Raw genomic sequence first — 57,671 nt, 5'->3', positions numbered from 1 at the left:
GCGTCAGCGGTCGCACGACTTCAAACTTTTCATTGACTGACTGCTGAGCGATCGCCCAACGACCGTATACTTGAGCCATTAGTAAATACTGCGACCCTTCGGTATTAACAATTTCAACAGCACCTGACGGAATACCTAGTGTCGAGTTAAAAGTTCTTAAAATACCGCCATTGCTGTTAATGCTTATGCTAGCGATCGCTACTAGAATTAGCACCGCCATGACAAAATATTCAGCATTGCTGCCCGTTGATAACCGCAACTGCGGATTACCTGGAATCACGAGTCGCGCTGCTGATGGATAAAATGCTGCTACGCCTGATTTAGTAAAAACATCTGCAAACCAACCGCAAAAATAACCTAACACTAAAGCCTGCCATAACTTGATCGCAACGAAGGCAATAGGTAAAGTAACAAGCGCGATCGCCCCTGTTGCTAAGAAACTGTGAGTAATCGTGCGGTGTGGATATCGTTTCTCTAACCACGATGACAGTGGTAACAAAATGCGTCCTGGGATGCTCTTCGAGGTATCTACGTCTGGCAACTGAGAAGCTAAAGCACCTGTCAGTAACAGTGTAGGTTCAGCCGTTCCCAAAACTAGCGAAGTCGCAGTAGTAGCAAAAAGTGCGTGTGTAATACTTTTCACCGTCCTAACCTCACCGACTTTTTAGGCAAGCTAAACAATAGTAAGCGCACAATTCCCACTGTGACATCAACTAGTCCGCCAATAAGGTAGAGTGAAGTGCTATTTAGCCCTAAACCAATAAATCTAACAATTGTAAAAACCATTAATCCAGCAATCAGAAACGGAGTACCGTCAACCCACTGCGTGTGGTCTGGACTACTTTCCTCCAACCCTAAATACTCTTCCCTAACCACTCGCTTAGCCAGCATCGGATTTCCACCACATCTTTGCTGTAGCTGTGCTAGCTGCGCAGCAGATAGTTCTATCCCCAATTCTCTGGCAGCTTGCTCCATGATCTCCCGAATTTGGCGGTGCGACAAAGGTTGTAATTCAATTCGAGGTAGTTTGAGAAAAATGTCTTTAGCAGGCGGACGCGAAGCAGCTAGTAGCATCGGCTGACCGCCATTGTGCAGTTCCTCCAGCCAACAGCGAATTGAGACCGATAAACGATGGGCATCATCGATGAGTAGAAAAGCCGTGTTCTCGCTCAAAAAATCAGCGATCGCCTCCATCAACCCTGTTACCGCTAACGCCTTACCCTCTATTGATTCGGTTTCAGCACCAAGCTGAGAGGCAATTGAGAGTAAGATTTGCTTTGGAGTAGCCGGATTAATTGTTGCTAAAGGAAACCCAACTTCAGCCAAAGCGACAGCAACGCTATCTAATAAAGTTGTTTTCCCGCAACCAGGTTCGCCGATAACGAGCAAACTAGAATCAGCTTGCAGTGCAGCAACAATGCGATTTTTTTCTTCGACTCTATAGAAGGGTGGTGAAACGGAATCGGAACTGGAACTCGTGACAACTCCTACACTCCGCCGCTGCTCGTCGCTAACCTCATAAATATAAATCCGCTCCTCACCGCTAGCGAGTCTGCGTCGATGTTGCTTGATGCCCATAATGACTTCTACACTCTACGTGCGGCTTTAGATAAAGTCCAAGAACAGCGGTCGCTATCAACGTGCCGATGAGGATTTGCGCCCTGGTTCTGGCTTGACTTCTTTTTCGGTACTCGGCGACAAGTTGCTGTTGGCTGGAAGCGATCGCATCGAACCACTCTCCCCAGCTGCTTCCAAGGCTAGGGGGGTTTGGGCTAAAAAAGCTTCAGGGTCATACACTGTCGCTACACCACTGAGGAACTGCCGCAGCCTTCCCTGCGATTCATCTACTGCTTGCTGAAGATGAGAATCAGAAAACTTGCGAGTAGCACACTTAACCATAGTTAGTGTATCGAGTGCTACCAACATTCCGGCAGCGCGATTTTCTGCGGCAACTTCAATGCTTTTTAAATCAGCCTCAGCTGTATTCGCTGCCTCGTCTTCCGCCGCATCAGCAGCTTTGGCGCTAACCGAGCGCTTCTTGCTGCACTGGTTCTTGACCTCCTCCAAAACTTCATCAGGAAATTGAGTTGTCCCTTTGGGGTAGCCCATCTTGGCGGCAATAGCTTCAACTTTACGGCGGCTGCCATGTTGCATCAAATCTTCAAGCGTTACCATTTTGGATCTTCCTTAGTTTCTGCAAAAGTTCCCTTCGGGTTCCGCCAGAAGCGTAGTGTTGATTGACAACCCTCAGCTGCTGAAACTGGTCTTCGGTGAAATACCGCAACCCTAGTTCAAAGCCAAGGTCGGCACACCACTTGCTGATTAAACTCGGATCGAGCGGACATTCAGGACTTCGTCCCCGCTCTTGAGACAAAATCAACACGGCTAACCGTCGCGGAACCTCGCGGTGAGTTGTTGAATGATTCATCGTTAGCGTGAATCGTTCATGAATGATTTACTCTCCAGAATGGCTAATTTTCTTTGAAGAAACCAATAGGAAAATCACTTAGTCTCTGTAAGAATTTAATGAAGATTTACCGCTTGTTAGTGCCTCTTACTTTCTTGCTCAAGACTAGCCTTCACCTTCTTTAAGAAAGTCGGAATAGCTTTGTACAAACTCTGCTCTGCACGCGTTGGTTGCTCTGACTCAGGCAAGCTAATTAATTCCTCTAATGCTGCTTCAATCTTCCGCAGTGCCTTGAGTTTCGATAAATTAGGAACTGAGTTCCTAGTATTTTTGTACTGGTCAGTTTGCTCGGCAAGAACCCTGCGCACGTATCGAGCAGATACGCCAATCGCTACAGCAAGAGCCGGACCCAGCGCTTTTTCTCCTGCTTTGGGACGACCAGGGATATCTCGATAGTTAAGCGATCGCAGCCGCTCTGCTAATTGCTCAATTTGGTCGCGCGAATAATTAACTCGCTTCTCGTTCTCTGCTAACTCTACCTGAAGCGATCGCTCTGGTTCGGCTTCAGCATCAAACGGCATGACTCGTACAGGGATGAGGTCGTCAGGAAACTGTTGCTGATAAAGTTCAGGATTAGTTTCCTTAAGCAGTTGAATTGCAGCTAATCGATGTCCGCCAGCTAGCAAAATACCTTTTGTGTCTACTACTAACGGTTCAATCAACCCCAAAGCGCCAATTGATTCTGCCAAGTCTTTGACATGGGAGTCGCGTAATGGACGGGTATCTTCTGCTCTGGGGCTGATTCGAGACAAAGGCAAATTAATGCGTTGAATGCGATCGGCTTCAGACTGCGAAGCAGCTTCCTGGTCTTGCTCGTGGATTGCATCAGCCACAATCGTTGCCTGCTCTAACACCGATGCACTATCAGCGCGTTTTCGAGGTCTAGCCATTTAACACCCACTCTGCTACAACTTGTAAATCTTTCGCCCCTTTAGAGTTAGGGTCGTACTGCATTAGCGGCATCCTTTCAGCACCCGCCCACGCCAAAGCCGCGTCTTGGCGAACAGTCAGGCGTTTGAGCGACGGATAAGTTTTGGCTAATTGCTGGTCTAACGCCTGATCCATCGAACGGCGTAAGTCAATTTTGCTCAGCACTAAAGCCCATCGCGAGGCTCCCTTGCGTCCTTTTTTCTGCCGCAAACTCAACTCATTCAACACGCGACCCGCACCAACAACCGCAAGCGGATGCGCATCAGTGCAAACCAGCGCTACGTCAGCAGCAACTAAGCCCAAGCGTTCTAGGTACTCAACACCAGGAGGACAATCGAAAATCAACACGTCATAATCTAACGACGCAACTGCATCTGCTAAATCCTCTGGGTCTGATGCTTGAATATTGTGTCCTGTTAGCTTAGGTCCACCTGGTAAAATATACAACCCTGAAGCTGCTTCTAAAGGCGTTGGTAAAATTCCAGACAATAATTCAGCAGTACCTGGGGCAGTAGGGTCAATTCCCAACACGTATCCTGCATTAGACTGCGGATCTAAATCTACTACAAGAACGCGATGTCCTAAGTGGGCGAAGACCGATGCTAAACCACAAGCAACTGTAGTTTTGCCCACACCCCCCTTTCTAGCTGCTACCGCAATTCGATGCTGTACCATGAGCGATTAGTAATACTTGCCAATCAATGCTCGCCAGTTAGCATACCATAAGGCACTTAGGTATAACTATTGCCGAAATTATAATTATTTTGAAATGCATATAAGTGCAATTATTAATACACATAAATGTAATTGTTGAATAAAAATCTAAACTATATTTTTAAATACTACTATAAAAAACTAGGTAAAAACATGAATAATTCAAATAGTGTGGAAGTAAAAATAGAAGTAGGGGAAATAGCTGAAAAAGTAACAATATGGACAGCAATAGTTATCAGCTTGATTGGAACCGGTATCGGATTACTTGATTTTTGTGGACTTAAGATTCCTTACATAGAACATAACATTCCTCAAATTATTCTTTCACTAATAGGGGTTCTAGGAATTGCCATTGGGCTGGAACGTCTCACAAAACTTGAAAGCTTAAGCCAAAAGCTAGCAGAAACAAAGCGAATAGTTGAAACAGCAGTAACTGCTCAAAAGGTAGAAGGTTATGATGAGATGTTTGATATCAGTACTCAATATGTTCGAGATGCAGAAGCCGAAATTAACCTTTTAATTTTCGCGGGTTCTATAGTAAGCGATCCAATTCCAGGAAGGTATTTAAATGCATTAAACAAGCAGCTTAAAAACAGCAAAGAGAATCGTAGTAGTGTTGTATACAGAGTAATAATAGGTTACGACCATAACTTATCTACAGAAATGAAAGATAGCATTCGCACTTATATTCAAAACAGGATGAGAATTTTCATAGAAGAAGGCGTTGATTCCCAGGTTGAATACCGCTATATAAATATTCCGTTTGGAATTAGCTTGTTTGTCGTAGATAGAAAGCACTTATTAGTTGGTTTTCCAAGAAGAACGCCAAATGGAGAAGTTCAAGAATTTCAGACTGGAATTAAGTTCTCTAGCAACGCCAGTTTAGTACCCTTTGTAGCTGATTGGTTCGACCGTTACTTATGGGATAAAGCAAGCAATGATTTAAAGTAGTAGCTTAACTTACTATTGACTCAAAAAGCCAAACATTCTTCTGAAGTATGGCATAATGCAGCATCAGTTCTTCCTAAAGTTTGATCTATGTGGCTGAGGTATGGTGTCGATGCAAACAACGTTTTAGTGGACATAGAAGATGTTCCCAGCGGCAAAACTCAACTGATCTGCCCCTACTGCGGAGGTCAGCTAACCGCAAAGAAAGGACGAATTAAGCAACATCACTTCGCACACACTGATAAATCCTGTCAGTTTATGGTAGTGAGCAAAAACCGAGAACTACCAACATTACCTTTATATGACGATTTCAGTATCCGCTTGTCTGGGGAAGAACTAGAAAAATTAAAAGTGCTTTGGCGAGAATACGGAGTTAAGAAATGTAGTATTCCCCATTTTGCTGTTCCCAAGCAATTCATCTGGCACGGTCTATTGCAAATGGTAGAATCCTCTACCCTAGAGTATCAATTTACTCGTTTAGGGCAAATTCCAGTAGCTGCACTTCCTCTAGAACTGTTCAATTACGTACAAGAACCGTTGTTACTAGAAAAGCTATTTAATCTAAAACAAAAAGCCGAACTCGCCTCTAATTCCAGCTTGTTCTTTCCCGAACGCCTCATAGATTACAAAATCTACTGCGCTCAGTATCAAAAAATTCTACGACAAACTTTGTACTACTTACAAATTAAGGCAGATGGTGATACATTACACAAAATTGGAGTCACGCAGCGTTCAATAGAACAACGGCTAGTGGAGATACAGCGCGACTTAAAGCAGCACTTCAAGTCTATAACAATTGAAGTTCTCGGCACTTGGCAGCATCGCGGAAATGTAGAAAAGTATTTCAAATATCGCTACAAGAACTTCAACTATAAAATTGGCAGTCTCACCGAGTATTACAAGTTTAATAGCGAGGATGCTGCCGCAGTATTCCGAGATTTAGAGCAGATGAAACTTAAGGTGCTATCTGAGATTGAAGCAGGTCTGCTTACGAGTAAACCCAACAAGCTTGAACAGTTTATAATATCTCCAAGACTCAATAACGATACTATAAAGTGAGTTAATTGCTAAATAACCTTTGAGAAAGTTGTTTGTGCGTCATCTGGGCAATATCAATAAAAGGCGCACAAGACTGCATTTCGTTTAAATCAGATAAAGATGCTTGATGAGCTATTGCTTGTAAATCAACCGCTATTTCTTTGATAACGAATTGAGCTTTGAGATGCCCCAAAACGCCTAAACGAATAGCAGCACCACATAAACCTGTCAAAAAATTGTGCAGAAAGGCAAATATAGTATCGTCCTCCGTTAAATTTGCAGCCCGACCTACTATAGCGAAGATAATTGGATGAAGACAAGGTGTGTATCCTGTTTCAGTATAAGCACGAATCGCTTGCAACTGAGGGTCGTCCCAAGTTGAACAAGCTACACTTAACAGCGCTTTACCACTTCTGCGTTGAGCTTCTCTAATCTCCTGAATCGGTGTTTGAGCAAAAAGTTTAAGGTCAACGTTACGAACCTCTGCTACATTATTTTGCTCACTTGCTCGATAAGCGTGTACTAAAGCAATTAAATCAGCCGAACCTATTTTGTTGTGTAGTAGTAACCTAAGAAAGTTTTGAAAGTCATCTATCGATTGAACTTGCTTAGTATGAACTAGTACTTCTAAGCCATGAGATAGAGTAAACGAACCTGATGGAAAAAAAGAATCAGCTAATTGCATTAAAGCTAATCGTCGATCTAAACTTAAGTTCTGGCTCATAGCAAATATTATTGATTGAAAAAGTAAAACTATTCATGGATGAAATCGCTTTACTCTTAATGAGAATGGAAATGCATATTACTTGTCAATTTTAAATAATGCTCAAAGGATTGAGTTTCATATGTCACCTTTAATCCAGGAATATTAAATTTCTGAATGGTTTTCTCGATAATATCTTTATCTGCAACTAATTGGATGTAAATTTTATCTTGAGTAACAAAAATAGGATAATGATGATTTCCCAAAGTGTGCCCCAAATGAATTAGTGGAAGCGCATATCCTGACTGCTCATTTGAAAAACTAAGTACCATTAACTCACAAGCTTTGAGATGTATAATTAATAAATTTCCTTGCTGTGTTTTAAATACGTCTCCCTCACTTAGCATCCATCCCCGCTTCTTAATAATTCCGATAGGAACATTAGATGTAGATTTTGTATAAATTCTACTCTTGGCTTGATCGTCTTGCCCAAGTTCTATGTCTAAGCAGCGCCTTGCTGCTCGTGCAGCTTCTATTTTTTGTTGTAGCTCTTGGTTGTTTATGTAGTTACCAAGGTAAGTGTAAGCAAGGTCAATCGTACTCATTTAGGAACTTCTGGTAAATGTGGTTGATTGCTAATTTGACGTACGTAGCTAAGTATGTGCTGAATGCATATTTTGACACTACTAATATTAATTCCCATAATTCGGACTAATAAACCGTTACAGTTCGGTAGATGAGAATATCCTAAAATTAATTTTGAAGAGTACTCTTGTAGAACATCTATTTTTTTCACCAAACTACTTAACTCAGTATTTGGCAGTACAACTACAACATTTGCAATAACAGGAAACTTTAAAAAGAAAAAACTATCTTTAAAAGTATTTAAATTTCCATTTAACCGCATAGCATCGCCAAAAATTAACTCTCCTTCTATTGATAAAACTCGCAACCGACTAAGATAACAATTGAATTTATAGTATTCTGCTCTCGCAAGTCTTCCAGGAACAATAATTTCGCTCAAAAACAACTGGCTTGTAGAATGAAGTGATACTTCTGTAAACTGTTCAAAACTTGCTTCTTTATAGAGAATTAAAGGTTCTGGAACTAACTCTAGAATAGCTTTTGCACCGACTTTAATGTTATAACTTGTTCTAGCAATCGAGCCAAATACTGGCATACTATGTACTTTTGTTGCTGATTGATCCGTCAAGTAAGCACGAGCATTTGCCTCCACTTGTATGCCAATGTGCAATCTATCGCCAGCAAGTAACCCTGGGGATACATTCATCAAATACAAATAAGCTCGACTGGAACTTGATTTATCGAGACGAAATGTACGTGAAAGGCGGAACGGATACGTCGCATACTGATGCGCAACAAACGTTTGTTGGTCGCGATCGCAGCACAAACGCAAGTAAAGATTATATTTCTCCACCTGTACTTGAGGATGTTTTAATCCAAAAGAAGCTGAACCGCTAGCTACAAGTTGTGTGCCAGAATTGCTTGCAACCATATCAAACTTCTACCGATATGTTCTTACATGACTGGCGAAATAGAACCGTTTCTTCAATAAAATCAATAACATCGCCCAATCCTTCACCAGTTTTACAGTTGGTGTAAGCAATCCGGTTTTGGCTGCGACGTTCCCCTGCTTCTTTGCGAATTAAATTTAAATCTGCTCCAACGTAAGGTGCGATATCAATTTTATTAATCACAGCCAAGTCGGCTTGGATAAAGCCTGGACCATTTTTTCGAGGAATATCATCTCCTGCACCTACATCGATCACAAAAATGTATGCATCTACTAAGTCATAACTGAAAGTCGATGCAAGATTATCGCCACCGCTTTCTATAAATACTAAATCTAACTGAGGATATAAGCGCTCTAAGTCGCTAACGGCAAGCAAATTCATCGTTGGATCTTCGCGAATTGCTGTATGAGGACAACTACCTGTTTCTACTCCAATAATGCGTTCTGCTGGTAGAAATCCTTTATGCTTGAGTCGCTTGGCATCTTCTTGAGTTAAGAGATCATTTGTTACTACGGCAACTTCAATTCCACGTTGCATAAGTACTGGTATTAAACATTCCAGTAATGCTGTTTTGCCACTACCAACTGGACCTCCCACTCCAACTCGTGCTGCTGTGTGGTTCATCATGCTTTCCATGCTATCTAAAAATGTATAACCGACCTAGCGGAACTTTGGAAACAGGTTCGCAAGTTGCCAACTCGCCGTTAACTCTGACTTGAAATGTATCAGGGTCGACTTCAATTTCCGGACAAGCAGTATTGCGTACCATATCCGCTTTAGAAAGCGATCGCGTTCCGCGTACAGGAAGAAGTTGCTTTCGCAAACCTAATCGCTCAGGTAAGTTTTTTTCTAGCGCCGCTTGAGTTACGAATCCGACAGAAGTTGCTTGACACGCCGTACCAAAGCTACTCCACTGGGGACGGTACAAGATAGGCTCGCAAGTCATTAGAGATGCATTTGATTCGCCCATTGCCGCCCAAGCAATAAAACCGCCTTTAATAACTGTTTCAGGCTTAATGCCAAAAAAACCAGGTTTCCAAAGAACAAGGTCGGCTATCTTGCCAGGCTCGATAGAACCGACATAGCTATCAATACCGCAAGTTTTAGCAACATTAATCGTGTATTTAGCTAAGTATCGAAGAATTCTATGATTATCGTTGCGCTCATTATCTTCTGCTAGTATGCCTCTCTGATCCTTCATTTTGGAAGCAAGCTGCCAAGTGCGGCAAATCACTTCTCCAATCCGACCCATACCTTGGCTGTCTGAACCTAGCATACTAATTGCACCTATATCGTGCAAAATATCCTCAGCAGCAATCGTTTCAGCCCGAATTCGCGATTCAGCAAATGCTACATCTTCTGGCACTTTAGGATTTAAGTGATGACAAACCATCACCATATCCAAATGTTCGTCAAATGTATTAACAGTATAGGGATTAGTTGGATTAGTAGAAGATGGAAGACAGTGGGAGTAACCAGCTACTTTGATTATGTCAGGTGCGTGTCCACCTCCTGCACCCTCAGCATGATACATATGGATTGTACGTTTAGCAATCGCTGCCAAAGTATCTTCTACGTATCCTGACTCGTTGAGCGTATCTGTGTGCAGTTGTACTTGGAAATCATAATTGTCTGCCACTGACAAGCAGGTATCAATCACTGCTGGCATTGCACCCCAGTCTTCGTGAATTTTCAGTCCGTAAGCTCCGTTTTCAATTTGCTCAACTAAGCTTTCAGGAAGACTTGAACTGCCTTTCCCCAAAAAACCAAAGTTAACTGGAAATCCTTCAGCAGCTTGCAGCATAATTCCCAGATTGCGAGCGCCACTAGAGCAAATTCCAACCGTTACTGGACCTAACCCACCACCCAACATTGTTGTTACACCACTTGAAAGTGCTTCTGCACATAGTCCAGCACTGTCAAAATGAACGTGACAATCAATTCCACCTGGCGTAGCAATTAAACCTTCTCCAGCGCGTACATCCGTATTAGCACTGACAATTAAATCTGGACACACGCCGTCCATGATGCTTGGATTTCCTGCTTTACCAATACCAGCAATCTTGCCGTTTTTGATACCAACATCCGTTTTAACAATTCCTTGAACAGGATCGATCAATACTACATTTGTAACTACAAGGTCTAATGCGCCTTCGCTAGCTGTTACACCGGCTGCCATTCCTAGACCATCTCGTAGTGTTTTACCTCCCCCAAAAACGCACTCATCGCCATAAACAGTAGTATCTCGTTCTACTTCTACAACTAAAGAAGTATCCCCTAAGCGAATGCGATCGCCTACAGTAGGTCCAAACAATTCTGCATAGCGTTCGCGACTGATTTCCATACACGCACTCCTACTACTTGTCGCCAAACCCCATTACTTGTAATTGCTCTAATGCCTTGTTTGTCGTTTCAGTAGCATCCAACGCGCCATTGACTAAACTATTGAGTCCGCGAATGAACCGACTGCCACCGATTGCAACCAAAGTAATTGACTTAGAATCTCCTGGTTCAAAGCGAACAGCAGTACCTGCTGGAATATCTAATCGAAAGCCAAGAGCTTCTGCACGGTCAAATTTCAACGCTCGGTTGACTTCAAAAAAATGATAGTGAGAGCCAACTTGGATAGGGCGATCGCCAATGTTAGTCACCGTAATTGTTTTGGCAATGCGACCTGCGTTGAGAGAAATAGGTTCGGATGCGCAGAGAACTTCACCAGGAATTAGTTGTTTGTTTTCTACCATCAATGTACCTCGCGTACCTCTACAGGGCGAATTGGATTGTGAATGCTGACTAATTTTGTCCCGTCTAAAAAATGAGCTTCTACTTGAATTAATGGAATCAACTCTGCGGCACCAGGCAAAACGTCATCTACACTTAGCAAACTAGCTCCTTCTGACATCAGTTGTGCAACAGATTTATCTTCTCTTGCTCCTTCTACGATGTAGTCTGTAATGTAAGCGATCGCTTCTGGAACATTTAGCTTAATTCCTCGCTCCTTCCGCCGCCGCGCAATTTCAGCAGCAGTGAAAATAGTCAAACGTTCGAGTTCTCTTGGTGTTAAATACATAGATCGCATCCTGCTAACTAGCAAGTAGCTCTTTTACGTTGTCATCCCCATCTGTACACTCGTCTCGCTGCTCTCAAATCAGTCGTTGGCGGCTCGTTATACCAACCTTGCTGCCAAATTCCATCAGCTTGCGATGCTGCACCGAATTGCTTCGTGACAAGCAAGTACTGAGAGCGTAAAAAGTAACGTGAGGAAACCGCGACTTATTGTACGGCTAGGGTGTATTACTAGGCAAAGAAGATAATCTTCTTATTTCTCTAGCCTAGAATCTCACAACGCTCTACCTTCAAGTAATAGTTGATGTATCTCGCAAGTATTAGACTTCCCTGTGATTTTATATAACTTGAAAATAGGGAAGTCTAACTTCAACTAAAAAACTAAGATTTAGCTGGGACTGACACTGGAGATGTTTGAGGTTTTTCTACAGGAGTACTACTAATTTTTTGCGTTGGCAGTCCTTCAATAGGACACTCAGGCGTTCCTACAGTTGGACGGGTAATATTTTCTACATTTTCTTTTGCCTTGCGCGGATTGAGTACCCAATCTCGATAGAACTCGTACGGGCACTCAAGCATTCCATCAGAGCCGTCGCCAGAGTTAATAGTGCCCGTGTAGCCGCGATGCAACAGCTTGAACAGATGGTTTTGAGACTGAGCATTCTTGCGGAAGTCGCGAATCGCAAACTTCGAGAGTGCTGCATATTGCACCCCATTTTCTTCTTCACCACATTCGCCGAGAGTACGACCATCAAATCCAATAACTGCCGAATGTCCGAAGTAGCTATACACTCCATCAAAACCAGAGGCATTAGCAACAGCTACGTAAGTATTATTCATCCACGCCATTGCCTTAGATACCATAACTTGCTGCTCTTTAGCAGGATACATATAACCTTGGCAGCGTACGATTAATTCAGCGCCCTTCATCGCGCAATCGCGCCAAATCTCAGGATAGTTACCATCATCGCAGATGATCAAGCTCATCTTAAGTCCTTTGGGACCTTCTGAAACATAAGTACATCCACCAGGATACCAACCTTCAATAGGACACCAAGGCATGATTTTACGGTACTTTTGTACAATCTCGCCCTTGTCATTTATTAAGATCAACGTGTTGTAAGGAACTTTATCAGGATGATCCTCGTGTTTTTCTCCAGTAATTGAAAATACACCCCAAACCTTGTTACGTACGCAAGCTTCAGCAAAAATATCTGTTTCAGATCCAGGAATACTCGATGCCGTCTCCATCATTTCTTTGAAGTCATACATGATACCGTGAGTCGAGTATTCAGGAAAAATGACTAGATCCATACCTGGCAAACCAAGCTTAAGACCATCAATCATTGTTGAAATGTTCTTACAATTTTCGATCACCTCTTCTCTCGTATGAAGACGTGGCATCTTGTAATTGACTACAGCAACTCCAACTGCATCCTCGCTTGAAGAAATATCACCGTGATAAGCCATTTTATCCTCCAAAAATTACATTGAAATTTTTAAATTGAACGCAAAAATTAGTCCGAGAAATAACATTTAAGTCTCGTTCAAAAAGACTTAAGCATCTTACCTAACAGATGATGATTTACACTGTCATGTATTTGTGGACAACATCATCATTTAACTCACTGATAGCTCCATCTATTGCTATAGAACCATTGTTCATCATGACAAACTGATCTGATGCTCTACGAGCAAAGTTAATATTTTGCTCAACAAGAACTATAGTGATGCCAAATTCCTTATTAAGCCGTATTAAAGTATGCTCAATTAGCTCAACAAGATTAGGTTGAATTCCTTCAGTAGGTTCGTCAAGAAGTAAAACTTTTGGCTTTGAAGCTAACGCTCTGGCAACTGCTAACTGCTGTTGCTGACCACCAGACAATAAACCAGCACGTCGATTAAGATGCTCTCGTAAATACGGAAATAGCTCTAAAACAATTTCTGGAATTATTTTTTTTCCGTCTTGTCTAGCATAACATCCCATTAGTATATTTTCACGGATTGTAAAATTATTAATAATTTCTCTACCCTGAGGAACATAACTAATACCTGATTTTGCTCGTAAATGAGTTGGTAGCGCCGTTAATACTTTATTACCTATTTCTATCCTTCCACGAATCTTGTCGGTAAGCCCCATAATAGTTTTTAATAACGTCGTCTTCCCCATTCCGTTGCGTCCAAGAATAGTTGTAAAGCTTCCTTCTTGAATATTCATAGAAACACTATGAAGAATATGACTATCACTGTAAAAAGAATCAACTTCTGTTAACTTAAGCATGGGATATTCCTCCACTACCTAAGTAAGCTTCAATCACAGAAGGATCGTTTTCGATTTCGCTGATTGTCCCTTCGGATAACTTTTTTCCCTGATGCATAACTGTAATGGTTTCACAAATATCTCGTACAAATGTCATGTCATGCTCAACGACAAGAATTGTGTGCTGACCTTTAAGATTATTAATAATCTCGGCTGTTTTCCGCGTTTCTTGAGTTGTCATCCCAGCCGTTGGCTCATCTAGTAGAACTAATTCAGGATCTTGTGCCAGTACCATGCCAATTTCTAACCATTGTGTTTGCCCGTGAGACAAGTATTTTGCAGTTTGATACTTGTAATCGTTCAGTCCAATATGATGTAGAATTCTTTCAATTCGGTTGTGGTGCTTGTTTCCGATACGCCATTGTAAGTTTCGCAAGACAGAAGGTGTTGCACACAAGGCAACTTGCATATTTTCAAAAACAGTGAGATCTTTAAAAACACTAGGGATTTGAAACTTCCTACCAACTCCAATTCGAGAAATTTGGTGTGGTTCCCAGTTCGTAATATCTTTTCCCTTAAAAAGAATCCTACCGTCTGTTGCCTTTGTTTTGCCGGATATTAAATCCATTGTAGTTGTCTTGCCAGCACCATTAGCACCGATTAACACGCGGACTTCTCCTTGTATAACTGTTAGATTAAGTCCACTAACAGCTTTAAACCCGCTAAATGAAACCTCTAAATCTTGGATCTCAAGTATTGTGTCTTGAGCTAAAGTACTATCAGACACGGTATTAAGCCTGCGCGAAGCTTTAACCATTAAACTTCTCCCTGCTTATACAAATGTCACCAATTGATAAGTTAGCCATTGCGTATCAATCCTTGGTTCGCATACTCACAAGCGGCGCTTCAGACACCTCTTTACCTTCTGGAGAAGATGGCATTGTGGAATAAGATTTTGGGAAAAACCTTGCAGATAAAGTTGGGATAATATCTGTTAATCCGTTAGGTAAAACTAGAATCACCAAAATAAATACAGAACCAATAATGAGTAACCAAACATTAATCAAGGTTTCGCTCTCACTCAGCAAGCTCTGAAGTAAATTAATAGCAATCGCGCCAATTGCCGACCCTAGTAAAGAAGCGCGTCCGCCAACAGCCGTCCAAATAATAATACTGATACTAAATCCAATTTCGAGTAGTGCTGGAGATGCGAATTGAGACGAGATTGTAAATAGAGCACCTGCAAGTCCAGCTACTAGTGCAGAAAGGCTGAATGCAAACAACTTGTAGTTCGCAATGTTGTACCCGAAATATTTAACGCGGGTTTCGTCAGCTTGGATTGCTCTAAATAATAAACCTGTTTTCGTCTCTACTACTGCTTTTAGTAGCAGCATCATTGCAATTAAAGAAACAGCTGTTAGTAAGTATGTAGTCCAGCTATAGGGATCGAACTCAAAATTGCCAACCGTAAAGTAAGCAAGGTCGGTAATTCCATTAAATCCATTAGTAAGAGGTTGCTGATCGACAATAATCAGGTTGAGAATGACAACCAAAGACAGCGTGACTATTGAGACAAAAACTCCAGAGATGTTGCCATAAAAGATGAACAGTCCTAATAGGATTGCTAGTGTAAGGGGAACTATCAAGGCAGCAAACAAGCCAAACCATTGATTTTGAAAGGGAACCCAAAGAAGTGGTAAGGTAAGTTCTTGTCCTGCAAGAGTGTTCCACACCATAAAGTCTGGTAGTGGAAAATCTGTACCTTGTCCTAAACTAGTTGGACTAAGTAGCTTTAGTGACATTGCCATGCAGTAAGCACCTAGTCCAAAGAAGGCTGCATGACCTAAGCTGAGAATGCCACAGTAGCCCCAGCAGAGGGATAGAGCAGCAGCCAGCATACCATAGGTAAGATACTGCGAAAGTCTGTTCAACCAAAATGCATCAGTAACAAACAGAGGAAGAAGTAAGATAATTGCAAAAAAAATAAGATAGGAAGGTGCAGGAATCTTGCGTACGGCTGATTTAAGCATTTTTGACAACCTCAATTTGGCGGTTGAGACCTAATTTCAACCACTTAATTAGCGTGATTTGACTGTAAAAAGACCTTGGGGGCGAAACCGAATGATAACAATTGCTATTGCAAATAATACTGCTTTGGCAATGACATCGTTGGATGCCCAAGCTACGAATGCATTCACCTGCCCAAGTAACGCAGAACTGGCAACTGCACCTATTAGAGAACTTACACCACCAACAACTACTACAATAAATGAATCAACAACGTAAGATGTTCCCATTGTTGGACTTACGCTTTGCAATCCCCCTACCATTACTCCAGCTATACCAGCTAAGCCAGAACCAAGTGCAAAGGTAAGTCCCTTTATCTGATCGACGTTAATGCCATTGCAAGCTGAAATTTGTGGATTTTGCGTCACTGCCCTCAAACAGGTACCAAAATCAGTTTTATACAAAATGAAAGTAACGGCACCAAGTGATGCGATCGCTACAGCAAAAATAGCTAAGCGATAAGGCTGAAGATTAACGCCTCCTAAAATTAAGTTTCCTGAGAGATATGAGGGCACAGAAATGTTTTGCAGCCCAGGTCCGAAGGTTAATCGAACTAGCTGTTGAATAACAATACCAACTCCCCACGTTGCTAGTAGTGTATCTAGTAGACGCCCGTATAGGTGTCGGACAACTATTCGCTCGATAAAAAAGCCAATAAGTCCGGCAACGAAAAATGCTATAGGCAGACAAAGTAAGAAAGAAATCCCGTACTGCTGAGCAACTACAGTAGTATATGCACCCAACATAATTAGCTCTCCATGAGCCATGTTGATTACGCCCATGCTGCCGTAGACGATTACCAAACCCAATGCAACTAGTAACAAAATTGAAGCAATACTCAGACCTGTTAAAAAGCTTCCTAGCATATCTTTCTTTTAGCTCAATTTGTAGTAGCTTGAATTCTCTTAAAGCACAAATTAAGATGTTCACGTTCCGGTGACGGCTTTGGCTTTTTCTTGGTCTAAACCATCTCGCAGGCAGAATCTACTCTGAGAGGTTTCGCCATATGCAGAATAAGGAAGCGGTTCAAGCGGTTCAGGATATTCATCAACAACCCTAAATTGCCCATCAGATTGAGCTTGGGCAATTCGAGGCGTAAGGAAAGCATGAGCATTATCGTCAATAACTACTCTGCCGACAGGTGCATCGTACGTTTGTCCAATCGTAGCCTCGCGAATTCTCATCGGATCTAGATCGCCTGCTTGCTCAGCCGCTTGCTTGAATATATGTACTTGCCAATAAGAACACTCCATTGCATGGTGCGTCACAGCATTTTGACCGAATCGCTCCTTAACGCGCTTAACCCACTCTGTATTGGTTGGCGATTGAATTGCTTGGAAGTAAGGAAACGAAGTATAGTGTCCTGCTGCAAACTCAGCACCCATAGCAGCAACTTCTATCTCGCTAGTGACAGTTGCACAAATAGGAAGAGACTCAGCAGTTAGACCTTGGTTTCTAAATTCACGATAGAAAGCAATGACGGAATCTCCTACAACATTTGAGTAAACAACGTCAGGCTTTAACTCTCTAATCCGATTGACTAGAGGTGCCCATTCAGTATGACCTAGTGGTAGATACTCATCTGCTACTACTTGTCCGCCATTCTCTTTAAGAAGAATTTGGCAAACTTTGGACATTTCTCTCGGATAAACATAGTTAGACCCTACAATAAAGAACCTTTTTGCATTGAGGTTTTCTACAATCCAAGGAACGAAGTTACTTTGCTGCTGGTTGGGAACTGCCCCAGTATAAATGCAATTACCACTACACTCGTTACCCTCGTAGTAAGTTGGATAATAGAGCAATCCTTTACGTTGCTGAAAAATTGGAAGAACTGCTTTGCGACTGGCTGATGTATAACAGCCAAAAACAGTTGTTACATTATCGCTAATAAGTAGCTTGCGAGCTTTCTCCTGATACGTTCTAGGATCTGAGGCTGCATCCTCTACAATCGGTACGAGCTTAGCACCACCAACTCCTCCTGCCGTATTAATTTCATCAATTGCCATCAAAGTGGCATCATGTAAAGACTTTTCAATGATTGCAAGACCGCCGGTTAAGGAGAAAAGAACTCCAACTTTGATATCGCCTCCACTCGCTGCTGCCTGTGTTGACGTATTTGTTACTTGCGTCGTTCGGTTAGCACACGAAACAGCTGCCGTAGTTGCAGCAGATGCGATCGCAGTTTGGATAAAAGTCCGCCTCTTCATCAGTTGAACCCCAATCAAAACATGAGCAGCCTTGACATACGAAAAATGTGGGCACACAAGGTACGCGCAATCTCCATTACGCGCAACCGAGTAAGCCGCCAATGCAACTACGTGCAAAACGCAATCGACGTAGTGCAGCATGCAAGCCAGACTATTGCCCTACATGCAGCTAGAAGACACGCAACGGTTAAACCAAAGATTTTAGAGTGCCATTGAACTGTCGTTATCTGTGAATCATAGAGAATGAGACTAATGCAATTTGTATACTTAACTACTGAATTGTTAACTGGTTAACTATTTTTTTGTTAACCTTTCCGCGTGTAAATTCCAGAGGCTATAGCTTTTTTTTGCAGCAAAACAACAACTCTGCAATAAAAATTAATATTAACCTGTTCATCAAAAATCAGGTTATTACTTTTAGATAGACTATTACAGATATAGTTGAAAATAACGATTCAAGTAGATTAAGCAAATAACGAATGAAATGCAAATTTACAGCAATAGAGTGTTATATACTATGTTTTCTGCTACAACTAAATTAATGCAAGTTATCTTCATTGCTCTAATGAACTTGTCGCTTGTTCCTCAAAAATTTTAATAACCTTCATTGTTAATTCAATTAATTTCTGACGTTCTATTTCACTTAGTACGCTCATTAATTCAGATATACGGTATTGATCTTGCGAAGCAATACTATCTATAAAATGTTGTCCTTTTTGCGTCAGTTTAATCATTAAAGAACGACGATCTGAAGGATGACTGTAGCGTTCAACATATCCCTCTTCTTCCAGTCCATCTACAAGTCCAGTCATGGCAGCACGCGAAACACCACAATGCTTTGCTAAAGAAGACGGACTTGCATATAACTGAGGTTCGCTACTCAAGTATATTAATACTGCTAACTTGCTTTGCGATATACCCAACTTTGCAAAATGCTCGTCTGTTGTTCGCAATATCATTCTTGCTATCCAAGTAATAAGTGACATTGTATAAAGCGTATTTGTATAGCTAGAATTAATAACTTCATGCGTAACCTCTGATATCAAATTTCCCAAAGTTTCTATTTGTTGAGCCTTTAAATTTCGCAATAAGTTTTGATTTTGTATTTCCTTATTTTGCGCGATCCTTTCAACAGCTAACATCTCGTCAAAGTGTTCGTGCTGCCCATCTTTTAATTCAACAACTTTGCTTGCTTCTAAAAGCTTTATAATTGTAGAAAATCCTCTTAAAGCAGTGACTACTGTGAAAAATAGTTTTTGAGCAGTTAGTTCAGTTTTGGTTTTGTAGTCATCAATTTCATAATTAGTTGCAACAATATTCTCTGGACATCTTCCTGGTTGACCTGTTCTTAAAATAATTCTAACTAGTTGATTTTTTAACTCCTCCCTGATGTACTTGACCAACTGTAAACCTGCATCTTCCGTTTCCATTACTACATCAAGGAAAATAATAGCAATGTCAGAATGCAACTGAATTAATTGCTTTGCTTCTTGGGCAGAGTAAGCACTCAAAAATACTAAACTTTTATTCTCAAAGGTAAAGTCACTCAGGGCTAGTTTCGTAACATTGTGTACTTCAACATCATCGTCTACTATTAAAATTTTCCAGCCACTCTCTGTTTGAGCAGGTTCCGTTTCATCAGCAAAAAGGATTTCCTCCTCTTCCTGGAAGGAATTACATTCGTAACTTTGATGGTTGTGAAAAAATTCTTGTCTGTTATTCATTACAGAAACTTCCTAATCAGGACAGTCATATCAAGTATTAACAATTTCGATAATAAACTTTGTTCCTGTGTCAGGTTTACTTTCACAGTAAATCCTTCCATTAAGTTTTTGAGTTACTAAATTGTAAACAATATGTAAACCCAGACCACTTCCTCCTTGACCTCGTTTGGTTGTAAAAAATGGTTCGAAAATTTTATTAATATTTTCTGGAGCTATTCCTTTACCGTCGTCAGAGTACTCAAAAACTATTCGCTCCTCTACCTGTTTAAAACTCAATACAATATGCCCTTGTTCGCTAGATTCATACGCGTGAATCAGTGAATTCATAATTAAGTTTGTAATAATCTGAGAAAGAGCACCTGGATAGCTATTTATGTTCAGAGAAGCGTCTCCTTTTACCTCTATAATATGTTTTGTAGTTTTCAGCTTAGGACTAAGCTGTAACAAAATTTCTTCTAAATAGCTGCTGAGATTAAATATTCGTTTTGATTCACTTGACTGATCGACTGCCACTTGCTTAAAACTTTGAATAAGCTCAGTTGCTCGTTCGAGATTGTTCAAAGTCATCTGACTAGTTTGTTGAGCCATATTTAGGTATTTTTCTAAATCAGAGCGCTTCATTTTGCCACTCTGGAAAAGCTGAGAGAAGGCAGATGTTTTTTCTATCAAAAGTGAAGCTGCTGTCACGCCAATGCCAATAGGCGTGTTAATTTCATGAGCAATACCAGCAACCAATCCACCCAAGGCTGCCATCTTTTCTGTTTGGATCAATTGAGCTTCTGCCTGCTTCAAATTGTGTAGTGTTTGTTCAAGCTGAGCAGCTTTTTCTTTCACTTGTGCTTCTGCTTGTTGCCGCTCTTTTACTTCTTGTTGCAGTTGTAAATTCCGCTTGTCTAGTTCTTCTTGCGCAAGCCGCCTGCTCTCCTGAGTTAACACTAACCACCACGAACCCATACCAATCAATACTAACGAAATAGCGTATAGCTCCATCAAGATTTCTGCTATTTTTTGAGCAGTAGTAGAAGAAAGGTTTTGTGCAGTAGCAACTTGCTGGTAATACATGATGCCTATAATAATTCCAAACAATACGGAAAGAAATAAGAAAATAGCTAAAAATTTAATTAACCGTATGCCTAATTGAGGAGATATCTTATCCCGAAAGATTGCCTTAGGAATTTGAACAGATTGTAGGTTGCGTTCTTGCTCTTCGCTATCAGTACTTTTCTTGCAAGCATCGTGGCAGCAAGCATCTAAGCTACAACACAAAGAACAAATGAAATTATCATAAACTGGACAAAATGACATATCTTGACGCGCGTACTCCTGTTCGCAAATGCAACAGCGAAGTGTGACAACATCTATTTTTGTACAGGAATCTTGACGAGCTAGGTAGTATTTACCTTTAGTCAGAAAAGCAATCGCTGGAGCTAGTATAAATGCTAATCCTAAAGCAATAAATGGTGCAAAAGCTTTGGCAATCGTGCCTAAGCCTCCGAGAAAAGCTATCATAGCTACCAGTGAGGCAATCAGCATCGAACCAAATCCTACTGGATTAAAGTTGTACAAATGGGAACGCTTGAATTCGACCTGAGAAGGGCTAATGCCAAGAGGTTTGTTAATTACTAAATCGGCAACTAAAGCTCCAACCCAAGCAATGGCTATATTAGAATACAGCCCCAGTACAGTTTCTAACGTGGAAAAAACTCCTATTTCCATCAGCAGTAAAGCAATTGCTACGTTGAACACTAACCACACTACCCGACCTGGATGAGTATGAGTTAATCGCGAAAAAAAGTTAGACCACGCTAGAGAGCCTGCATAGGCATTAGTGACGTTAATTTTAATTTGAGAGACGATTACAAATAAAACGGCGAACGATAGTGCAATTTCTGGATTTGAGAAGACGTACTCGAACCCTACCAAATACATTTGAGTGGGTTCGTTTGCTTTAGCAAGACTGATTCCGTGACTAATGGCTAACGACGCCAAGAAAGCTCCTCCTAGCTGTTTGGCAACGCCCATAATAATCCAGCCAGGTCCTGCCAGCATCATAAAAAACCACCATCTTCCTCGGTTTGTTTGATGTTCGTCTGGCAAAAATCTTAAGTAATCTACCTGTTCTCCTATTTGCGCAATTAATGAAAATGAAACAGTAGCAGCTGCTCCAAACAAAAGTGGGTCAAACACTGCACCGCTAGTAGATTGACCTGCAAAGTGAATCCAATTTGAGAGCGCGCCAGGTTCTTTATAGAGAACGCAAATGTAGGGCAGTACCATCAACACAATCCAAATTGCTTGACTCCACAGCTGTAACTGGTTAATGAGTGTCACTCCAAAAAACACTAAAGGAATGATTATTACCGAGCAAACTATATATCCGATAGGTAAAGGCAAGTGGAAATATAGCTCTAATGCTTGCGCCATAATAGCGGCTTCTATCGCAAAAAAGATAAATGTAAATGAGGCGTAGATTAAGGAAGTAATTGTTGAGCCGATGTAGCCAAAACCTGCACCGCGTGTTAGTAAGTCGATATCAATGTTGTGCTTAGCAGCATAATAAGTAATTGGCAATCCAGTTAGAAAAATAATTATGCCTACTACGATAATTGCCCAGAAAGAATTAGCAAATCCGTAGCTAATGACAAGCGATCCTCCCATTGCCTCCGGTGCTAAAAATGATGTTCCACCAATCGCTGTGTTGGCGACTAGGCACTCCGACCACTTTCTGAACGATTGCGGCGCAAATCGCAGAGCATAGTCCTCTAACGTTTCTGTTGCAACCCACGTGTTATAATCGCGTCTTACTTTAACAATTTTTAAGTTTGAATTACTTAGCATAAGACTGAATTCCAGCTAGGTTTGACACGGACAGCTTTAGCTAGATAGTACTTCCCAATAGCAAGACAAAGAGTTCGTATTGAAGATTATGCGATCGCCTCGACTCATTTCATGGCAAAATTACTTATCAGAAAATGGCTTGCTAGAAGAGATTTTTGAGATTGTTCAACCGCTCGCTTTCCCTGTAACCCCGTAGATTTTTGCTGTGAGTAGCTTAACTAACCACGTTGTGTTGTTTGCGGTGCAGGGCTTTGAGAACGAATGAGAAAAGTGTGGCACAGCTACGGTAGTGACCACGAATGACTGCTTGTTGCCATTCTCAATTCATCTTTCCACACTGATTAACCACATTAATTAATGCTTGGAGAATCTCAATACTGAAATTTTCCTCCACCCCTTGACAACTCATCATGACTGCAAAAAGTTTTTGAGAACGGTCTCTTCGGATGAAGCAGTTGGATTTAGACAGCGACTCCAAAGATTTGAGCGATAAATTTCACTTGACCTAAAATGTCTCCCTTGGACACTCCTACGAGCTGACCTTTTCTAATAGAGTTCATAGTTTCGTAACCAATTAGCGTTCTTCTGGCGGTGTGAAATGATTTGAAGCCAAGACCTGGATTAACTAATTTCTTGATAAACCTATGGTCTTGTTCAACTAGATTATTTAGATATTTGTTTTGTCGTAAGTCACAAGCTTGAGGTAGTTTCGCTCCGCTCCTGCTTTCAACTCTTTAATAGCAATAGGATAAGCTGCATTTTTATCGACGTTGATTACTCGTGGCGAGTGCGTGTGAGCCGATGAAAGTACTTTGCGAAAAAACCGTTTTGCTGCACGTCTATCTCTTTTAGCACTCAACATAAAATCAATTGTATTGCCAGCTGAATCGACTGCCCGATACAAATATTTCCACTTACCTTTGACCTTAACGTAGGTTTCATCCACTTGCCACGAATCATTAGTAGAACACAGATGTGGACGAGTGCGTTTTTCGAGTCCTGGAGCCATAAGTCTGCACCCATCGGTATACCTTTGAATGGTCAACGCTTAACCCCCTCTCCTACATCATTTGTTCCAGGTGGCGGTATGAAAGCGGATACTGAAGATACCAACGTACAGGAGAATAGTTTCGGGTTGATAGTGCCGCCACTTGAACGGTTGCTTTGGATTCATGACCGTAGGCAGAAGGATTTCCTCTCATTAAATCATTTCAGCCTACCATTTTTTGCAACAGAGCCGGAAGGATTCACCCAACGTACTACCAGCTTGGAGCCAGGTCAGGTCAGTTTTCTTGTCGCAATCCACCTTTGCAGACCATTCCTCGTGATGCGGCTGCCCGAACCTGCTTTGTAGCTGCACCAGGTTATCAAATAGTGCGAGCCGACTATTCTCAAATTGAGCTGCGAATTGTTGCCCGATTAAGTGGCGATGCCCGGATGCAACGAGCATACCGCAAAGGTGAGGATCTGCATCGGCTGACAGCAGCTCTGGTGACGGGGAAAGCGATCGCGGATGTGAGCGAGGAAGATCGACGGCTTGCCAAAGCCATCAATTTTGGGCTGATTTACGGCATGGGTGCCGCCAAACTTCAGAGCTATGCTGAGACAAAGTATGGAGTCACTCTGTCTCTAGAGCAGGCAAAAGCATTCCGAAAACGCTTCTTTGAAGCCTACGCCGGAGTGGCAGAGTGGCATGAGACGATCAAGCGTAGTTACTCCGAGGAATAAAGGAGAGCCGTACCCTAGCTGGACGTCGGCGCAGGTGGGCGGATAAACCCAGGCTAGCGGAGTTGCTGAACCATCCCGTCCAGGGATTGAATGCTGATATCACAAAGTTAGCGTTAGTGAAACTTAACAAAGTACTGGCAGAGACAGGAGCAAAGCTGATTTGCACAGTTCATGATGAGATCCTGCTGGAGTGTCCTGTTGCTGAGGCGAAGCACATCAGTTATCTCTTACATCGCGGCATGGTTGCAGCAGCTCGGAAGTTTCTGCATCCGATCTTGGTAGTCGTAGACATCAAAGTTTCAGCTAGTTGGGGTGGTGATGAGGCTTAGGGAATAGTTCTGCCTTTATGACGAGTTAAGTTTTCCCTAAGCAAAAGCAGTACGGGTGAATCTAGACTTAGGGAATAAAAACAAGCTAAAGATCCCTAAGTATTCCCTAAGCAATTTTTGCGGGATCAGGGGTGGGAGATGCCAAAGCGGAGCAAAGCAGCGCGATTGATTCAGGAACTCCAAGATTGGAGTGATGAAAAGTTAGGGGATCTGGCTGAAATGATTCAGGGGCTATTGGAGTCACGGCAACAGGAGGCAGAGGAGAAGAACCAGGAGACTCGTGAGGATGGCACACCGCTGGGGAAGCACGGAGGGCGAGGGCATATTGAGCTGAAGATGATTCCAGATTCTAAGACAGGTAAGACTTATGGACCTTACCGCTATCTGCGCTACTGGGGAGTAACGAAGAAGGGGACGATGGGATTGAAGAGCGTATATTTAGGCAAATTTAGCGAAAAAGGGGAAGAATGATTGGCTTCCCCAATGTATTAAGACGAGAAGTATTTTCCGGTATTACTGCCCGTACCAGTCCTTCCGCCACTGCACCATCTGATCAATTTCTTGCTGCTGACTATCGATGATGCTTTGAGCCAATTCTTTGACTTCAGGGCGATCGCTCTTCTCTAACGCTTCCTGTGCCATTGCAACTGCCCCCTCATGATGAGGAATCATGGCATTCATAAATCGCAAATCAAACTCTTCGTCCGCTTCTCCGAGATCCATCTGCATCGCCATGCTCTGTTGATGCGATGCGGTCATGGGCATCATCGATTGACTGGCTGCATCATACATTACTGGCTCTGCACTGGCGTTCGGATACCATGCTTGCCGCCATGCTCGTAACAACTCATTTTCTTCGGACTTTGCGATTCAATAATGTTTGCGGCAAGCTGCTGAATTTCTGAGCGGCTCGTTTTTTGCTGAGCTTCTTCCGCCATCTGAATTGCGCCTCGATGATGAAGAATTATGGCATCAATGAAGCGCAGATCAAAGTTTTCATCGGCAGGTCCCAAATCCATGTTCATCATGGAGCCATGATCCATCTGAGCCATCGTGGAGCTGCTAGGACGACTTTCAGCAGCTTGTTCGGAGGCTGTACCACTACAAGCAGCTAGGCTAAATGACACTAAAGGCACGATTCCGACCAACAGAAATGAGGCGAGTGTTTTTCTCATCAACATAACCACCTAATCAAGCCTCCAGGTTTTTGGGTCAAAGATTAACTTCTTACGAACGTTAATGATGACAAACAAAAATAAAATCAGGATGAAATCTTAGCTGGTAAGCAGCAATACAAGCAAAGACGAGTTTGTGCTAAATGCACTAAAAAATAAAATCAACATGAAATCCCTACCGTCCAAAGGTCGGAAATTATAGAAAATATCTTTACCTCAAAAGCTGGATGTACCATATCTACACAACTTCCTACCGTACTCCTATGAGAAGAAGTTTTATCGTTTCTAGGAGAATCTAACAATGCCACATCAGCAGTATAAAACCAGTATTGATGCTGCCATTCACTGTGCTTACGAGTGTGAACACTGCGCTGATGCCTGTATGGGCAGCATGGCAGAATGCGCTCGTCTCTGCCGCGATTGTGCCCAAATGTGTTGGACGATCGCTGGCTACATGAGTCGCGGATCTCAATTCATCCCTCAGGTTGTTCGAGCTTGTATCGATATCTGCGAAGCCTGCGCCAGTGAATGCGAAAAACACGATAACGAACACTGCCAAAGCTGTGCCAAGGCTTGTCGATCGGCTGTTGAGGAGTACCGTAAGGTGGTTAGTGTTGCCACATCGCGTTAATTCGACCGAAATTTACAGTTTAAGTATCAGGAGGTTGGCAAGCCTGCTTGATAAGCTTGCCAATTCCCTCTACAACTTCTGCGCTTATGTAAGTCGGCTATAGAAGTGACGGGAGGATTTGAGCGAAAGCACTATTTTGAAATAGTAGAGAAGCAATATGAACCAACAGAAACACATGTCAGGAATGGGCTGGAACCGATTCGCGGCGATGATCGCGACCTCAACGTTCATCATGTTCTTCTTGATGTATCAGCTCATATACACACTTGATCACGCAACGTTTAGTGTAAATCGACTGGTCGCCTCATTGGTGATGGGGTGCGTGATGACCGTTGTGATGCTTTCCTTTATGTGGTCGATGTATCGAGGAGTAGGAACCAAGATCGCAGTTCTCGGTTTAGCTACCGCGCTCGGCGTGATTCTGCTCTCCGTGAATAGAACCCAAGCGCTGATCGGAGATGTCAACTTCATGAAGGCGATGATTCCCCACCATTCGATTGCCATTAACAATGCGCGGAAGGCAAGCATTAGCGATCCGCGCGTTCGTGAGCTTGCGGATGAGATAATTGCGTCGCAGGTCCGTGAAATAGCTGAGATGCAGTTGCTCCTCGATGATATTGCGGAGAACGGAGAACGAGGGGAGGTCGAGCTTCCCGCTCGTTCGCTTGAGATAACCCCCGAGATGGAGCGCCAGATTAGAGAAGCAGTGCAGTAAATAGGCAGGTTTTCGTTGTGAATGCCTAGCGCGTATCGTCAATTGAGCCAGATGGCAGAAGCAGCCAAGTAAATTACTCGTAGCTTTAGTTTCGTCACTTTAAAGTAAAAAATTCTTATAATCCTGGGAAAGGAAAAAGTTGAAGCATGGACTGGCTAGTACTCGCAGGTGGTGTTGGACTGATACTCCTGGCTCTTACAGACCTTTTCTTAACCGTATTGTATCCCCGCAGTGGTAGGGGAGTGTTGAGCACGCTACTCAATCAGGGAATATGGCAACTATTTCGACAAGCTTCATACGGTCCCTGGGTCGATCGCGATCGCCTGCTCTCCTACTGTGGTCCTACCCTACTAGTAGTAATTGTCATTGTATGGACAACCTTATTGATCGGCGGATTTGCCTTCATCGTTTGGACTGCCCTAGGTTCTGGTATCCAGGCTAGCCAGGGATCAACGCCAACAGATTTTGCTACAGCACTTTATTACAGCGGCTACACCTTTACCACTCTAGGTACGGGCGACCTTGTGCCAAAAACAGGAACCTATCGGCTACTCATGATATTAGAAGCAGCCCTTGGTTTTTCGACCTTTACCCTAACGCTCACCTACTTCCTGTCAGTCTATAGTGCCTTAACGCGACGCAATACTTTTGCCTTAAGCTTACATCACCGTACTGCCAGTCAAGCAAATGCTGCCGAGTTCCTGGCGCGGCTGGGAGCGAATGGAGATTTCAATGGTGCCCGTCAGGAAGTTGCTGATATGGGCAGAAACCTGTTGGAGTTGCTAGAGTCTCACCACTCGTACCCGGTTTTACACTATTTTCGCTTTCAGGAAAGCTACTACTCACTAGCGCGGATTGCACTAATCACAGTGGATACAGCCACATTAATCAAAAGTGCGCTTAATCAAGAAAAATATCGTGCGTTAGTAGACTCTACTGGAGTTACCGAGTTAGAAGATGGTGGTTTGGATGCCCTGCTTCAATTGTCCGATTCATTCCTTCCAGATGGACATTCAGCCCACCAGAATAAATCGGAGAAAGAGTGGCGCGAGTGGTATTTCCGTGCTGTAGAGCGGCTGCAAGCTGCGAACATAGAAACAACACCTGATTTAGAAACGGGCGCAGATTTATACATTGCTTTGCGCCAAAAGTGGAATCCTTATGTTGTTGGCTTTGCTGAGTACATGGCATACAGGTGGAGTGAGATCGCTCCAGTTGAGAGAGAGTAAGTCTCTTGCAAACTCGCTTCAGTCTTGTCACTTTAAAGTGAAAAATTCTTCACCCACCGAAGGGTGAATTCCCAATGACTCATCAAAATGTTGTTTCGTCACGCCTGCCTTGAGCGCGGGTGCCAACATCTGAATGACTTCGGCAGCACACTCACCCACCATGTGAACACCCAACACGCGATCAGAATTGCTATCAACCACTAGCTTGAGCATGGCTTCCTGTTCTGCTTCACCAATTAAGTTGAATAAAGGTTGAAACGTCTTACGGTAACAACGCACTGATTCACCCAGCTTTTCTCTAGCCTGTGTTTCAGTCAAACCAATTGTTGCAGCTTCGGGCATGGTAGCAACCACATAGGGAATTCCTGCAAAACTGACTATATGGGGCTGCTTGCCAAATTCAAAATCAGCAAAGGCGCGACCAGCAGCAATTGCGGCAGGAGTCCATTGCGGACGAGGCGTACAGTCACCCACTGCGAAGATATGAGGCTGAGTGGTTCGGCCATAGTCATTAATAACGATCGCACCTTGCTGAACTTCAACCCCTGCGGCTTCCAGGTTCAAGCGATCGATATTGGCAACGCGATCAGTTGCATAGACAACAGTATTGACTGTAATAGCATCTGTAGCAGTACCAGTAAACTCTAATTGCAAGCCCTCTTGCACCTGTTCAATGCTGCTCACATGAGTGTTATTGAGAACCTGAATTCCTTGCCGGATCATTCCTGTTTGCACAGTGGTACGCAGATCAAGATCGCAATTCGGTAAGATATACTCTTCTGCCACAATCTGAGTCACCTTGCAAACTAGCCCATTCATAATGCCAGCAAATTTAGTGGCAATGTGATTGCTGCCGATGATAGCTAGGTGATCGGGTTGTTGCTTCAGCTCCAGCAATTCGCGCATCGTAATTGCATCATTGATACCCGGTATATCGGGTGTAACGCTTCTTGCACCAACAGCAATCAAAACTTTGTTTGCCGTGATCTGGTGATCGCCCAACTTGAGGGTATGCGGATTTAAGAATGTGGCATCGCCATACATCAACTCAACCCCTGCCGTTTGCAGATGATGGACGTGAACTTGACTCAAGTGATTAATATTTTCATCTCGCGTTTGGGCAAATTTTGACCAATCAAACTGACGCGGTACTTTATTCCATCCGTATTCGTCGGCGTTTTGCAAAATATGAGAAAATCCGGCAGCATAGGTCATCATCTTTTCAGGCACACAGCCATGCACCACACAGGTTCCTCCTACCTGGTCACGTTCGGCGATCGCTACTCGTGCGCCGTAATGAGCAGCCCGTTCCGCTGCGGCTAGCCCACCGGGACCTGCTCCGATCACAAACAAATCGTAATCAAAACTCATGATTAATGATCCAAATGATTTGTAGGGGCAAGACATTTAACTATCTGTTTTCTACAATCTTTTTCTACCGTTCTGTTCTATAACAAGATGAGATATGAAGGAAATCTCATGTGATTAGCGAGTTCATCAAAAGATCTCGTATTCTTTATTACTTATCCGTTAGCTAAGCACAAAAAAATAAAACCAACATGAAATCACTGTCTTTCAACAGTGGTAATTCTTTAAAGGAGTTTTTACATCAGCGGTCAGACGCAATTACTTCCACAATCTCTTACGTTGGACTGAAGAGAATGCAAATTTTTGCTTCTTGTTACAATTATCCCAGCGAGAAGTAAAAAACTATGACTACCGCCCAGTCCCATCAATCGCTGCTTGAAACTTGTATCCAAAACTGTCTGGATTGCTTACGTGAATGTGAAACCTGTGCTGATGCTTGTTTGAGTGGTGACATGGTGCAGATGATGGCGCAGTACATTAAGCTCTGTCGTGATTGTGCCGATACTTGTGATATTTGCGCTCGGTTTATGGCTCGCAACTCTGATTTGCACGCTCAGCTGTGTCAAGTCTGTGCTGAAGCGAGCGCACGCTGTGCCGCTGAGTGCGAGAAGCATGACCATAACCACTGTCGTCGCTGTGCAGCATCCTGTCGTCGTTGTGCAGAGTCTTGCCGTCAAATGGCAACTGCAATGGCATAAGGTAGCACCGTTCAGTCGTGGTTACGCAGCTGTAGCGTTGCATTTTTAGCCGATCGCAGCCCTGGTTTATCTAGCGATAGACCCAGGGTTTGTTCGTTTCAACATGAGTTGAGTAGACTCAATCATTTTTTCCACTTCCCCCCTTGACTCTCCCGTGAACTGGAGACTCCAAGATAGAAGCAGTTACACATTTAGAGGTTTAGATTCATGGCTCTTCAACTGACAGTTCCTAACATGGCTTGTTCTGCCTGTGGCGACACGATTACCAAAGCTATCAAGGTGATCGACCCCAATGCTATGGTTCAAGCTGATCCTAAAACCCAGAAGTGTTGAAAGTAAGATTAAGCAACGAAAAAAAAGAGGCAGGATGCAGTATTCTGTCCCCAACGAAAAAAATGATGCTTGACAGTAACCTCATTTCCAACGCTTGTCAAATCGATTCTGAAGCAACTTCGCCCGCATGGCTACCCTGTATTGAACTCGCGCTTATTCTTTGGAATCTGGTTGACCTTTGTACTCGACCGCAGTTTAACCCGCATGAGGGACTTGTTTTATCGGCTAAATCGGACGGGTATTTCAGTCAATGTGTCCACGTTTCTAAGGCTTGCAAAAATCGGCAAGACCAGCACTTTTTTCGGATTTATATCGAATTAATTCAGCAACTCAAGCGACGCAATCCAGTGATCGCATAAATGCTGTTTCCGATTGATTCAACGGTCATCACCTTAACCAGCAAAGTGTTTTGGATGCAAGGCTATCATCAAGTTAAATTGCTCAATGGCATCAACTTAGAGCAGGGTAATCCGGGTGAATGTCTGATTCATTTAGGGCTGGGGCGCGATGCAAAATTTGCCGAGTCCGTGACAGGAATGATACCGGAAGGCGGCATCGGCATTATAGAGGCTTTGCAGGTTGGGAGTTCCTCGACCAATTGAGTTTAACTGGAACACAATTTGTTGTGCGAATTAAGAACAATATGAAGACCGAACTGGATCACAATCGATATCGGGTCGTCTGGTTTTGCGATCGGGAGAGCCAAACCGAGTTTCGCCTAGCGACGAATGTGGATGAGACGAGCAATGAAGAGATTGGTGAAACGTATCGACATATCGCTGGCAGATTGAGGTGTTGTGGAAGTTTCTCAAGATGCACCTGAAATTGAACAAGTTGATCACGAAAAACGTGAACGGGGTGACGATACAGATTTACATGGTACTCATTGCGTATTTAATCTTGCAGTTAATCGAAATCTCAGCGTTCTATGGGCGTCAACTACTGGATAAGTTTCGCTACTTGCAATTAGAATTGAGTCGTCACGGTTCGATCGTGCATTGGAGCTACGATCTGCTTCCTGAGACCCTTGTATGAGTCTTGCAAGGTCAAATGTAAAGTTTGTTTTATGGCTGGATTCAATACTTCTGGTAGTAGGGGAAGTAGAAGAACATTGTAATTGCTCAAACTTAAACAAAGATAAGGGGAAGCAGGCGGCTTTGATCGGCTGAAATATACTAGGACAGTAAACAGTTACAGCAGCTATTCAACCAGATGTTTACCGTCCTACTCCATATCCATTAAGGAAATGCCGATGAACTCATCTGATTCTCCTACGACGGCATCTCAATCTGTTCCTTCGACAAAGCTAGAACAACAAGTTCAACAATTACAAGAAGAGATCGCTCAACTGCGGCAAGAGAATGAGCAGTTACGTCAGCAGAAGGAGACAGAATTTTCTATCGAGATCGTCAATCAACAACAAAAGACAACTCAGCAACAGACTCAAGCGCTAGAGAAAGCCAATCCGGAATTGTGGAAACCCGATCGCCTGTTAGAAATTACAGCGATTGCTGCCAGCGCTCTACTGACGATCGAGAACTTTGATGAGGCGGTTAAGACTGCTCTACAAACCCTTGGCGAAGGTTTAGAAACCGATCGCGTGACTGTGATCGAGAACTTTACTCTTCCATCTAAAGAATTACCTGGTTGGAAGGTGCTGTATGAGTGGAACTCACCCCATACAATCGCCCAGATTTTTGATTTGAATACGTCGCAGGGATGCTATGAGGAAATTCGAGATTGGCATGACTTGTTTTGCCAAGGGCAACCCGTTAGCTGCCAGATTGAGCAAATGCCAGAACCTTTTCGGGGCAAGCAAGCGGCGATCGGAGTCAAAGCGTTTTACCTCGTACCGATCTTTGTTGAGGGCAAATGGTGGGGGGTATTGGGACTGGACGACTGCCGTGAGGCAAAGCATCGTACTCTAGCAGAACTGGCAGTCTTGAAAATTGCTGCTAATTGTATTGGCAGTGCCATTCAACGCGATCGCACCCAAAAAGCAATGTTGCAAGCCGAGCAAGCCCGATCGCAAGAACTCGAACGCCTCAACATCCAACTCCAGCAATCGCTCGATCACCTCTCGGAATCCGAAGAACGGTTTCGGACTCTATTTGAGTTGAGCAGCGAAGGATTCCACTACATGGAGATTGACCCGCCTTGTCCAGTCACCTTACCTATCGAGAAACAATGTGAATGGCTATATAACAGCATTCACGTGGTTAAAGCCAATCCTGCCTTTGCTGCCATGTATGGTGTAGACCATCCTAATGAGTTAATTGGCTTGAAAAATTCCGATGTACATGCTCCAGGTTCAGAGAAAAATGCGCTCTTTATTCGAGGCACAATAGAAAGTGGATACCGCTTTCGTAACTTGGAAACAGAGGAAATTGATCGGCAGGGACGGCTACGCTACTTCCTCAACAGTGGAGTTTATACCATCCAGGATGGCTATTTGGTGAATGCTTGGGGTACTCAGATTGATATCACCGAACTGCGAGAGACACAACAAGCCTTACTCGAAGCCGAGCAAGCCCGATCGCAAGAACTCGAACGCCTCAACACCGAATTACAACAAACGCTCGATCGTCTCTCTGAATCGGAAGAACGCTACCGCACCTTATTTGAAATCAGCAGCGAAGGAATTTTTCGGGTTGAATATGATCCACCAATTCCGTTGCATTTGCCGATTGAAGAACAGATTGATTTGTACTATCGCAGCTTATGTGTTGCTGAAGGGAATGCCACCTATGCAGCAATGTATGGCTTTGACGACGCTGAATCCATTGTTGGACTGCGTTTGAGTGATATAGATGTTTCCACATCACAGCAAAATCAGTCTTTCATGAGAGCTTTGATCGAAAGTCGCTATCAACTTCGTAACGCTGAAACAGAAGAAATCGATCGTTACGGCAACCCACGCTATTTCCTCAACAACATCACCACAATCATTAAAGATGGCTGTGCGATCGGCGGTTGGGCATCACAACTCGATATTACCGAACTGCGGTTGGCACAACAGGCCCTCCTGCAAGCGGAGCAAGATCGCGTCGCAGAACTGGCAAAAGCGAATGATGCACTCAAGCAAACCGTTGATGCCTTAGCAACAGAGACTGACCTCAATCGCTTTTTAGGACATGTGCTTAAAGTGATTGCAGAGCAACTAGATGCAACGCTCACTGAATACTGGTATCATCCAAAACCTGATAACATTGCTTACGTTGGACTGACCTACTGGCAAGAAAAGATCCTCAAGCCGGAAGAGCAATCGGGTCATGTTGGCTTGTTTGGCTATCCGGTTCCGCCGGAGATGATTCAGCAAGACAGTCCGCATCATCGCCGGAGGTACTTCATTACTGAAGATATTGCCAGCAGTGAAGTTCATAGCCGAATTGCTCATGAGTATGGGTTAGATGCAGGAGCCTGGTATCAATCGCGTGGGGTGAACCGTTTTCTCAATATGCCGTTGATTCTGGGTGACAGAACGATCGGGGCACTGATCGTCTTTCTTCCAAGCGATCGCCACTTCACTGAGCAACAAATTGAACTCACCTATGCCCTAGCTCAACAAGTAACGCTGGCAATTCAATTGACACGGTTGGCAGAAGAGGCAAAACAAGCGGCGATCCTTGAAGATCGTAATCGCATGGCGCGTGAAATTCACGATACGCTGGCTCAAAGCTTTGCCGGAATCCTCATGCAACTGCAAGCAGCCACTCTTAACCTGATCGATGACCCAGAACAAGTCATTGTTCACCTAAAACGAGCCAGCAATCTCACGCGAGAAGGATTGGCAGAAGCCCGCCGTTCAGTATCGCTGCTGCTGCAAGAAGACGCGGCTTACAGCGATTTATTATCCTCTCTCCATCAACTGATTGAGCAGATGAGGTGCAATACTGATGTCCCTATCTCAGTTAACGTTGAAGGGACTCCTTATCCGCTAAATCCAGAAGTGGGAATGCACCTATTTCGCATGGTTCAAGAGTCTCTAAACAACGCGCTTCGTCATGCTGACCCATCTACGATTCAGATTAATCTCTCGTATGCTACACAGAAAGTATCGCTGTGTATTCAAGATGATGGGTGTGGGTTTGACCTAGAGCAGCCGACCAACGGCTTTGGCTTAAAGGGAATGCAGCAACGGGCAGACCTACTGAATGCTCAATTGCAGATCAATAGCCAAATCGGTACAGGAACTGAAGTTCATATCACAGCCCCTACCCATCCAAGCTAAAGCGACAGCAAAGTAATATTTCGGTTGATTAATAAAAATGTCAGAGCATAAAATTTTAACCAGAATGTAAGACAAAGCCCTGCTAAATCCCGTTCTGCCTTCAATTATGAACCCTGAGCCTCAACCCCTTCGGATCTTAATTGCTGACGATCACCCCGTAGTCCGCGACGGGCTAGCGGCAATTCTTAACAAGCAGCCAGGTATGACCGTCGTTGCTCAGGCGGGTGATGGGCTAGAAGCCGTCGAGCAATTTCGTTTGCATCAGCCTGATGTGGCAATTGTAGACTTGCGGATGCCGGAAATGGGCGGGGCTGAGGTCGTTGCGACCGTCCGGGCTGAGTTTCCCAACGCCTGTTTTATTATGCTCACGGTCTACGATGGGGATGAGGACATTTACCAGGGATTTCGGGCTGGAGCCAAAGCCTATCTGCTCAAAGATACCCCCTGTCATGAGTTAGTTGAAGTGATTCGTGCCGTTTGTACTGGAGCGCAGCATATTCCCAATTCACTCACTTCTAAACTGGCTTCTCGCCTCAGTATGTCAGAGTTGAGCGATCGCGAACGTCAGGTTTTAACGCTCATGACGGACGGTAAAAATAATCGCGAGATCGGTGAAGCCATTGGCATTTCGGAGAGTACTGTGCGATTTCATGTGTCTAATTTGATGAGTAAGTTGGGAGTGAGCGATCGCACTCATGCTGTCGTAACAGCCCTAAAACGCGGAATCATCAAGCTATAACAAGCAGATTCATTTGTCTAAGCAAGACTAGATTTTTGGGATTTGCTGTAATTGATTAAACACCTAGCGTTTCGTCTAGGTCAAAGACTGGATGTTTGCATCGTGCCTAAAACATAGGTTTTACGGTAGCTTGACAGCAGGAGCAGAGTTAGATGTGCCAATTTTGCTTGTAAGGAAAGGTGTTGCAGACTCAGCGATGGGTTGGGTAGAGTAGCCGTGAATTCAGCAAATGATTCTAATCAACTGGCAATTCCAGTAGGACAGCGTGACCACATCCAGGGAGCAGAGACCGCAGTGATAACCTTAGTGGAATATGGCAGTTATGCCTGTCCAAATTGTGCAGCGGCTCAAACCGTAATTCAACAACTTCAGCAGCAGCTAGGAGAACAGCTACGGATTGTATTTCGCCATTTTCCACAAGTCAATCTTTACCCGGAAGCTCAACACGCATCTGAAGCGGCTGAAGCCGCCGCCGCCCAAGGTAAATTTTGGCAAATGCATGACTATTTATTGACTCATCAACATGCTTTGAATAACGGCAATTTAGTAAAGTATGCTTTGACAATAGGATTGGATGTTAATCATTTTCTACATCAAATGAGACGAGATGTTCATTTAGAGCGAGTGCATGAAGACATAGCGAGTGGAATACAAAGTGGAGTCAGTCGTACACCGACTTTCTTTATTAATGGGATTCGACTAAATGGTGAATGGAACCCAGAAACTTTAAAATCAGAAATTTCAAAAGTATTCTTGCAAGGATAAACATTTTGGAGCAAATGGAAAGCCATGACCTTAACGATCGAAATGACTTCAGATTTTATTTGTCCCTGGTGTTTAGTTGCAGACACCAACTTACAGAAAGCAATAACTTCGTTAAGCTCCGCTAACGCACAACTGGGTAATTCAGTTGAGATTCAGCGCATCTGGTATCCGTTTGAGCTAAACCCAGATATGCCAGAAGCGGGGATGGATCGCAAAACTTACCGCACCAATAAATTTGGCAGTTGGGAATATTCACAACAACTGGATGCCAAAACGGTACAGGCAGGGCAAGCCAACGGTATTGAATTTCGCTACGACTTGATGAAAGTTACTCCCAATACCCTCAAAGCCCACCGATTAACTTGGTTCGCAGGTAATGCGGGCAAAGCAACGGAGATGGCAGAACGGATTCTGAGAGCCTATTTCACAGAAGGTCAGGATATTGGTGATGTTGGTACGCTGGTAAATCTCGCTGCTGAAATTGGTTTAGATTCAGCGCACGTCAAAACATTTCTTCTTTCACAAGCAGGGATTCAAGAAATTGAAGCATTGAAACGTCAAGCGATCGCTCAAGGAATTCGGAGTGTTCCCACCATCTGCATTGGCAAGGAAGTGTTAGTGGGGGGGCAGCCTACCGAGATTTTTCTCGCTGCCCTGCGTGCTGCAACAGAATTAGAGAAGGTTTAAGTCCGATGATGACTAAATTAGATTACCTAGATTCAGCGGAACACCAAAACAAACCTCAAAACCAAGTGCGGCTGTATGGTCAACCCAATCTAGCAGAAGCTTACGAGATCCGCGATTTTCTCAATCGAAGTGTGGTTGAATTTGATTGGGTTGAACTTACAAGCGACGAGGACTGCCATCGAGAATTGGGATTTGCTGCCCTGAACGATCTGCGTTTACCAGTCGTTGAATTTCCAGATGGTACTCGACTGTTTGCACCAACCATTCGTGACATTGCTCAAAGGTTGGGGTGGGTAGCCCAGCCTAAATTCAAAGAATACGATCTTTCGATCTATGGAGCAGGTCCGGCGGGGCTGAGTGCAGCCGTTTATGCAGCTTCTGAGGGGCTGCGGACTGTCCTGATTGAGCGACAAGCCGTTGGAGGGCAAGCTGGAACCAGTTCACTGATTGAAAATTATATGGGGTTTCCTGAAGGAATTCGGGGTGCAGAACTAGCGGAACGAGCGCGTCAGCAGGCGGTTAAATTCGGTGTTGAACTCTTGCTATTGCGTGAAGGAATTAAGGCAGAATTTAGAAACAATCGCATTTATGTCGATATGGCAGACGGCAGCAAAATGATTGCCCGTACCAACATTTGTGCGACAGGTGTAGAGTATCGACGATTAAATTTGCCCAACGAAGATCGTTTTCTGAACCGGGGGCTATTTTATGGCGCGGGTGTGAGTGAAGCGTCCATGTGCCGGAATCAGCAGGTTCTCGTGGTTGGTGGCGGTAATTCAGCAGGTCAAGCCGTCATGCATTTCTCACAGTATGCCAAGCAGGTGACGATGATTGTTCGAGGCAGCACTCTGGCATCTACATTGTCAAAATATTTGATCGATCGCATCCTGAATGCCGCCAATGTTGAGGTGCTTTTTAATGCTCAAGTTACGAGGCTAGATGGTGAGGGCAGCCTACAGCAAGTTGAAATTACGGACTGTAGCGAAAATTTGGTGCGAACTATTGATACTCAATATCTTTTTATCTGTATTGGTGGTGTGCCGAACACAGAGTGGGCAAAAGATACCAACATTGTGAGAGATGAGGCAGGTTATCTGATTACCGGATCGGATTTGCTTAAGAATGGTCAGTTGCCCGCTTGCTGGTCAATTGATCGCGATCCTTATTTTCTTGAAACCAGTGTTCCGGGATCGTTTGCTGCGGGTGACGTGCGGCATGGATCGACCAAGCGAGTTGCTTCAGCAGTCGGAGAAGGGGCAATGGCAGTTACATTTGTCCACAAGTTTCTAGCCGAAGCTTGAATTTATTGGCTATTTAGAAAATGATGTCTCTTATGATTTCTCCAGGAATCAAATGCTATCCAATGTTTGAACTAGAAAGCGAATTGGAGTTGAACAATGAACTCTAAAGAAAAATATGCCATTGTCATTGGTGGATCATTGGGTGGTTTATTCACTGGAATCATGTTGCGATCGATCGGGTGGCAGGTCGATGTCTATGAGCGATCGCCCCATGCTCTTGATAGTCGCGGTGGTGGCATTGTCCTGCAACCCGATGTCATTGAAGCGTTTCAACGGGCAGGGATTCCAGTTGATTCATTGGGTGTCATTGCACAGGAACGCTATTACCTCAACCGCGATGGCAGCATTAAACTAGCAATGCCCATGCGTCAAACTTTAACATCCTGGAATATGCTCTATGGCTCCATGCGGCGGCATTTTCCAGTCGAACACTACCATACTGGAAAGCGACTAACAGATATTCAGCAAACCAATGAAGAGGTTACTGCAATATTTACAGATAGAACCTCTGTCACTGCTGCATTGCTGGTGGGTGCAGATGGTCCTGGTTCAACGGTGCGTCAACTGCTTTTGCCCACTTATCATTATCACTATGCAGGATACGTCGGTTATCGAGGATTAGTGGATGAAGCAGATCTTGATCCAGCGACAGCCGCTCTCTTTACAGAACGATTCATCTTCTTCCAATTTCCCAATTCCCACATTCTGCAATACCTGGTTCCCGGTGAGAATGAATCGCTTGTGCCCGGAGAACGTCGCTTTAACTGGGTTTGGTATGTCAACTATGACGAAACGACAGAACTGCCCCAAATTCTGACTGACAAAGAGGGAAGACGGCGAGATTATTCAGTTCCTCCAGGGTTTTTAGCTCCCACTGTTGAGCGAGAGATGAGATCTTATGCGGATGCGGTACTGGCTCCCCCCTTTCAAAAGCTAGTTGCTGCTACAAAAGAACCCTTTGTGCAGGCAATTTTAGACTTAGGAGTACCGCAAATGAGCTTTGGACGAGTCGCCCTGGTTGGGGATGCTGCCTTCATTTCTCGTCCTCATACGGCTGCCAGCACCTCGAAAGCATCGGCTAATGCGATCGCCCTTGCCGACGCTCTCCTAGAACAGAACCATCAGGTTCCTGAGGCGCTAAATGCTTGGGAACCCGATCAGCTTAGATTGGGAATGCATTTGTGGAAAACTGGTCAGGATCTCGGCGAACGTTCCCAGTTTATGCATGGCACAAAGCGCTTTAGTGGGACTACGACGGCTATGGGACAAGTCTGATATTGGTTTCATAGAGCAAGCCATCGAGCAGTGAAGGAGCATCACGCACAGTCGAACTAAGTAGAACACTAGAGTTGAGTCAAACCCATAGTTGGCATTGATAAATTTCCAGAGATTAGAGTCACCCTAAATAGACAGACAGGTCTACATAAAAACGTTCATGAAATCAACTTCTCCTAAAAAATCTGCTCGCGATCGCATTCTAGATGCTGCCTTGAAATTGTTCTATCAGAAGGGCATTCAGCACGTTGGGGTCGATGAGATCGTGGCTCATTCGGGTGTTGCCAAAATGTCGCTTTATAATCACTTCCACTCCAAAGATTAATTAGTCGCAGAGTTTCTGCGGCGGCGGGATGAGAACTGGCGACGTTGGTTTGAAGCAACGGTTGAACAGTACGGGAAGACTCCGTTTGAACGCCTACTCGCTATGTTTGATGCGTTGAAAGACTGGTTTGAGCAGCCCAATTTTCGAGGGTGTGCATTCATCAATGCAACAGTTGAACTTGTGAATTCAGATCATCCGGGTTATCAAGTGGCCCTGGAACACAAGCAAGCACTTTACCAATACATCCTCAGACTGACACAAGCGGCAGCAATAAAAAACGCAGAATCTTTAGCCCGTCAACTATTGCTGTTGATTGAAGGGGCAATTGTGCTTGCCTTAATGGAAAAGCGTTCAGATGCGGCAGGGCAAGCTCGTGCGGCTGCTTTAGCTTTATTAACCGCACAAAGCCACCAATACCGGACTTCAGGTTCAACCAAACGACGCTAGTAGGTGTTTTAAGGAGAGAATAACGATGGACATGGAGCGAGAACCAACCTTTGAATGTAGAGGATTACCGAAACACAAACTGAATCAAGCGATCGCTTATATCAATGAACACTTAGATGAGAATTTGTCGTTAGAGGCAATTGCTACTCATCTCGGCATGAGCCAATACTACTTCTGCCGCCTATTTAGAGAATCCATTGGAGTCTCTCCTTACAAGTATTTGATGCAGCAACGGATGGAGCGAGCAAAGCAGCTATTAGAACAGAAGCAAACACTCATCATCGACATTGCTCTTCAGTGCGGCTACTCGGATCAAAGCACATTTGCAACCGCTTTTCGGAGAGCAGTAGGAATGTCTCCCAGAACCTATCAACAACAATTCTGATATCGCCAAGAGACAACACTAAAAAACAGCAAGAATTCCAAACTTTCGCAAGAAATCTCAAGACAAGCTTTAATCATTTTTTTATAGTTACTTCCAGTACACTGTAGTTTTCGCCAAAGAAACTGCATTGCATCTATCGAAAAAGTCCGAAAGATCAAGGATTCGGGATGCCTCAGTTTTGCTTTACTGACGTTACAAAAGATTTTTCCTAATGTTCTTGAATCTCTAGTGTACTGGAGACTTCAGGATAGAAGTAGTTTATTGCAGGAGGATTGAAATGATGACATCCACTGAAAATGTGATCGCAGGTCCGGCTCTATCTGCTTATCAAGTTGAGTTTGAATCAAAGCCTGCCGACGTTAAAGCGGGTGAGGTGGTAGACCTTGTTTTTACCATTCGGAATGCCAATGGCTTGCTCATGCACAATCTCCAAGTTGTGCATGAGCAAGCCATGCATCTGCTTGTCGTCTCTGAAGACCTGAGCGAGTTCCATCACTTGCATCCAGAACAACAAACCGATGGTCGTTTTCGTGTCACGCATACCTTTCCACAAGCTGGTAATTATCGGCTTTATGTCGATTACACGCCGATCGACACGCACCAAATTGTGAATCAACTGAGTCTGCAAGTTCTCGGAAAAGCACGTGAGTCGATCGCCCTGATTGAAGATGAACTCCCAACGAAAACAGTGAATGGCATACGAGTCACAATGAGGGCAAACCAACCCCTGCGTGCGGGTGAAGGCGTACTGCTCGATTTTGTTGTTGAAGATGAGCAGACCCATGAGCCAGTCACCGATCTTCAACCTTACCTGGGTGCGCTCGCCCACTTTGTCATCATCAGCGAAGATGGCGCAGAGTTTCTGCATGTTCATCCGATGGAGCATCACGGCGCATCGGCAGCCCATCACTCCGATCATGCAGTTTCATCCTCTACTCATCAACACACACACTCTGGTGAACTGCACTCAGTCGATACCATCACCCCTCAAATTAGCGCACATACAAGCTTTCCTCGTGCTGGACTTTACAAAACCTGGGCACAGTTACAGCGTGATGGACAGGTCATTACCGTCCCCTTCGTTGTACGGATTGCCGAGCAACAAACCTACTCAAGCTAAGTGGTTCTGTCTTTTGATAGGTTTTCAAAATTTGCTTGCCCCCCCTTGACTCTCTAGTGTACTGGACACTTCAAGATAAAGATAGTTCATAGCAGGAGGATGAAAATCATGACCTTACAGCTTACTGTTCCCAATATGGCTTGTTCCGCTTGTGGAGAAACCATCACGAACGCTGTCAAAGCTGTTGATCCGGTGGCAACGGTACAAGCTGATCCTAAAACCAAGTTGGTCAATATTGAAACGCAGCAGTCTGAAACGGCAATCAAACAAGCCATTACTGATGCGGGTTATACCGTCGCATAAGCAAAGCATCCAGAGAAATGGGGGGTAACACATGGAAAACGCAACCTTAAAACTGCGAGGCATGAGTTGTGCCTCCTGTGCCAACAACATTGAAGAAGCAATTCGATCGGTTCCCGGTGTTGAAGTATGCAGCGTCAACTTCGGAGCCGAGCAAGCATCTGTCACCTACGATCCGAGTAAAACGGACGTAGCCGCGATTCAGGAAGCGGTTGATGCGGCAGGATATGCAGCTCAACCCATGCAAGATGATGTGCTTGCCCCCGAAGATGATGCGGAACGACGAGAACGACAAGCCGAGAACCGTAAGTTAACTCGTAAAGTCTGGGTCAGTGGTGTTGTCAGCGCCATTCTGGTAATTGGCTCACTGCCTGTTATGACAGGCTTACCCATTCCCTTTATCCCCATGTGGCTGCACAATCCCTGGTTCCAGCTCGTCCTCACAACTCCCGTATTGTTTTGGGCAGGAAGTGAATTCTTCGTCAATGCTTGGAAAGCCTTAAAACGCCATACCGCAACGATGGATACGCTGGTGGCGATCGGCACCGGAACCGCTTATCTTTACTCGCTATTTCCGACATTTTTCCCTCAGTGGTTCGTGAACCAGGGGCTGAGTCCGGATGTGTACTTTGAGGCGGCAGCCGTCATTATTGCCTTGATTCTGTTGGGAGGGTTGTTACAGAACCGGGCAAAGGGACAAACCTCTGAAGCCATTCGTAAGCTGATGGGGTTGCAGGCGAGAACCGCACGAGTGATTCGCAATGGGCAAGAAGTAGATGTGCCGATCGCACAAGTCGTGTTGGGAGATGTCGTCTTGGTACGTCCGGGTGAAAAGATTCCGGTGGATGGCGAGATTGTCGATGGCTCCTCCACCATTGATGAAGCGATGGTCACGGGAGAGAGTATTCCCGTTAAAAAACATCCGGGCGATGAAGTGATTGGCGCAACGATCAACAAAACAGGTAGCTTCAAATTCCGAGCAACGCGGGTGGGTAAAGATACTTTCTTAGCGCAAATTGTGAAGCTGGTGCAACAGGCACAGGGTTCCAAAGCTCCGATTCAGCGACTTGCCGATCAGGTGACGGGATGGTTTGTGCCTGCGGTGATTGCGATTGCTATTCTCACGTTCATCCTCTGGTACAACATCATCGGTAACGTTACAATAGCATTGATTACCACCGTTGGTGTACTAATTATTGCCTGTCCAGCATTGATTACCACCGTTGGTGTACTAATTATTGCCTGTCCCTGTGCGCTGGGATTAGCGACACCCACCTCGATCATGGTGGGTACGGGAAAAGGAGCCGAGAACGGCATCTTGATCAAAGGAGCAGAAAGCCTGGAAATGGCGCATAAGCTCCAAACGATCGTCCTTGATAAAACAGGGACAATCACGCAAGGAAAACCCACTGTTACCGATTTCGTCACAGTGAATGGTACAGCCAATCGCAACGAATTAAAATTACTGCAATTAGCTGCATCGGTGGAACGCAATTCCGAACATCCCCTTGCTGAGGCAGTTGTGCAATATGCCCAAGCTCAAGGTGTGGAATTAGCAGATGCGCGAGAATTTGAGGCGATCGCTGGAAGCGGCGTACAGGGATATGTATCAGACCGTTTGCAAATACATTTGCCTCAGGCACAGCAACAGAGCCAAATGCATTTGGTGCAAATTGGTACGCATCGTTGGATGAACGAGTTGGGCATTGATACGAGTGCTTTGCAGCAACAGTGGGAACGATTGGAATACTTGGGCAAAACCGTCATTTGGCTTGCCGTAGATGGCAAAGTTGAGGGCATTATGGGGATTGCCGATGCCGTTAAATCCTCTTCGGTTAATGCAATCCGCACCTTGCAAAAATTAGGCTTAGAAGTGGTGATGCTGACTGGAGACAACCGTCGTACCGCCGAAGTGATTGCGCGGGAAGTGGGGATTGAACGAGTGTTTGCAGAAGTGCGTCCCGATCAAAAAGCGGCAACCGTAGAAAAAATCCAATCAGAAGGCAGAATTGTGGCAATGGTGGGAGATGGTATTAACGATGCGCCTGCTCTCGCTCAAGCGGATGTCGGGATGGCAATTGGCACGGGAACGGATGTGGCGATCGCGGCCAGTGATATCACGCTGATCTCTGGGGATTTGCAAGGCATCGTGACTGCAATTCAACTTTCTCGCGCCACCATTCGCAACATTAAACAAAACCTATTCTTTGCCTTCATCTACAACGTGGCAGGCATTCCGATCGCGGCTGGCATTCTCTACCCGATCTTCGGTTGGTTGCTCAGTCCAATTATTGCGGGTGCAGCAATGGCATTCAGTTCAGTGTCGGTTGTGACGAATGCGCTACGTCTGCGGAACTTTCAACCTAAAACACGGAGTTAGATGAAACGGACGAAAGCAGGAGGAAATGACAATGCTCAAGACAATAGCGTTTTTTGGAACACTCATAGGATTCGGTTTTCTGCTCGGTGTGATTTCCGGCTCAATCTTAGGGACACTTGGATAGGAGGATTTCTCGATGGTGAAGAAAACAACAATCATCAGTGGTATTGCAAGCTTGGGATTAGTGCTAGGAGTAGCATCTAGCAGAGCGGTTGCACAAATGCCTCACGACATGAGCGACATGCAGCCGACTGAACAAACCGGACAATTTCGCCGCATTGATCAACCTATTGCGAATAAAGTAGCGGTAACACTGGGTGGATTAGGGTTAATTGGGTTGGAACTGTGGTGGTTTCTGCTCAGTAAACCAAAGTCGCGTAAGGCAACCACTCAGGGCGGAGTTCAGGAGGTGACTGTCAGAGTCGATGGTGGATATGAACCGAGCCATATTGTGGTGCAAGCTGAGCAACCCGTGCGATTAAACTTCGATCGCAAAGATCCCAGCAGTTGCTTAGAGGAGGTACGTTTCCCTGATTTTCGTATCGCCCAAGAGCTACCACTCAACCAAATCACCCCAATCGAGTTTACGCCTGATAAACCTGGCAGATATCAGTTTACCTGCGGCATGAATATGTTTCGAGGTGTGGTGGAAGTGCAGTCTGCAAACGGAGGTATGGCAATGGCGATCGCCTCTGTTCCTCAACCTACTCATCACTCTGATCACACTCATCACGCGGATCAGTCTACGGTTTCAGCCTCTGGTGTTGAAGCGATAATGACACCAGCAGGAATCCAACAGGCAACCATAACCGTTGCGAAAGGGTATCAACCAAAGCGAGTCATCGTCGAAGCTGGAAACCCCGTTCGTTTGCATTTCGATCGCCAAAATCCCAGTAGTTGCTATGACCAATTAATGATTCCAGACTTTGCGATCACGGTGAACCTTCCACTCGATCAAACAACAACGGTGGAATTTACACCAGAACAAGCAGGCGAGTATGAGTTCATGTGTGGCATGAAGATGAATCGTGGTGTGATTGAAGTGCGAGCTTCTAATAGCACTAGTGATGGGAAGGTTATTGCTCAAACTTCAATACAGGTGAGGTAGGCGATGTTTGTTCAGTGACAATTGCCCTGCAACGCCCCTTGACTCTCTAGTAGACTAGAGAGTTTAGGATAGAAGAAAGAACACTAGAGGATGGTGTAGTCGGTATGTTAGTTCAACACTCTCCTAAATTGATTGGTTCAGTTGCAAAAACAAGTGGTATGCCGATCAAAACGATTCGATACTACGAAGAGCTAGGTTTACTGAAGACAACTGGGAGAACTGAAGGTGGATATCGCTTGTTTAACTCAGATGTGTTCTCTCGGTTGAGCTTCATCAAGCGTGCCCAAGGATTAGGATTAAGTCTGTCGGAGATTAAGGAATTTCTAGATGTTTACGACCAGGGCGACCTACCGTGCGATCACATCAAGGTAAAGTTGGAAGATAAGCTGGAGGCGATCGAACAACAAATCCAGCAACTGCAAATTCTCAAACAGGAATTAAGAGGATTACTATCAGGTTGGGAAACCATTCCTGAACATCCTGAAGATACCATTTGTCCAATTATTGAACGGGTTTAATCAGTGTGTTTCATGCCTAAGTCCCACTAAACCGAACACCTTTAGGGCTGGCAGGAGGTTATGATTTTCATGATTAGAGCGGATCAACTGATTAAGGCGAACCCGTTCAATAACAACATTTTAAAACCCAAACAAAAATAGAATTTTTTTGAGTTTTTTGTGAGATCATCGTGACTCTTTAGCTAACTAGAGACTGAAAGTGAATTTATCTCAGCAAGCAAGTTATAAATTGATCCAAAAGCTGTTCGACTGAGCTAAAAACCAAGTTGACTCAGACAAAATTAGCTATCTGGTACCGAAATTACATTAGCGATCGCCTCAATCAAGCTATGCATTTATCTAATCTTTTAGAACATTTACTCTCAGCTAACAGCACTGATAGATCCTGTTAGTTGCCTTTCATTCGATGATTTTGTTCCTAATCGTTATTTTCCTTGGAGGTAATTATGGCTAAGATTGCTTTGTTTTATGGAACTCAAACAAGCAACACGCAAACCGCAGCAGAATTGATTCAAAAAGAGTTTGGTAGTGACGCTGTTGTAACACTACAGGATATCTCGCAAACTGAACCTAACGACTTTAATGAATATCAGTACATCATCATTGCATGTCCGACCTGGAACGTAGGAGAGCTACAGAGCGACTGGGAAAGTTTCTACGACGATCAGCTAGATAACATCGATTTTAGCGGAAAGAAAGTTGCATACTTTGGAGAAGGCGATCAAATTGGCTATCCCGATACTTTCCAGGATGCAATGGGAATACTGGAGGAAAAAATTTCTGAACTTGGTGGCGAAACGGTTGGCTACTGGTCTACTGAAGGATATGAGTTCAGTGATTCTAAAGCACTCCGAGACGGTAAGTTTGTGGGGCTAGCCCTAGATGAAGACAACCAGTCTGAACTAACAGAAGAACGCATCAAGGCTTGGGTTGCTCAACTCAAGACTGAGTTTGGGCTGTAGCTTGCTGATTATAAATGATGAGAAAAAAGCTTGACTCTCCAGTTTACTGTACAGTTTCCAGTGATGAACAGTTGAGCCAGGATCATTGCTCTGGCTGCAATGCCTTTAAAAAGATTGTGCCTCCTCGTGCATCAGGATTGCAGCATTTGTACTAGCTGGCAGATCGAGTATCACAATTGTGGCAGCCTTCAACACAATTTTTAACCTCCAGGAGGTAAATTATGACTGTTATGAATCGAAAAACTAAAAATACGACTGCTACATCCGTTACTGTTTATCGGATGTCTATGCCTGAGCATGAGTGCCCTTGGGGACTTCGTGCGATCAAATTGCTTCAGGAGCAAGGTATGGAATTCGAGGATGTTAAACTCCGATCGCGCCAAGAAGTCGATCAGTTCAAAGCAAAATACGGTGTTGCCACTACCCCTCAGATTTTCTTTGGTAAAGAACGAGTTGGAGGTTACACAGATTTGGCAGAACGGCTAAAGGTAGAAGCAGAAAAAGCCGAGTATTCCTATACTCCAGTCGCTGCGGTCTTCTCGACGGCCGGACTAATGGCGCTTGCCACATCGCTTGGAATTCCTGGCTTCATGGGATTTTCGCTCTCAATGCTGGCTTCGCTCAAATTGATGGATATTAACGCTTTTGCCGAGAGCTTTGAAAAATATGACCTCGTCACCAAGCGCTTCAAGCCCTATGGAAAAATCTATCCCTTTGCTGAGTTACTAATTGGGCTTGGGTTTCTCTCTGGCGTTGCCCCGCTTGCTACTGGAATTGGGTCATTGATTGTTGGTGTGAGTGGTGCAATTTCGGTCTTCAAAGCGGTCTACATTGATAAGCTGGCGTTAAATTGCGCTTGTGTGGGCGGTAACTCTAAAGCACCACTGGGTGTCGTCAGTTTTGCTGAGAACGCAATCATGGCAGTGATGGGTGGAGTGCTAACCTTTTCTGCATTGTCAGAGGCAAATATTCAGTCGATGCGAAGTCTAGAAGCATTGCCTCCAGCGGTGGTGCAGCTACAAGAAGGAAACTACGAAGCTAAATGAGCAGGATGATTAGGGTTGAATTATGGAATCATCTGATTTTTCTGCAACGAATTCATCTTCTCAAAGGGCTTCAGCCCCTCCTCGTCACTTTCGTCTGGGGTGGTTGCTAGGGCTGCTGTTGCTAGGGGGCGGTGGGTTGGGAGTTTGGTGGGTTTTGGCTCCGGGGCGTGAGCCAGTTCCTGCAACTGCCCAGCAACCAGCGATGCCCGTCAAAACCTTGACCCTACAGCCGCGCCTCATTCAGGAGCGATCCGAGTTCATTGCTAATGTGCGATCGCGCCGTTCCGTGACGCTACGACCCAGAATTCAGGGTCAAATTACTCAGATTCTGGTGACACCCGGAGAACGGGTTACTACCAGAACCGTACTCATTCAAATTGATCCAGATGAACAACAAGCGGCTGTCAGCAGTACCAGTGCAGCGGTAGAATCGGCTCAAGCGAATGTAGATAATGCCAGAGCCATATTGCGATCGCTCGAAGCTGAACGAGTATCCAAATTATCGGATGTCGAACTTAATCAACAAGAATACGAACGCTATACAGCACTGGCTGAAGTGGGAGCTGTTTCGCAACAGACACGAGACCAGTATGCTAACCGCATTGAAGTAGCACAGGCTAACCTCAGTGCTATTACAGAACAGATGCGAGCGCAACAAGCCGCCGTTGTTCGGGCTGAGAAGGCAGTACAAGAGGCTCAAGCACGGATTCAAGAACAACGGGTGCAACTTCAGTATTTTCAAATTGCGGCTCCATTTGCAGGCGTTGTGGGCGATATTCCTGTGAAAGTGGGTGACTTCGTGGATACCTCTACCGAGCTGATCAGCGTTTCAGAGAATGATTTGCTAGAGGTAAATTTTTCAATCTCGGCTGAACAGGCAACTCAACTGCGAGTAGGCAGCCCAGTTGAGTTATTCGACAGCCAGGGGCGCAAATTGGGAACTAGCCAAGTTTTTTTCATTGCTCCTAACACAGCTAACACAACGCAATCTGTTCTTGTCAAAGCCTTGCTTGACAATTCTGATGGGCAATTGCGAACGGATCAATTTGTGCGGGCAAGCGTGATTTGGAATCAGCAACCCGGTGTACTTATTCCCACAACTGCTGTGACGCGCTTAGGTGGAGAAGCCTTCGTTTATGTGATTGAACCCTCAGAGTCAGGATTCGTGGCTCGACAGCGCTTAGTTGAACTCGGCAGCGTGGAGGGCAATGATTATCAAGTTCTTGATGGATTAGAGCCAGGAGAAAGCATTGTTACCTCAGGAGTCCTGGCTCTAAGGGATGGTGTACCGATTACCCCCGAATCCTAGCATCGGAATTTCTAGTATTACAGAGTTAGCTTATGTTCGCTGATTTCTTCATCAAACGACCTGTTTTTGCGATCGTTTGTGCTTTGGTTATTCTAGTGGCGGGATTAGTTAGTCTGCCTACTTTACCCGTCGAGCAGTATCCTGACATCAGCCCAGTGCAAATCACGGTGACTGCAAACTATGTCGGTGCCAATGCTCAAGTCGTCGAAGACACTGTCACTACTGTGTTGGAACGGCAGATTAATGGGGTCGAAGGCATGCGGTATATGAGTTCGACCAGTAGTAACGATGGCACGAGTACAATCGTCGTCACCTTTGAGCAGGGATATGACATTGATGTCGCTGCATCTGATGTGCAAAATCGGGTACTGCAAGTGGAACCGCGCTTACCAGAAGCTGTGCAACAAACGGGCGTATCGGTATCAAAGCAGTCTAGCGGTATTGTCTTAGCAATGGCAATCTATAGCGAAGACGATCGCTATGATGATATTTTTATCAGCAATTATGTGGATCTCTATGTACTAGATCCGCTCCGGCGCATTGAGGGCGTTGGCAACATTCTTGCGTTTGGTGAACGTCGTTACGCCATGCGAGTTTGGCTAGACCCGAATCGGCTTGCCAGCCGTAACCTTACGGCTCAGGACGTAATTAACGCCCTCAATCAACAAAATGTGCAGCTAGGGATTGGTAGTATTGGACAACCGCCTGTATCTGATGAGCAACTCTATCAAATTGACTTGCAGACGATCGGTAGGCTGAGAGACGCAAACGAGTTTGAGGAGATTGTGCTGAAAGCCGAAACTGATGGCACGCTGGTGAAATTGAAAGATGTGGGTCGGGTTGAGTTAGGGGCTGAAAACTATAGCTCGTTCGCCAGCTATAGAGGACATGTTTCAGTGGGCTATCAGGTGATTCAGATTCCAGGCAGCAATGCTTTGAACATTGCAAAAGCGGTCAAGACTGAAATGCAACGATTGGCAGAGAGCTTTCCTGCCGGCTTGACCTACGACATTCCCTATGATTCTTCATTGTTTGTAGAGGCATCTTTCAAGGAAGTCGTCATCACTCTGGTTCAAGCAGTATTGCTAGTTGTGCTGGTAATTTTCATCTTTTTGCAAGATTGGCGCACCACGATCATTCCAGCCATCACGATTCCCATTTCTTTGATTGGCACTTTTGTATTCGTAAAACTATTCGACTTTTCACTCAATAGCCTGACGTTATTTGGTTTGACATTAGCAACCGGAGTGGTTGTGGATGATGCGATCGTTATCGTAGAAGATATTTCCCGTTTAATTCAAGAAAAAGGGCTGAGTCCAGCTCGAGCTGCAATTGAAGCCATGCACGAACTGTTTGGGGCAGTCATCGCCACATCGTTAGTGCTGATGGCAGTGTTTATTCCGGTGGGTTTTTTCCCTGGAACTACTGGGCAACTCTATAAGCAGTTTGCTCTAACAATTGCCTTTGCCATTGCTATTTCTACCTTTAATGCGCTGACATTGACTCCCGCCCTTTCTGCTCTATTGCTACGTCAACAGCCTCAATCACGAGGCTGGTTAGGTTGGAGCTTTAATCGCATCAATGGGTTTCTCAATTGGCTGCGTCGTGTTTATAATCGTGCCCTTCATTTCATCATTCGGTTTAAGGGAGCCGTGCTCATCCTGTTTATCGCGTCCTTAGGGTTAACGGGTTGGCTTTACCTGCGCGTCCCACAAGCCTTTTTACCCGATGAAGATCAAGGATATTTCATCAATTTGATTCAAGGACCCGATGGCACATCCTTAAATTACACCAAACAGATTGTGGAGCAAGCGGAACAACAGTTGCTCGACGTGCCCGAAATCCGAGCAACCTTTGCCGTTGGTGGTGTAGGATTTAGCGGCAATGCTCCTAATCGAGGATTTATGTTTGCGCCCCTCCAGCCTTGGACTGAACGAACCAATCCGGAACAGACGGTATCAGGCATTCTGAATCGGGTACGAGGATCACTGATGGCGATTCCGCAAGCTCCGGTGCTGGCAATCAATCCACCGACGATTCAAAGTTTGGGCAGTGTAGGTGGTTTTGTATTTCAACTGCAAGATCGAAGCGATCGTACCACCAGTGATATTAGCACGCTCGATCAGATGAAGGGTGAACTGCTCAATCGTGCTAATCAAACCCCAGGATTGCAGGCTGTTTTTAGCACCTATACGGCAAACGCACCACAACTGTTGCTTGAAGTTGATCGCGATAAAGCGGAGGCATTGCAAGTTTCAGTCGATGAAATTTACAGTACACTGCAAACCTATCTCGGTTCGCGCTACGTCAATGATTTCAATGCATTTGGTCGCACCTATCGTGTTTATATCCAGGCAGATCAACAATTTCGTTCTAATCCAGAACATATTAGTCAGTTGTACGTGCGTTCCAGACAGGGTGAAATGATTCCTTTGAGTAACCTCATGACCATGACTCAAACAACTGGTCCGCAAACGATTAATCACTATAACCTGTATCGATCAATTGAAATTAATGGGACAGCCGCGCCTGGGTTTAGTTCTGGACAAGCTATTCAAGCCATGGAAAGATTGGCGGCTGAGGTGTTACCTCCCAACATGGGATTTGAGTGGTCAGGAATTTCTCTGGAAGAACTAGAATCTGGAGGGCAGGCTCCCATCATTTTTGGGTTAGGTGTTTTCTTTGTACTCCTGGTTCTGGCAGCTCAGTACAACAATTTTGTTGATCCACTCATTATCGTGTTGTCTGTTCCTTTGGCGGTTCTAGGAGCGTTATCAGCTCAATCTCTGCGAGAGTTACATAACGATGTATATTGTCAAGTTGGACTCGTCATGTTGATTGGTTTAGCTAGCAAGAACTCAATTTTGATTGTAGAGTTTGCCAATCGATTACGCGATCAGGGACTTTCAATTACTAAAGCAGCTATACAAGGCTCACAGGAGCGATTACGCCCAATTTTGATGACAGCCATCTCTACCCTGTTAGGCATTTATCCGTTGGTTATGGCAACTGGAGCCGGATCAGCTAGTCGCCAATCCTTAGGAACGGCAGTTTTTGGTGGAATGTTAGTTTCAACACTTTTGAGTTTATTCGTGGTGCCCATGCTCTACATCATGATTAGCAAGATTCGAGAACGATTGATGCGCTCGCCATCCATCCACATCTTTGATGAACAGGCTTGATTCAACAGTCAGAAAAGTTTTAATTGAGAGCTAGATTCTTCAGTTTACTAGAGAATCTAAGAAGCAATCTTTGAAGATTACACAATGAATCGTTTTTATAGCCGTGGCAAGCAGCAGCGGCACAAAAGTTAGGGATGACCGTTCGGAGCGTGCGCCGACTGATGCGGCAATTACGCGAGGAGGGAGTGGAGAGTATCATCCGGCGATCGCGCTCGGATCGAGGAGAAGCGCGCATCAGCTCTCAGTGGCAGCAGTTTATTGTGAAAACTTATCGCTCTGGGAATCGAGGCGGTCGGAGAATGAACCCGGCACAAGTGGCAGTGCGGGTGAAGGTACGGGCACAAGAACTAGGGACACAAGAGTATCCGAGCCACATGACGGTCTACCGCATCTTGAAGCCGTTAATCGAGCAGCAGCAGCAAAAGCGATCGCTCTTGCTGGCGACAGGACCGTTTGACGCTGAACACCCGTGAAGGATTAGCGATTGGGATCGAGTGGTCGAATCAAGTGTGGCAGGTGGATCACACCCGCGCTGATGTGTTGGTGGTGGATCAGGCAGGGCAAGTTTTAGGGCGACCTACCTTAACGCTCGTGGTTGACACCTACTCGCGGTGCATTATGGGGATGCATCTCGGCTTTGACGCGCCTAGTGCCGCCGTGGTGTGTTTGGCATTACGCCATGCGATCCTACCCAAACAATACAGTTCTGCCTATGAATTGCAGGGAAACTGGGGGACGTATGGGCTACCACAATATTTATATACGGATGGGGGGAAAGACTTTCGAGCGCAACACTTAGAGCAAGTGGCAACCGAATTAGGCATCGTACTGTGTCTGCGTCGCAAGCCCTCCGATGGTGGGATTGTCGAGCGACCCTTTGGCACATTCAATACCCAATTTTTCTCAACCTTACCCGGCTATGTCAGCAGTAATGTAGAAACGCGATCGCCCGTGGCGGAAACCGAAGCTTGTTTAACGCTAATTCAGCTAGAGCAATTGTTTGTGCGCTACATCGTGGATCACTACAACCCGGCGATCGATGCCCGTATGGGCGATCAAAGCCGCATCGGACGGTGGGAAGCCGGACGCATTGCCCAACTGTCTCTGTTAGGGGAACGCGAGTTAGACCTGTGCCTGATGCGACGCGATCACCGAACGGTGTACCGCAGTGGCTATCTCCAGTTCGCCAATCTAACATACCTTGGCGAACATTTAGCTGCTTATGCCGGAGAATCGGTCGTGCTGCGGTACGACCCCCGCGACATCACGACTGTCTTCATTTATCAGGTGCAAGAGTGTAAAGAAGTGTTTCTCACTCGTGCCCATGCTCAGGGCTGGGAAACCGAAACCTTGTCATATGCAGAAGCCCAGACACTCAGCCAACGCAAACGAGAAGCAGGCAAAGCCATTAGTAATCGATCGATGCTGGACGAAGTGCGCGATCGTGATCAGCGCGTCAAGAAACTCCAAAAGCAGCAAAAACAAAACGGGAATGCGCCCAAACCCCGCACCGCTGCTCAACCCGATATCGTAGGAACCGATGCACCCATCAGCGTATCATCCTCCCTGGTTAATTCGCCTGCAACTGAACCTGTTACCGAGTCGGAGCCAGAGACGATCAAGCCGAAGAAGTCGGTGCCCTATGTGCGGGTTTATGATTACGAAGACCTAAAACGGAAGGCAGGCTTACTGTGACACAGCGCGAGATCGAAATCATCATTCCCCCGCAACGTCAACTTGATGCGGCAACTGAGCAACAAATCGAACGCCTGCAACGTCATTGTAGATTTATCGTTTGAAGAAGTTTCACGCTATTTGTCGCCGCTGTTGCATTAAGAGATATCGATAAGGATAGCCGAAGCTTGTGCCATATGAGGACGGAAGCTAAACAGTTAAACAAAAAGTACCACGTTAAATGTCATTGTCTGGTGAGGTGTAGAATCAAGTTGCTCGACGAGCGATAATGCCTGGGTGTCCAGTCATTAAACCTGGGAACAATAGATGACGTTGAGTGAACTAGGCTAGATTAGTACCAAACTGCTGCCCATCCACCAAATTCATCTCAGTTGTAGAATGTAACCTTTTGTAGATAGAAGCCTTTCAACCGAACCAAAAGGTGTAGAAAACCGAATAAAAAGAGTAGAGGGTTCTAGGGATAGGAAACATGTTACCAGTGAAGAGGATGTGCGATCGCCTCCCAGTTGGATAAGGGCTCAAAGTCTAGGTTCAAAGCCTGACTATGTCTAGCAACATCTTCGCTCAAGATGGTAACGTGTCGGCAAGTTCCTGATTGTGGATGCCCACTGTCCGATGTCGTGATTGTAGGAAGAACGGCTGAAGAACGCGATCGCGCTTAGTAGGTTTTGCCTAAGTTAGCTTGGGAGCGATCTATGGAAGAGCAAGGAATCAAAGGCTCTAAGACAGAGGCAGATACTGTGGAACAGAGGACGCTGATCGAGGAATGCGACAAGTATGTTAAAGTTCATCTCCCAGCATCGGTTCAATATCTGGTACTCTTGCCAAAATCTGGTCAAATCTCTCGTAATCGGCAACTTGTGCTGCTTGCCGCAAGCGTGAGAGAGAGCGTTCGACTTCTAGCTGCTGGGTAATTGCAGCAATCAACCATTGCTCTAGGGGGATTTGACTTGCCGCAGCTAACTGCCGTACTTCTTGCATTAACTCTTCCGGTAATTGCAATAGATAAGAACTCATTCGCTTAAACGCTCCTTTAAATTCAAGGCTCGAACCAAAACTCCAGGCTGAATCACTGCAATGCCGAATTGTGATGTAGAGGGCAGGAAATCTCGTTCATTAAACGTGACAATTGCCGTAGCTTGAGCATTGATAGCACATTCTAAAACTCTTTCGTCATTGGGATCGCTTAGTTGCGGTCGCCATTGGAAATAGATAGGAACTGGCTTCAAAACATCTGCCAGCACTCCTAGTACCACATCGACCTCCTCTAGTGAAGTCCAAAACTGTCGTAGGTTCTCGTCGCGCTTCAACACATCAGCATATTCAAGAAAAAGGGCTTCTGAAAGACATCCAGTAATGGCTCGTTGCCTCAGAGCGCTCAGAATCAAAAAACTAGCACCTCGTCGAGAGCGTAGTGCTGCAACCAAAATGCAGCTATCGAAAACATACATCTTCAATTTAGCCAATTATTTAATTCAAAATACGATTTTCCGTGTGCTATTACTGCTGTGAAACAAAACTGTCGAATTTTTTAATGAATATTGTCGGTGTCCCTACCAAATGTGCAACGAAATTTGAGGAATGTCATGTCAAAGAGTTATAAGGAGAAGGTTGGAATCTAACCCTGAAGCTGTCAGAAGGAGTAGGATGAACCCCATGCACCAGGAGTAGGAAAGTAGCGATCACTGCTTGAGGTGTGGTGGAACTGAAACAAAACAATGCCAATGAAGGCAACCAAGTCAACCCAAAGCTGCCCCTCACCTGCACCGCGCGCGTCCAACACCAATAGCAATAACCGTACATCAAGGCTGGAGCAGATAATAACTCCTTCGATATGGCTCAAAATTGAATGCAGCTTTCCCAACGTCAAACAACTCGGTATTGCAAAAGTGTGTAATCCCGAATTAGTTTAACTTGTTGGGGAACGCCGTAGCAGCAATTCTACTACATCATGACAGAATGACAGAGCCACCAACTCAAGCCAGTCATAATCCTAGTCAGTCAACATAGCGTGCATGGCGGCTCGATTGACTGCTCTGCCTCAAGTCCAGAGACTGTGTGATGATGTGCAAATTGCCCAGAGCAATCAATTGCAAGCTGCGGGTGTGGTGGGCGACCACCTACGCTAGTAAACCAAAAGCCCGTGCCAGTGAATTGCCATCCTCTAAAGCCGATAGGCTGACAGTGCAACCAGCATGTTGTTATGTAGAGTGAGAGTGAGGTTTAGTTTTTAGATTTAGTTTAGTTTTTTAGGGGCGAAGACAGTTGAGCCGTAGCAGGCAGGAGTAGCGGACAGGTAAGTACTCAGGGCTGCGATTGCAGAGATAGCACCACAAATACTGGTTTAGGCGTACGGTTAGTCAGCAAAAATTTAGCTGTATAATAATGGCGCTCAGTGGAGCCAGACAATTTTATACGCTTAAGTAAGATAGGACTAAGGCTTGAGTTCAAAGTGAGCGATGTGAGCGATCGCCCTTCAATATCAGCAAGGCTACGAGCTAAACCCGAAATTCATCCAGGATCAGGCGAGGCATAGTAGCGGAGCTTGAGCTAGCAAGCGAGGACAGGCAAGGGAAATGACGCATTATACTGAGTACAGCAGGGCAGGCAATAGCAGAACACGGTTAGAGGCAAGGCTAGCACTTGATCGCACTGTTTGACTCAGCAATGATGAAGGCACAAGAAGCAAGTGATCGCGCTGATAGCTAGAAACAAAGTCAAACAATCGCAGTATGCTATATCAGCAACCAATAGAGGCTACGATAGGGATGCGATCGCACTGCTTTAGGCTAAAGAGCCAACCAACAATCAACAGAGCAGAGGCACTCCTACGAGCGTACAATTACTGAAAGGCGAATAAATTAAAAGTGTATATGTACAGCAATTCCTACAATCTTACAGACATATTTGTACATCTATACAGTTGTACGAGCAAGCTGTATAGGTGCATCTATGCAATGTAAATGTAAAAGCCTTGTTAGATAAGCACTCTAGACTAGCATACTCATGCCCTAAAATATCTGTATAAATCTAGGTAAGGGCGGATAAGTTGACCAAGTTGACCCTGTACAGTTAAAAATTTGACTGTATATACAGGTAAACACGAGCGTACATTGTTATATTGGAATTCCAATATAACAATGTACGCTCGTGTTTACCTGTATATACAGTCAAATTTTTAACTGTACAG

The 57,671-nt window shown here is 44.6% G+C and carries 53 protein-coding genes and 4 pseudogenes (1 of these 57 running past the window's edge); 31 read left to right on the top strand and 26 right to left on the bottom strand.

Annotation, left to right across the window (positions count from 1 at the left end; translation table 11 throughout):
* From B1A85_RS15705 to B1A85_RS15680, 6 genes are all read right to left on the bottom strand, one after another.
* Nucleotides 1–643, bottom strand: the 5' portion of a protein-coding gene (locus B1A85_RS15705; RefSeq protein WP_104547828.1) for a metal-dependent hydrolase. The gene continues 404 nt to the left of window position 1, outside the view; 643 of the gene's 1,047 nt are visible here — the first part of the coding sequence; the start codon lies at nucleotides 641–643; the stop codon falls past the left edge of the window.
* Nucleotides 640–1,578, bottom strand: a complete 939-nt coding sequence (locus B1A85_RS15700; protein ID WP_104547827.1) for an ATP-binding protein — start codon at nucleotides 1,576–1,578, stop codon at nucleotides 640–642. Before B1A85_RS15700 ends, B1A85_RS15705 begins: the two co-directional genes overlap by 4 nt.
* A gap of 57 nt (nucleotides 1,579–1,635) precedes the next feature.
* A complete protein-coding gene (locus B1A85_RS15695) occupies nucleotides 1,636–2,175 on the bottom strand; it encodes a hypothetical protein (protein WP_104547826.1) in 540 nt (179 codons plus the stop codon).
* Entirely contained in the window at nucleotides 2,162–2,428 is a 267-nt protein-coding gene (locus B1A85_RS15690; RefSeq protein WP_104547825.1) for a hypothetical protein, read from the bottom strand. The genes B1A85_RS15695 and B1A85_RS15690 overlap by 14 nt, the downstream gene beginning before the upstream one ends.
* A 116-nt stretch (nucleotides 2,429–2,544) precedes the next feature.
* Nucleotides 2,545–3,357 (bottom strand): ParB/RepB/Spo0J family partition protein, encoded by an 813-nt coding sequence (locus tag B1A85_RS15685; protein WP_104547824.1) that lies wholly within the window; start codon nucleotides 3,355–3,357, stop codon nucleotides 2,545–2,547.
* Nucleotides 3,350–4,072: a ParA family protein gene (locus tag B1A85_RS15680; protein ID WP_104547823.1), complete on the bottom strand. Its 723-nt coding sequence runs from the start codon at nucleotides 4,070–4,072 to the stop codon at nucleotides 3,350–3,352. The genes B1A85_RS15685 and B1A85_RS15680 overlap by 8 nt, the downstream gene beginning before the upstream one ends.
* A gap of 192 nt (nucleotides 4,073–4,264) precedes the next feature.
* Here B1A85_RS15680 and B1A85_RS15675 point away from each other — a divergent pair, with 192 nt between their 5' ends.
* Nucleotides 4,265–5,062 carry a hypothetical protein gene (locus tag B1A85_RS15675; protein WP_104547822.1) on the top strand — a complete coding sequence of 266 codons (798 nt, stop codon included), beginning with the start codon at nucleotides 4,265–4,267 and terminating at the stop codon, nucleotides 5,060–5,062.
* A gap of 87 nt (nucleotides 5,063–5,149) precedes the next feature.
* Complete coding sequence (locus B1A85_RS15670; protein WP_104547821.1) at nucleotides 5,150–6,118, top strand: competence protein CoiA family protein; 969 nt, start codon at nucleotides 5,150–5,152, stop codon at nucleotides 6,116–6,118.
* A gap of 1 nt (nucleotide 6,119) precedes the next feature.
* Here B1A85_RS15670 and B1A85_RS15665 read toward each other — a convergent pair whose 3' ends face one another.
* From B1A85_RS15665 to B1A85_RS15590, 16 genes and pseudogenes are all read right to left on the bottom strand, one after another.
* Nucleotides 6,120–6,821, bottom strand: a complete 702-nt coding sequence (locus B1A85_RS15665) for an urease accessory protein UreF (protein ID WP_104547820.1) — start codon at nucleotides 6,819–6,821, stop codon at nucleotides 6,120–6,122.
* A gap of 56 nt (nucleotides 6,822–6,877) precedes the next feature.
* Nucleotides 6,878–7,405 (bottom strand): urease accessory protein UreE, encoded by a 528-nt coding sequence (locus B1A85_RS15660; RefSeq protein ID WP_104547819.1) that lies wholly within the window; start codon nucleotides 7,403–7,405, stop codon nucleotides 6,878–6,880.
* Nucleotides 7,402–8,316 carry an urease accessory protein UreD gene (locus B1A85_RS15655; RefSeq protein ID WP_104547818.1) on the bottom strand — a complete coding sequence of 305 codons (915 nt, stop codon included), beginning with the start codon at nucleotides 8,314–8,316 and terminating at the stop codon, nucleotides 7,402–7,404. The genes B1A85_RS15660 and B1A85_RS15655 overlap by 4 nt, the downstream gene beginning before the upstream one ends.
* Nucleotide 8,317: 1 nt before the next feature.
* On the bottom strand, nucleotides 8,318–8,959 hold the full coding sequence (gene ureG, locus B1A85_RS15650; protein WP_104547882.1) for an urease accessory protein UreG: 642 nt from the start codon (nucleotides 8,957–8,959) through the stop codon (nucleotides 8,318–8,320).
* A 13-nt stretch (nucleotides 8,960–8,972) separates the two neighbouring features.
* On the bottom strand, nucleotides 8,973–10,679 hold the full coding sequence (gene ureC, locus B1A85_RS15645) for an urease subunit alpha (protein WP_104547817.1): 1,707 nt from the start codon (nucleotides 10,677–10,679) through the stop codon (nucleotides 8,973–8,975).
* A gap of 13 nt (nucleotides 10,680–10,692) precedes the next feature.
* Nucleotides 10,693–11,079, bottom strand: a complete 387-nt coding sequence (locus tag B1A85_RS15640; RefSeq protein ID WP_104547816.1) for an urease subunit beta — start codon at nucleotides 11,077–11,079, stop codon at nucleotides 10,693–10,695.
* Entirely contained in the window at nucleotides 11,079–11,405 is a 327-nt protein-coding gene (locus B1A85_RS15635) for an urease subunit gamma (protein WP_104547815.1), read from the bottom strand. The genes B1A85_RS15640 and B1A85_RS15635 overlap by 1 nt, the downstream gene beginning before the upstream one ends.
* A 377-nt stretch (nucleotides 11,406–11,782) precedes the next feature.
* Nucleotides 11,783–12,871: an aliphatic amidase gene (locus tag B1A85_RS15630; protein WP_104547814.1), complete on the bottom strand. Its 1,089-nt coding sequence runs from the start codon at nucleotides 12,869–12,871 to the stop codon at nucleotides 11,783–11,785.
* Between the two features lie 115 nt (nucleotides 12,872–12,986).
* The gene (gene urtE, locus B1A85_RS15625; RefSeq protein ID WP_104547813.1) at nucleotides 12,987–13,682 is read right to left on the bottom strand and encodes an urea ABC transporter ATP-binding subunit UrtE; all 696 of its coding nucleotides are present in this window, start codon (nucleotides 13,680–13,682) and stop codon (nucleotides 12,987–12,989) included.
* Nucleotides 13,675–14,478 carry an urea ABC transporter ATP-binding protein UrtD gene (gene urtD, locus B1A85_RS15620; RefSeq protein ID WP_104547812.1) on the bottom strand — a complete coding sequence of 268 codons (804 nt, stop codon included), beginning with the start codon at nucleotides 14,476–14,478 and terminating at the stop codon, nucleotides 13,675–13,677. The genes urtE and urtD overlap by 8 nt, the downstream gene beginning before the upstream one ends.
* A 55-nt stretch (nucleotides 14,479–14,533) precedes the next feature.
* Nucleotides 14,534–15,691: an urea ABC transporter permease subunit UrtC gene (gene urtC, locus B1A85_RS15615; RefSeq protein WP_104547811.1), complete on the bottom strand. Its 1,158-nt coding sequence runs from the start codon at nucleotides 15,689–15,691 to the stop codon at nucleotides 14,534–14,536.
* A gap of 48 nt (nucleotides 15,692–15,739) precedes the next feature.
* Nucleotides 15,740–16,594 (bottom strand): urea ABC transporter permease subunit UrtB, encoded by an 855-nt coding sequence (gene urtB / locus B1A85_RS15610; protein WP_104547810.1) that lies wholly within the window; start codon nucleotides 16,592–16,594, stop codon nucleotides 15,740–15,742.
* A gap of 60 nt (nucleotides 16,595–16,654) precedes the next feature.
* Complete coding sequence (locus tag B1A85_RS15605; RefSeq protein ID WP_104547881.1) at nucleotides 16,655–17,938, bottom strand: transporter substrate-binding domain-containing protein; 1,284 nt, start codon at nucleotides 17,936–17,938, stop codon at nucleotides 16,655–16,657.
* Between the two features lie 554 nt (nucleotides 17,939–18,492).
* Nucleotides 18,493–19,662, bottom strand: a complete 1,170-nt coding sequence (locus B1A85_RS15600) for a MarR family transcriptional regulator (protein WP_104547809.1) — start codon at nucleotides 19,660–19,662, stop codon at nucleotides 18,493–18,495.
* Nucleotides 19,663–19,692: 30 nt separating this feature from the next.
* Nucleotides 19,693–21,849: an ATP-binding protein gene (locus tag B1A85_RS15595; RefSeq protein WP_210404501.1), complete on the bottom strand. Its 2,157-nt coding sequence runs from the start codon at nucleotides 21,847–21,849 to the stop codon at nucleotides 19,693–19,695.
* Between the two features lie 1,112 nt (nucleotides 21,850–22,961).
* Nucleotides 22,962–23,674 (bottom strand): annotated as a pseudogene (locus tag B1A85_RS15590) (IS6 family transposase).
* 26 nt (nucleotides 23,675–23,700) lie between these two features.
* Between B1A85_RS15590 and B1A85_RS25655 the strand changes: the two are divergent.
* The 3 genes from B1A85_RS25655 (at nucleotide 23,701) to B1A85_RS15580 (ending at nucleotide 25,028) form a co-directional block, all read left to right on the top strand.
* Nucleotides 23,701–24,228, top strand: a complete 528-nt coding sequence (locus B1A85_RS25655; protein WP_210404525.1) for a DNA polymerase — start codon at nucleotides 23,701–23,703, stop codon at nucleotides 24,226–24,228.
* A gap of 62 nt (nucleotides 24,229–24,290) precedes the next feature.
* Entirely contained in the window at nucleotides 24,291–24,557 is a 267-nt protein-coding gene (locus tag B1A85_RS25650; protein ID WP_255348408.1) for a DNA polymerase, read from the top strand.
* A gap of 138 nt (nucleotides 24,558–24,695) precedes the next feature.
* Nucleotides 24,696–25,028, top strand: coding sequence for a hypothetical protein (locus B1A85_RS15580; RefSeq protein WP_015328539.1), 333 nt, complete (start codon nucleotides 24,696–24,698; stop codon nucleotides 25,026–25,028).
* A 42-nt stretch (nucleotides 25,029–25,070) separates the two neighbouring features.
* Here B1A85_RS15580 and B1A85_RS26215 read toward each other — a convergent pair.
* Nucleotides 25,071–25,732 (bottom strand): annotated as a pseudogene (locus tag B1A85_RS26215) (DUF305 domain-containing protein).
* A 301-nt stretch (nucleotides 25,733–26,033) separates the two neighbouring features.
* Here B1A85_RS26215 and B1A85_RS15570 point away from each other — a divergent pair.
* From B1A85_RS15570 to B1A85_RS15560, 3 genes are all read left to right on the top strand, one after another.
* Nucleotides 26,034–26,363 carry a four-helix bundle copper-binding protein gene (locus B1A85_RS15570; protein ID WP_015328538.1) on the top strand — a complete coding sequence of 110 codons (330 nt, stop codon included), beginning with the start codon at nucleotides 26,034–26,036 and terminating at the stop codon, nucleotides 26,361–26,363.
* A 157-nt stretch (nucleotides 26,364–26,520) separates the two neighbouring features.
* The gene (locus tag B1A85_RS15565) at nucleotides 26,521–27,078 is read left to right on the top strand and encodes a DUF305 domain-containing protein (RefSeq protein WP_015328537.1); all 558 of its coding nucleotides are present in this window, start codon (nucleotides 26,521–26,523) and stop codon (nucleotides 27,076–27,078) included.
* A 146-nt stretch (nucleotides 27,079–27,224) separates the two neighbouring features.
* Complete coding sequence (locus B1A85_RS15560; protein ID WP_015328536.1) at nucleotides 27,225–28,307, top strand: potassium channel family protein; 1,083 nt, start codon at nucleotides 27,225–27,227, stop codon at nucleotides 28,305–28,307.
* A 27-nt stretch (nucleotides 28,308–28,334) separates the two neighbouring features.
* Here B1A85_RS15560 and B1A85_RS15555 read toward each other — a convergent pair whose 3' ends face one another.
* Complete coding sequence (locus B1A85_RS15555; protein WP_015328535.1) at nucleotides 28,335–29,678, bottom strand: FAD-dependent oxidoreductase; 1,344 nt, start codon at nucleotides 29,676–29,678, stop codon at nucleotides 28,335–28,337.
* Nucleotides 29,679–30,019: 341 nt separating this feature from the next.
* Here B1A85_RS15555 and B1A85_RS15550 point away from each other — a divergent pair, with 341 nt between their 5' ends.
* The 23 genes and pseudogenes from B1A85_RS15550 (at nucleotide 30,020) to B1A85_RS15445 (ending at nucleotide 54,481) form a co-directional block, all read left to right on the top strand.
* Nucleotides 30,020–30,373, top strand: coding sequence for a four-helix bundle copper-binding protein (locus B1A85_RS15550; protein WP_071882461.1), 354 nt, complete (start codon nucleotides 30,020–30,022; stop codon nucleotides 30,371–30,373).
* A 207-nt stretch (nucleotides 30,374–30,580) separates the two neighbouring features.
* Nucleotides 30,581–30,697: pseudogene (locus B1A85_RS26210) on the top strand (copper chaperone); the annotation flags it as partial.
* A 78-nt stretch (nucleotides 30,698–30,775) separates the two neighbouring features.
* Nucleotides 30,776–31,741: pseudogene (locus tag B1A85_RS15540) on the top strand (transposase).
* A 217-nt stretch (nucleotides 31,742–31,958) separates the two neighbouring features.
* On the top strand, nucleotides 31,959–34,937 hold the full coding sequence (locus B1A85_RS15535) for a GAF domain-containing protein (protein ID WP_015328534.1): 2,979 nt from the start codon (nucleotides 31,959–31,961) through the stop codon (nucleotides 34,935–34,937).
* Nucleotides 34,938–35,043: 106 nt separating this feature from the next.
* Complete coding sequence (locus B1A85_RS15530) at nucleotides 35,044–35,676, top strand: response regulator transcription factor (protein ID WP_015328533.1); 633 nt, start codon at nucleotides 35,044–35,046, stop codon at nucleotides 35,674–35,676.
* A 216-nt stretch (nucleotides 35,677–35,892) separates the two neighbouring features.
* Complete coding sequence (locus B1A85_RS15525; RefSeq protein WP_015328532.1) at nucleotides 35,893–36,441, top strand: thioredoxin domain-containing protein; 549 nt, start codon at nucleotides 35,893–35,895, stop codon at nucleotides 36,439–36,441.
* A gap of 24 nt (nucleotides 36,442–36,465) precedes the next feature.
* Nucleotides 36,466–37,128: a DsbA family oxidoreductase gene (locus tag B1A85_RS15520; RefSeq protein ID WP_015328531.1), complete on the top strand. Its 663-nt coding sequence runs from the start codon at nucleotides 36,466–36,468 to the stop codon at nucleotides 37,126–37,128.
* 8 nt (nucleotides 37,129–37,136) lie between these two features.
* On the top strand, nucleotides 37,137–38,429 hold the full coding sequence (locus B1A85_RS15515; RefSeq protein ID WP_041919565.1) for an FAD-dependent oxidoreductase: 1,293 nt from the start codon (nucleotides 37,137–37,139) through the stop codon (nucleotides 38,427–38,429).
* A gap of 96 nt (nucleotides 38,430–38,525) precedes the next feature.
* Nucleotides 38,526–39,704 (top strand): FAD binding domain-containing protein, encoded by a 1,179-nt coding sequence (locus B1A85_RS15510; RefSeq protein WP_015328529.1) that lies wholly within the window; start codon nucleotides 38,526–38,528, stop codon nucleotides 39,702–39,704.
* Nucleotides 39,705–39,864: 160 nt separating this feature from the next.
* Nucleotides 39,865–40,029, top strand: a complete 165-nt coding sequence (locus B1A85_RS26205) for a TetR/AcrR family transcriptional regulator (protein WP_210404500.1) — start codon at nucleotides 39,865–39,867, stop codon at nucleotides 40,027–40,029.
* 15 nt (nucleotides 40,030–40,044) lie between these two features.
* Complete coding sequence (locus tag B1A85_RS24700; RefSeq protein ID WP_371681682.1) at nucleotides 40,045–40,476, top strand: TetR family transcriptional regulator C-terminal domain-containing protein; 432 nt, start codon at nucleotides 40,045–40,047, stop codon at nucleotides 40,474–40,476.
* A gap of 25 nt (nucleotides 40,477–40,501) precedes the next feature.
* Nucleotides 40,502–40,861, top strand: a complete 360-nt coding sequence (locus tag B1A85_RS15500) for a helix-turn-helix domain-containing protein (RefSeq protein WP_041919564.1) — start codon at nucleotides 40,502–40,504, stop codon at nucleotides 40,859–40,861.
* Between the two features lie 277 nt (nucleotides 40,862–41,138).
* Nucleotides 41,139–41,981, top strand: a complete 843-nt coding sequence (locus tag B1A85_RS15495) for a hypothetical protein (RefSeq protein WP_015328528.1) — start codon at nucleotides 41,139–41,141, stop codon at nucleotides 41,979–41,981.
* A gap of 108 nt (nucleotides 41,982–42,089) precedes the next feature.
* Nucleotides 42,090–42,284, top strand: a complete 195-nt coding sequence (locus tag B1A85_RS15490) for a heavy-metal-associated domain-containing protein (RefSeq protein WP_015328527.1) — start codon at nucleotides 42,090–42,092, stop codon at nucleotides 42,282–42,284.
* 31 nt (nucleotides 42,285–42,315) lie between these two features.
* Nucleotides 42,316–44,661, top strand: coding sequence for a heavy metal translocating P-type ATPase (locus tag B1A85_RS15485; RefSeq protein ID WP_104547806.1), 2,346 nt, complete (start codon nucleotides 42,316–42,318; stop codon nucleotides 44,659–44,661).
* 136 nt (nucleotides 44,662–44,797) lie between these two features.
* Nucleotides 44,798–45,769, top strand: a complete 972-nt coding sequence (locus B1A85_RS15480; RefSeq protein WP_015328524.1) for a cupredoxin domain-containing protein — start codon at nucleotides 44,798–44,800, stop codon at nucleotides 45,767–45,769.
* 104 nt (nucleotides 45,770–45,873) lie between these two features.
* The gene (locus B1A85_RS15475) at nucleotides 45,874–46,287 is read left to right on the top strand and encodes a heavy metal-responsive transcriptional regulator (RefSeq protein WP_015328523.1); all 414 of its coding nucleotides are present in this window, start codon (nucleotides 45,874–45,876) and stop codon (nucleotides 46,285–46,287) included.
* A gap of 446 nt (nucleotides 46,288–46,733) precedes the next feature.
* Nucleotides 46,734–47,249, top strand: coding sequence for a flavodoxin FldA (gene fldA / locus B1A85_RS15470; protein ID WP_015328522.1), 516 nt, complete (start codon nucleotides 46,734–46,736; stop codon nucleotides 47,247–47,249).
* Between the two features lie 221 nt (nucleotides 47,250–47,470).
* A complete protein-coding gene (locus tag B1A85_RS15465; protein WP_099703042.1) occupies nucleotides 47,471–48,295 on the top strand; it encodes a glutaredoxin in 825 nt (274 codons plus the stop codon).
* Nucleotides 48,296–48,317: 22 nt separating this feature from the next.
* The gene (locus B1A85_RS15460; protein WP_104547805.1) at nucleotides 48,318–49,604 is read left to right on the top strand and encodes an efflux RND transporter periplasmic adaptor subunit; all 1,287 of its coding nucleotides are present in this window, start codon (nucleotides 48,318–48,320) and stop codon (nucleotides 49,602–49,604) included.
* A 32-nt stretch (nucleotides 49,605–49,636) separates the two neighbouring features.
* Nucleotides 49,637–52,786, top strand: coding sequence for an efflux RND transporter permease subunit (locus tag B1A85_RS15455; protein ID WP_104547804.1), 3,150 nt, complete (start codon nucleotides 49,637–49,639; stop codon nucleotides 52,784–52,786).
* A 134-nt stretch (nucleotides 52,787–52,920) separates the two neighbouring features.
* Entirely contained in the window at nucleotides 52,921–53,259 is a 339-nt protein-coding gene (locus tag B1A85_RS15450) for a helix-turn-helix domain-containing protein (protein WP_051038541.1), read from the top strand.
* Nucleotides 53,240–54,481, top strand: coding sequence for a Mu transposase C-terminal domain-containing protein (locus B1A85_RS15445; protein WP_051038540.1), 1,242 nt, complete (start codon nucleotides 53,240–53,242; stop codon nucleotides 54,479–54,481). Before B1A85_RS15450 ends, B1A85_RS15445 begins: the two co-directional genes overlap by 20 nt.
* A gap of 780 nt (nucleotides 54,482–55,261) precedes the next feature.
* Here B1A85_RS15445 and B1A85_RS15440 read toward each other — a convergent pair.
* Both B1A85_RS15440 and B1A85_RS15435 read right to left on the bottom strand, forming a co-directional pair.
* Nucleotides 55,262–55,498 carry a hypothetical protein gene (locus B1A85_RS15440; RefSeq protein WP_015328518.1) on the bottom strand — a complete coding sequence of 79 codons (237 nt, stop codon included), beginning with the start codon at nucleotides 55,496–55,498 and terminating at the stop codon, nucleotides 55,262–55,264.
* On the bottom strand, nucleotides 55,495–55,932 hold the full coding sequence (locus B1A85_RS15435; RefSeq protein ID WP_015328517.1) for a putative toxin-antitoxin system toxin component, PIN family: 438 nt from the start codon (nucleotides 55,930–55,932) through the stop codon (nucleotides 55,495–55,497). Before B1A85_RS15435 ends, B1A85_RS15440 begins: the two co-directional genes overlap by 4 nt.
* Nucleotides 55,933–57,671 lie beyond the last annotated feature (1,739 nt).

Source organism: Chroococcidiopsis sp. TS-821, from assembly GCF_002939305.1.
GTDB lineage: Bacteria > Cyanobacteriota > Cyanobacteriia > Cyanobacteriales > Chroococcidiopsidaceae > Chroogloeocystis.
Note: the sequence above shows the minus strand (reverse complement) of the source record. Positions and strands in the feature narration are given on the sequence as shown.

Bases quoted from the DNA above. Each gene is read 5' to 3' on its own strand.
- B1A85_RS15700 (WP_104547827.1), bottom strand. From the start codon at position 1,578: ATGGGCATCAAGCAACATCGACGCAGACTCGCTAGCGGTGAGGAGCGG.
- B1A85_RS15695 (WP_104547826.1), bottom strand. From the start codon at position 2,175: ATGGTAACGCTTGAAGATTTGATGCAACATGGCAGCCGCCGTAAAGTT.
- B1A85_RS15690 (WP_104547825.1), bottom strand. From the start codon at position 2,428: ATGAATCATTCAACAACTCACCGCGAGGTTCCGCGACGGTTAGCCGTG.
- B1A85_RS15685 (WP_104547824.1), bottom strand. From the start codon at position 3,357: ATGGCTAGACCTCGAAAACGCGCTGATAGTGCATCGGTGTTAGAGCAG.
- B1A85_RS15680 (WP_104547823.1), bottom strand. From the start codon at position 4,072: ATGGTACAGCATCGAATTGCGGTAGCAGCTAGAAAGGGGGGTGTGGGC.
- B1A85_RS15675 (WP_104547822.1), top strand. From the start codon at position 4,265: ATGAATAATTCAAATAGTGTGGAAGTAAAAATAGAAGTAGGGGAAATA.
- B1A85_RS15670 (WP_104547821.1), top strand. From the start codon at position 5,150: ATGTGGCTGAGGTATGGTGTCGATGCAAACAACGTTTTAGTGGACATA.
- B1A85_RS15665 (WP_104547820.1), bottom strand. From the start codon at position 6,821: ATGAGCCAGAACTTAAGTTTAGATCGACGATTAGCTTTAATGCAATTA.
- B1A85_RS15660 (WP_104547819.1), bottom strand. From the start codon at position 7,405: ATGAGTACGATTGACCTTGCTTACACTTACCTTGGTAACTACATAAAC.
- B1A85_RS15655 (WP_104547818.1), bottom strand. From the start codon at position 8,316: ATGGTTGCAAGCAATTCTGGCACACAACTTGTAGCTAGCGGTTCAGCT.
- ureG (WP_104547882.1), bottom strand. From the start codon at position 8,959: ATGAACCACACAGCAGCACGAGTTGGAGTGGGAGGTCCAGTTGGTAGT.
- ureC (WP_104547817.1), bottom strand. From the start codon at position 10,679: ATGGAAATCAGTCGCGAACGCTATGCAGAATTGTTTGGACCTACTGTA.
- B1A85_RS15640 (WP_104547816.1), bottom strand. From the start codon at position 11,079: ATGGTAGAAAACAAACAACTAATTCCTGGTGAAGTTCTCTGCGCATCC.
- B1A85_RS15635 (WP_104547815.1), bottom strand. From the start codon at position 11,405: ATGTATTTAACACCAAGAGAACTCGAACGTTTGACTATTTTCACTGCT.
- B1A85_RS15630 (WP_104547814.1), bottom strand. From the start codon at position 12,871: ATGGCTTATCACGGTGATATTTCTTCAAGCGAGGATGCAGTTGGAGTT.
- urtE (WP_104547813.1), bottom strand. From the start codon at position 13,682: ATGCTTAAGTTAACAGAAGTTGATTCTTTTTACAGTGATAGTCATATT.
- urtD (WP_104547812.1), bottom strand. From the start codon at position 14,478: ATGGTTAAAGCTTCGCGCAGGCTTAATACCGTGTCTGATAGTACTTTA.
- urtC (WP_104547811.1), bottom strand. From the start codon at position 15,691: ATGCTTAAATCAGCCGTACGCAAGATTCCTGCACCTTCCTATCTTATT.
- urtB (WP_104547810.1), bottom strand. From the start codon at position 16,594: ATGCTAGGAAGCTTTTTAACAGGTCTGAGTATTGCTTCAATTTTGTTA.
- B1A85_RS15605 (WP_104547881.1), bottom strand. From the start codon at position 17,938: ATGAAGAGGCGGACTTTTATCCAAACTGCGATCGCATCTGCTGCAACT.
- B1A85_RS15600 (WP_104547809.1), bottom strand. From the start codon at position 19,662: ATGAATAACAGACAAGAATTTTTTCACAACCATCAAAGTTACGAATGT.
- B1A85_RS15580 (WP_015328539.1), top strand. From the start codon at position 24,696: ATGCCAAAGCGGAGCAAAGCAGCGCGATTGATTCAGGAACTCCAAGAT.
- B1A85_RS15570 (WP_015328538.1), top strand. From the start codon at position 26,034: ATGCCACATCAGCAGTATAAAACCAGTATTGATGCTGCCATTCACTGT.
- B1A85_RS15565 (WP_015328537.1), top strand. From the start codon at position 26,521: ATGAACCAACAGAAACACATGTCAGGAATGGGCTGGAACCGATTCGCG.
- B1A85_RS15560 (WP_015328536.1), top strand. From the start codon at position 27,225: ATGGACTGGCTAGTACTCGCAGGTGGTGTTGGACTGATACTCCTGGCT.
- B1A85_RS15555 (WP_015328535.1), bottom strand. From the start codon at position 29,678: ATGAGTTTTGATTACGATTTGTTTGTGATCGGAGCAGGTCCCGGTGGG.
- B1A85_RS15550 (WP_071882461.1), top strand. From the start codon at position 30,020: ATGACTACCGCCCAGTCCCATCAATCGCTGCTTGAAACTTGTATCCAA.
- B1A85_RS15535 (WP_015328534.1), top strand. From the start codon at position 31,959: ATGAACTCATCTGATTCTCCTACGACGGCATCTCAATCTGTTCCTTCG.
- B1A85_RS15530 (WP_015328533.1), top strand. From the start codon at position 35,044: ATGAACCCTGAGCCTCAACCCCTTCGGATCTTAATTGCTGACGATCAC.
- B1A85_RS15520 (WP_015328531.1), top strand. From the start codon at position 36,466: ATGACCTTAACGATCGAAATGACTTCAGATTTTATTTGTCCCTGGTGT.
- B1A85_RS15515 (WP_041919565.1), top strand. From the start codon at position 37,137: ATGACTAAATTAGATTACCTAGATTCAGCGGAACACCAAAACAAACCT.
- B1A85_RS15510 (WP_015328529.1), top strand. From the start codon at position 38,526: ATGAACTCTAAAGAAAAATATGCCATTGTCATTGGTGGATCATTGGGT.
- B1A85_RS26205 (WP_210404500.1), top strand. From the start codon at position 39,865: ATGAAATCAACTTCTCCTAAAAAATCTGCTCGCGATCGCATTCTAGAT.
- B1A85_RS15500 (WP_041919564.1), top strand. From the start codon at position 40,502: ATGGACATGGAGCGAGAACCAACCTTTGAATGTAGAGGATTACCGAAA.
- B1A85_RS15495 (WP_015328528.1), top strand. From the start codon at position 41,139: ATGATGACATCCACTGAAAATGTGATCGCAGGTCCGGCTCTATCTGCT.
- B1A85_RS15490 (WP_015328527.1), top strand. From the start codon at position 42,090: ATGACCTTACAGCTTACTGTTCCCAATATGGCTTGTTCCGCTTGTGGA.
- B1A85_RS15485 (WP_104547806.1), top strand. From the start codon at position 42,316: ATGGAAAACGCAACCTTAAAACTGCGAGGCATGAGTTGTGCCTCCTGT.
- B1A85_RS15480 (WP_015328524.1), top strand. From the start codon at position 44,798: ATGGTGAAGAAAACAACAATCATCAGTGGTATTGCAAGCTTGGGATTA.
- B1A85_RS15475 (WP_015328523.1), top strand. From the start codon at position 45,874: ATGTTAGTTCAACACTCTCCTAAATTGATTGGTTCAGTTGCAAAAACA.
- fldA (WP_015328522.1), top strand. From the start codon at position 46,734: ATGGCTAAGATTGCTTTGTTTTATGGAACTCAAACAAGCAACACGCAA.
- B1A85_RS15465 (WP_099703042.1), top strand. From the start codon at position 47,471: ATGACTGTTATGAATCGAAAAACTAAAAATACGACTGCTACATCCGTT.
- B1A85_RS15460 (WP_104547805.1), top strand. From the start codon at position 48,318: ATGGAATCATCTGATTTTTCTGCAACGAATTCATCTTCTCAAAGGGCT.
- B1A85_RS15455 (WP_104547804.1), top strand. From the start codon at position 49,637: ATGTTCGCTGATTTCTTCATCAAACGACCTGTTTTTGCGATCGTTTGT.
- B1A85_RS15450 (WP_051038541.1), top strand. From the start codon at position 52,921: ATGACCGTTCGGAGCGTGCGCCGACTGATGCGGCAATTACGCGAGGAG.
- B1A85_RS15440 (WP_015328518.1), bottom strand. From the start codon at position 55,498: ATGAGTTCTTATCTATTGCAATTACCGGAAGAGTTAATGCAAGAAGTA.
- B1A85_RS15435 (WP_015328517.1), bottom strand. From the start codon at position 55,932: ATGTATGTTTTCGATAGCTGCATTTTGGTTGCAGCACTACGCTCTCGA.